At 67.3% G+C, this 55852-nt stretch carries 57 protein-coding genes and 4 pseudogenes (2 of these 61 only partly in view); 28 read left to right on the top strand and 33 right to left on the bottom strand.

Annotated features, from left to right (window positions below; genetic code table 11):
* A protein-coding gene (locus tag ACFWAY_RS07575; protein WP_378453750.1) for a TetR/AcrR family transcriptional regulator crosses the window boundary here: on the top strand, window positions 1–569 show its 3' portion. It extends 115 nt beyond the left edge of the window; only the last 569 of its 684 coding nucleotides appear in the window; its start codon lies beyond the left edge, outside the window; it ends in the stop codon at window positions 567–569.
* A 479-nt stretch (window positions 570–1048) separates the two neighbouring features.
* Here the strand turns inward: ACFWAY_RS07575 and gvpO are convergent.
* The 6 genes and pseudogenes from gvpO to ACFWAY_RS07605 form a co-directional block, all read right to left on the bottom strand.
* Window positions 1049–1180 (bottom strand): annotated as a pseudogene (gene gvpO / locus ACFWAY_RS07580) (gas vesicle protein GvpO); the annotation flags it as partial.
* 27 nt (window positions 1181–1207) lie between these two features.
* Window positions 1208–1995: pseudogene (locus tag ACFWAY_RS07585) on the bottom strand (GvpL/GvpF family gas vesicle protein).
* Window positions 1995–2369, bottom strand: a complete 375-nt coding sequence (gene gvpJ, locus ACFWAY_RS07590; protein ID WP_378453752.1) for a gas vesicle protein GvpJ — start codon at window positions 2367–2369, stop codon at window positions 1995–1997. The pseudogene ACFWAY_RS07585 and the gene gvpJ overlap by 1 nt, the downstream one beginning before the upstream one ends.
* Window positions 2366–3526: an SRPBCC family protein gene (locus ACFWAY_RS07595; RefSeq protein ID WP_378510334.1), complete on the bottom strand. Its 1161-nt coding sequence runs from the start codon at window positions 3524–3526 to the stop codon at window positions 2366–2368. Before ACFWAY_RS07595 ends, gvpJ begins: the two co-directional genes overlap by 4 nt.
* 5 nt (window positions 3527–3531) lie before the next feature.
* Window positions 3532–4242 carry a hypothetical protein gene (locus ACFWAY_RS07600; RefSeq protein ID WP_378510335.1) on the bottom strand — a complete coding sequence of 237 codons (711 nt, stop codon included), beginning with the start codon at window positions 4240–4242 and terminating at the stop codon, window positions 3532–3534.
* Window positions 4243–4650: 408 nt separating this feature from the next.
* Window positions 4651–4950: a hypothetical protein gene (locus tag ACFWAY_RS07605; RefSeq protein WP_378510336.1), complete on the bottom strand. Its 300-nt coding sequence runs from the start codon at window positions 4948–4950 to the stop codon at window positions 4651–4653.
* A gap of 61 nt (window positions 4951–5011) precedes the next feature.
* Here ACFWAY_RS07605 and ACFWAY_RS07610 point away from each other — a divergent pair, with 61 nt between their 5' ends.
* The 5 genes from ACFWAY_RS07610 to ACFWAY_RS07630 all read left to right on the top strand — a co-directional run bounded on the left by ACFWAY_RS07610 (window position 5012) and on the right by ACFWAY_RS07630 (window position 8388).
* Window positions 5012–5611 carry a hypothetical protein gene (locus tag ACFWAY_RS07610; protein ID WP_378510337.1) on the top strand — a complete coding sequence of 200 codons (600 nt, stop codon included), beginning with the start codon at window positions 5012–5014 and terminating at the stop codon, window positions 5609–5611.
* 868 nt (window positions 5612–6479) lie between these two features.
* The gene (locus ACFWAY_RS07615; protein ID WP_378510338.1) at window positions 6480–7103 is read left to right on the top strand and encodes a Rieske 2Fe-2S domain-containing protein; all 624 of its coding nucleotides are present in this window, start codon (window positions 6480–6482) and stop codon (window positions 7101–7103) included.
* A 165-nt stretch (window positions 7104–7268) separates the two neighbouring features.
* Complete coding sequence (locus ACFWAY_RS07620) at window positions 7269–7769, top strand: hemerythrin domain-containing protein (RefSeq protein ID WP_378510339.1); 501 nt, start codon at window positions 7269–7271, stop codon at window positions 7767–7769.
* Window positions 7770–7795: 26 nt separating this feature from the next.
* On the top strand, window positions 7796–8053 hold the full coding sequence (locus ACFWAY_RS07625; protein WP_378453759.1) for a hypothetical protein: 258 nt from the start codon (window positions 7796–7798) through the stop codon (window positions 8051–8053).
* Window positions 8053–8388 (top strand): hypothetical protein, encoded by a 336-nt coding sequence (locus tag ACFWAY_RS07630; protein WP_378453760.1) that lies wholly within the window; start codon window positions 8053–8055, stop codon window positions 8386–8388. The genes ACFWAY_RS07625 and ACFWAY_RS07630 overlap by 1 nt, the downstream gene beginning before the upstream one ends.
* Before the next feature lie 370 nt (window positions 8389–8758).
* Here ACFWAY_RS07630 and ACFWAY_RS07635 read toward each other — a convergent pair whose 3' ends face one another.
* Window positions 8759–9016 (bottom strand): Rho termination factor N-terminal domain-containing protein, encoded by a 258-nt coding sequence (locus tag ACFWAY_RS07635; RefSeq protein WP_378453761.1) that lies wholly within the window; start codon window positions 9014–9016, stop codon window positions 8759–8761.
* Between the two features lie 104 nt (window positions 9017–9120).
* Between ACFWAY_RS07635 and ACFWAY_RS07640 the strand changes: the two genes are divergently transcribed.
* Window positions 9121–9441, top strand: coding sequence for a hypothetical protein (locus ACFWAY_RS07640; protein ID WP_378453762.1), 321 nt, complete (start codon window positions 9121–9123; stop codon window positions 9439–9441).
* Between the two features lie 139 nt (window positions 9442–9580).
* Here ACFWAY_RS07640 and ACFWAY_RS07645 read toward each other — a convergent pair.
* A pseudogene (locus ACFWAY_RS07645) lies at window positions 9581–9812 on the bottom strand (hypothetical protein); the annotation flags it as partial.
* Between the two features lie 106 nt (window positions 9813–9918).
* Between ACFWAY_RS07645 and ACFWAY_RS07650 the strand changes: the two are divergent.
* Both ACFWAY_RS07650 and ACFWAY_RS07655 read left to right on the top strand, forming a co-directional pair.
* Window positions 9919–10410, top strand: coding sequence for a DUF6328 family protein (locus tag ACFWAY_RS07650; protein ID WP_378510340.1), 492 nt, complete (start codon window positions 9919–9921; stop codon window positions 10408–10410).
* A 113-nt stretch (window positions 10411–10523) separates the two neighbouring features.
* Window positions 10524–11015: a hypothetical protein gene (locus ACFWAY_RS07655; RefSeq protein ID WP_378510341.1), complete on the top strand. Its 492-nt coding sequence runs from the start codon at window positions 10524–10526 to the stop codon at window positions 11013–11015.
* Between the two features lie 93 nt (window positions 11016–11108).
* Here ACFWAY_RS07655 and ACFWAY_RS07660 read toward each other — a convergent pair whose 3' ends face one another.
* The 5 genes and pseudogenes from ACFWAY_RS07660 to ACFWAY_RS07680 form a co-directional block, all read right to left on the bottom strand.
* Complete coding sequence (locus ACFWAY_RS07660) at window positions 11109–11792, bottom strand: PAS and ANTAR domain-containing protein (protein ID WP_378453765.1); 684 nt, start codon at window positions 11790–11792, stop codon at window positions 11109–11111.
* A 156-nt stretch (window positions 11793–11948) separates the two neighbouring features.
* Window positions 11949–12897, bottom strand: a pseudogene (locus ACFWAY_RS07665) (aminotransferase class I/II-fold pyridoxal phosphate-dependent enzyme); the annotation flags it as partial.
* Between the two features lie 115 nt (window positions 12898–13012).
* Entirely contained in the window at window positions 13013–14224 is a 1212-nt protein-coding gene (locus tag ACFWAY_RS07670; RefSeq protein WP_378510342.1) for a CoA transferase, read from the bottom strand.
* Between the two features lie 25 nt (window positions 14225–14249).
* On the bottom strand, window positions 14250–15257 hold the full coding sequence (locus tag ACFWAY_RS07675; protein WP_378510343.1) for a MaoC family dehydratase: 1008 nt from the start codon (window positions 15255–15257) through the stop codon (window positions 14250–14252).
* The gene (locus ACFWAY_RS07680) at window positions 15254–16102 is read right to left on the bottom strand and encodes an HpcH/HpaI aldolase/citrate lyase family protein (RefSeq protein WP_378453768.1); all 849 of its coding nucleotides are present in this window, start codon (window positions 16100–16102) and stop codon (window positions 15254–15256) included. Before ACFWAY_RS07680 ends, ACFWAY_RS07675 begins: the two co-directional genes overlap by 4 nt.
* Window positions 16103–16282: 180 nt before the next feature.
* Between ACFWAY_RS07680 and ACFWAY_RS07685 the strand changes: the two genes are divergently transcribed.
* Both ACFWAY_RS07685 and ACFWAY_RS07690 read left to right on the top strand, forming a co-directional pair.
* On the top strand, window positions 16283–17434 hold the full coding sequence (locus ACFWAY_RS07685) for an acyl-CoA dehydrogenase family protein (protein WP_378453769.1): 1152 nt from the start codon (window positions 16283–16285) through the stop codon (window positions 17432–17434).
* Window positions 17435–17465: 31 nt separating this feature from the next.
* Entirely contained in the window at window positions 17466–18218 is a 753-nt protein-coding gene (locus ACFWAY_RS07690) for a GntR family transcriptional regulator (RefSeq protein ID WP_378453770.1), read from the top strand.
* Between the two features lie 29 nt (window positions 18219–18247).
* On the opposite strand, the gene ACFWAY_RS07695 is transcribed toward ACFWAY_RS07690, so the two are convergent.
* On the bottom strand, window positions 18248–18586 hold the full coding sequence (locus ACFWAY_RS07695; protein WP_378453771.1) for a winged helix-turn-helix transcriptional regulator: 339 nt from the start codon (window positions 18584–18586) through the stop codon (window positions 18248–18250).
* Between the two features lie 75 nt (window positions 18587–18661).
* Here ACFWAY_RS07695 and ACFWAY_RS07700 point away from each other — a divergent pair, with 75 nt between their 5' ends.
* Window positions 18662–19273 (top strand): malonic semialdehyde reductase, encoded by a 612-nt coding sequence (locus ACFWAY_RS07700; protein WP_378510344.1) that lies wholly within the window; start codon window positions 18662–18664, stop codon window positions 19271–19273.
* A gap of 206 nt (window positions 19274–19479) precedes the next feature.
* Here ACFWAY_RS07700 and ACFWAY_RS07705 read toward each other — a convergent pair whose 3' ends face one another.
* Entirely contained in the window at window positions 19480–19977 is a 498-nt protein-coding gene (locus ACFWAY_RS07705) for a hypothetical protein (RefSeq protein ID WP_378453773.1), read from the bottom strand.
* A gap of 203 nt (window positions 19978–20180) precedes the next feature.
* Between ACFWAY_RS07705 and ACFWAY_RS07710 the strand changes: the two genes are divergently transcribed.
* Window positions 20181–24659 (top strand): AAA domain-containing protein, encoded by a 4479-nt coding sequence (locus tag ACFWAY_RS07710; RefSeq protein WP_378510345.1) that lies wholly within the window; start codon window positions 20181–20183, stop codon window positions 24657–24659.
* A gap of 32 nt (window positions 24660–24691) precedes the next feature.
* Here the strand turns inward: ACFWAY_RS07710 and paaI are convergent, their stop codons facing one another.
* The 3 genes from paaI to paaZ are packed head-to-tail and all read right to left on the bottom strand — an operon-like array spanning window position 24692 to window position 27466.
* Window positions 24692–25105, bottom strand: coding sequence for a hydroxyphenylacetyl-CoA thioesterase PaaI (paaI, locus tag ACFWAY_RS07715; protein WP_378453775.1), 414 nt, complete (start codon window positions 25103–25105; stop codon window positions 24692–24694).
* A gap of 7 nt (window positions 25106–25112) precedes the next feature.
* A complete protein-coding gene (locus ACFWAY_RS07720) occupies window positions 25113–25430 on the bottom strand; it encodes an EthD family reductase (protein ID WP_378510346.1) in 318 nt (105 codons plus the stop codon).
* Window positions 25427–27466: a phenylacetic acid degradation bifunctional protein PaaZ gene (paaZ, locus tag ACFWAY_RS07725; protein ID WP_378510347.1), complete on the bottom strand. Its 2040-nt coding sequence runs from the start codon at window positions 27464–27466 to the stop codon at window positions 25427–25429. The genes ACFWAY_RS07720 and paaZ overlap by 4 nt, the downstream gene beginning before the upstream one ends.
* 159 nt (window positions 27467–27625) lie before the next feature.
* On the opposite strand from paaZ, the gene ACFWAY_RS07730 reads away from it, so the two are divergent.
* Together ACFWAY_RS07730 and ACFWAY_RS07735 are read left to right on the top strand one after the other, a co-directional pair.
* Complete coding sequence (locus ACFWAY_RS07730) at window positions 27626–28846, top strand: thiolase family protein (protein ID WP_378453778.1); 1221 nt, start codon at window positions 27626–27628, stop codon at window positions 28844–28846.
* A complete protein-coding gene (locus tag ACFWAY_RS07735) occupies window positions 28843–29571 on the top strand; it encodes an enoyl-CoA hydratase/isomerase family protein (RefSeq protein WP_378510348.1) in 729 nt (242 codons plus the stop codon). Before ACFWAY_RS07730 ends, ACFWAY_RS07735 begins: the two co-directional genes overlap by 4 nt.
* A 35-nt stretch (window positions 29572–29606) precedes the next feature.
* Here ACFWAY_RS07735 and ACFWAY_RS07740 read toward each other — a convergent pair whose 3' ends face one another.
* Window positions 29607–30755 carry an RNA-guided endonuclease InsQ/TnpB family protein gene (locus tag ACFWAY_RS07740; RefSeq protein ID WP_378453780.1) on the bottom strand — a complete coding sequence of 383 codons (1149 nt, stop codon included), beginning with the start codon at window positions 30753–30755 and terminating at the stop codon, window positions 29607–29609.
* Between the two features lie 101 nt (window positions 30756–30856).
* Between ACFWAY_RS07740 and ACFWAY_RS07745 the strand changes: the two genes are divergently transcribed.
* The 10 genes from ACFWAY_RS07745 to ACFWAY_RS07790 all read left to right on the top strand — a co-directional run bounded on the left by ACFWAY_RS07745 (window position 30857) and on the right by ACFWAY_RS07790 (window position 40215).
* The gene (locus ACFWAY_RS07745) at window positions 30857–31711 is read left to right on the top strand and encodes a 3-hydroxyacyl-CoA dehydrogenase family protein (RefSeq protein ID WP_378453781.1); all 855 of its coding nucleotides are present in this window, start codon (window positions 30857–30859) and stop codon (window positions 31709–31711) included.
* A 39-nt stretch (window positions 31712–31750) separates the two neighbouring features.
* Window positions 31751–32542, top strand: coding sequence for an enoyl-CoA hydratase-related protein (locus ACFWAY_RS07750; protein WP_378453782.1), 792 nt, complete (start codon window positions 31751–31753; stop codon window positions 32540–32542).
* Between the two features lie 86 nt (window positions 32543–32628).
* Window positions 32629–33582, top strand: a complete 954-nt coding sequence (gene paaA / locus ACFWAY_RS07755; RefSeq protein WP_378453783.1) for a 1,2-phenylacetyl-CoA epoxidase subunit PaaA — start codon at window positions 32629–32631, stop codon at window positions 33580–33582.
* Window positions 33579–33884: a 1,2-phenylacetyl-CoA epoxidase subunit PaaB gene (gene paaB / locus ACFWAY_RS07760; RefSeq protein WP_378510349.1), complete on the top strand. Its 306-nt coding sequence runs from the start codon at window positions 33579–33581 to the stop codon at window positions 33882–33884. Before paaA ends, paaB begins: the two co-directional genes overlap by 4 nt.
* Before the next feature lie 8 nt (window positions 33885–33892).
* A complete protein-coding gene (gene paaC / locus ACFWAY_RS07765) occupies window positions 33893–34810 on the top strand; it encodes a 1,2-phenylacetyl-CoA epoxidase subunit PaaC (RefSeq protein WP_378453785.1) in 918 nt (305 codons plus the stop codon).
* A gap of 1 nt (window position 34811) precedes the next feature.
* On the top strand, window positions 34812–35321 hold the full coding sequence (paaD, locus tag ACFWAY_RS07770; RefSeq protein WP_378510350.1) for a 1,2-phenylacetyl-CoA epoxidase subunit PaaD: 510 nt from the start codon (window positions 34812–34814) through the stop codon (window positions 35319–35321).
* A 2-nt stretch (window positions 35322–35323) separates the two neighbouring features.
* The gene (gene paaE, locus ACFWAY_RS07775; RefSeq protein WP_378510351.1) at window positions 35324–36421 is read left to right on the top strand and encodes a 1,2-phenylacetyl-CoA epoxidase subunit PaaE; all 1098 of its coding nucleotides are present in this window, start codon (window positions 35324–35326) and stop codon (window positions 36419–36421) included.
* A 32-nt stretch (window positions 36422–36453) separates the two neighbouring features.
* Complete coding sequence (gene paaK, locus ACFWAY_RS07780) at window positions 36454–37752, top strand: phenylacetate--CoA ligase PaaK (RefSeq protein ID WP_378510352.1); 1299 nt, start codon at window positions 36454–36456, stop codon at window positions 37750–37752.
* Between the two features lie 11 nt (window positions 37753–37763).
* Entirely contained in the window at window positions 37764–38723 is a 960-nt protein-coding gene (locus ACFWAY_RS07785) for a helix-turn-helix domain-containing protein (protein WP_378510353.1), read from the top strand.
* A 70-nt stretch (window positions 38724–38793) separates the two neighbouring features.
* The gene (locus ACFWAY_RS07790; protein WP_378510354.1) at window positions 38794–40215 is read left to right on the top strand and encodes an amidase; all 1422 of its coding nucleotides are present in this window, start codon (window positions 38794–38796) and stop codon (window positions 40213–40215) included.
* Window positions 40216–40231: 16 nt separating this feature from the next.
* Here ACFWAY_RS07790 and ACFWAY_RS07795 read toward each other — a convergent pair whose 3' ends face one another.
* From ACFWAY_RS07795 to hpaC, 4 genes are read right to left on the bottom strand one after another with little or no spacing between them, the layout of a single operon-like run.
* Entirely contained in the window at window positions 40232–41509 is a 1278-nt protein-coding gene (locus tag ACFWAY_RS07795) for an amidase (protein WP_378510355.1), read from the bottom strand.
* Entirely contained in the window at window positions 41506–43056 is a 1551-nt protein-coding gene (locus tag ACFWAY_RS07800) for a cation acetate symporter (protein ID WP_378510356.1), read from the bottom strand. Before ACFWAY_RS07800 ends, ACFWAY_RS07795 begins: the two co-directional genes overlap by 4 nt.
* Window positions 43057–43062: 6 nt before the next feature.
* Complete coding sequence (locus ACFWAY_RS07805) at window positions 43063–43356, bottom strand: DUF485 domain-containing protein (protein WP_378510357.1); 294 nt, start codon at window positions 43354–43356, stop codon at window positions 43063–43065.
* A gap of 2 nt (window positions 43357–43358) precedes the next feature.
* On the bottom strand, window positions 43359–43952 hold the full coding sequence (gene hpaC / locus ACFWAY_RS07810) for a 4-hydroxyphenylacetate 3-monooxygenase, reductase component (RefSeq protein WP_378510358.1): 594 nt from the start codon (window positions 43950–43952) through the stop codon (window positions 43359–43361).
* 224 nt (window positions 43953–44176) lie between these two features.
* On the opposite strand from hpaC, the gene ACFWAY_RS07815 reads away from it, so the two are divergent.
* Window positions 44177–44797, top strand: a complete 621-nt coding sequence (locus tag ACFWAY_RS07815; protein ID WP_378453795.1) for a response regulator transcription factor — start codon at window positions 44177–44179, stop codon at window positions 44795–44797.
* A gap of 16 nt (window positions 44798–44813) precedes the next feature.
* Here the strand turns inward: ACFWAY_RS07815 and ACFWAY_RS07820 are convergent, their stop codons facing one another.
* From ACFWAY_RS07820 to ACFWAY_RS07850, 7 genes are read right to left on the bottom strand one after another with little or no spacing between them, the layout of a single operon-like run.
* On the bottom strand, window positions 44814–45773 hold the full coding sequence (locus ACFWAY_RS07820; RefSeq protein WP_378510359.1) for a PDR/VanB family oxidoreductase: 960 nt from the start codon (window positions 45771–45773) through the stop codon (window positions 44814–44816).
* 47 nt (window positions 45774–45820) lie between these two features.
* Window positions 45821–46561: an SDR family NAD(P)-dependent oxidoreductase gene (locus ACFWAY_RS07825; RefSeq protein WP_378510360.1), complete on the bottom strand. Its 741-nt coding sequence runs from the start codon at window positions 46559–46561 to the stop codon at window positions 45821–45823.
* Window positions 46562–46602: 41 nt separating this feature from the next.
* Window positions 46603–47106, bottom strand: coding sequence for an aromatic-ring-hydroxylating dioxygenase subunit beta (locus tag ACFWAY_RS07830; protein ID WP_378453798.1), 504 nt, complete (start codon window positions 47104–47106; stop codon window positions 46603–46605).
* Window positions 47096–48370 (bottom strand): Rieske 2Fe-2S domain-containing protein, encoded by a 1275-nt coding sequence (locus ACFWAY_RS07835; protein WP_378510361.1) that lies wholly within the window; start codon window positions 48368–48370, stop codon window positions 47096–47098. The genes ACFWAY_RS07830 and ACFWAY_RS07835 overlap by 11 nt, the downstream gene beginning before the upstream one ends.
* Entirely contained in the window at window positions 48370–48870 is a 501-nt protein-coding gene (locus ACFWAY_RS07840; protein ID WP_378510362.1) for a nuclear transport factor 2 family protein, read from the bottom strand. Before ACFWAY_RS07840 ends, ACFWAY_RS07835 begins: the two co-directional genes overlap by 1 nt.
* Before the next feature lie 5 nt (window positions 48871–48875).
* Complete coding sequence (locus tag ACFWAY_RS07845) at window positions 48876–49253, bottom strand: hypothetical protein (RefSeq protein ID WP_378510363.1); 378 nt, start codon at window positions 49251–49253, stop codon at window positions 48876–48878.
* Between the two features lie 27 nt (window positions 49254–49280).
* A complete protein-coding gene (locus ACFWAY_RS07850; protein ID WP_378510364.1) occupies window positions 49281–50441 on the bottom strand; it encodes an acyl-CoA dehydrogenase family protein in 1161 nt (386 codons plus the stop codon).
* 197 nt (window positions 50442–50638) lie between these two features.
* On the opposite strand from ACFWAY_RS07850, the gene ACFWAY_RS07855 reads away from it, so the two are divergent.
* Together ACFWAY_RS07855 and ACFWAY_RS07860 are read left to right on the top strand one after the other, a co-directional pair.
* Window positions 50639–52144 (top strand): ATP-binding protein, encoded by a 1506-nt coding sequence (locus ACFWAY_RS07855; RefSeq protein ID WP_378510365.1) that lies wholly within the window; start codon window positions 50639–50641, stop codon window positions 52142–52144.
* A gap of 98 nt (window positions 52145–52242) precedes the next feature.
* On the top strand, window positions 52243–52512 hold the full coding sequence (locus tag ACFWAY_RS07860; RefSeq protein ID WP_378453804.1) for a hypothetical protein: 270 nt from the start codon (window positions 52243–52245) through the stop codon (window positions 52510–52512).
* 83 nt (window positions 52513–52595) lie between these two features.
* On the opposite strand, the gene ACFWAY_RS07865 is transcribed toward ACFWAY_RS07860, so the two are convergent.
* The 3 genes in view from ACFWAY_RS07865 to ACFWAY_RS07875 are tightly spaced (at most 34 nt apart) and all read right to left on the bottom strand, a layout consistent with a single transcriptional unit that may run on beyond the window.
* Window positions 52596–54305: an amidohydrolase gene (locus ACFWAY_RS07865; protein ID WP_378453805.1), complete on the bottom strand. Its 1710-nt coding sequence runs from the start codon at window positions 54303–54305 to the stop codon at window positions 52596–52598.
* Window positions 54306–54339: 34 nt separating this feature from the next.
* On the bottom strand, window positions 54340–54867 hold the full coding sequence (locus tag ACFWAY_RS07870; protein ID WP_378510366.1) for a DUF5134 domain-containing protein: 528 nt from the start codon (window positions 54865–54867) through the stop codon (window positions 54340–54342).
* Between the two features lie 8 nt (window positions 54868–54875).
* Window positions 54876–55852: the 3' portion of an APC family permease gene (locus tag ACFWAY_RS07875; RefSeq protein ID WP_378510367.1), read on the bottom strand. It continues 463 nt past the right edge of the window; only the last 977 of its 1440 coding nucleotides appear in the window; the start codon falls outside the window, past its right edge — the gene reads right to left on this strand; the stop codon is at window positions 54876–54878.

Here is a 55852-nt window from a genome sequence, read left to right on the forward strand (position 1 = left end):
CCGGGGTCTCCCTCGGGGTGGTGCACTACCACTTCCACGACAAGGACACCCTCCTCACCCACCTCGGGCAAACCCAGATCCTGCACGTCAACGACGCGATGCGGTCGGCGTTCGAGCAGTACACCGAACCCGCCGGCCTGACCGGAATTCCGGCGCTCGAGGACCTACTGCGCGCCGGAATCCGCGGACTCTGGCCGATCATCGAATCCACCCCCAATCACCAACTGCTGACCTACGAGATCACCGCCCACGCGCTACGCCAACGCAGCGCTGGCAACCTCTCGGCCGGTGCGATCGCGCAGCAGCAATATCGCACAATGGACGCCGAAGCCGTCGCGTTCCTCGACCTGTGCGCGACCCGAGCCGAAGTCAGCTGGACCACCCCGATCGATCAGGTCGCCCGGTTCGTGCTCACGTGCATGAACGGGCTGGTGCTGCGCTGGCTGGTCGACCGGGACGCCGACGCCGCCCTGACCGCCCTCGACGATCTCGTGCAGATCATCACCACCAAGGCAACCTCGGGCCGCGCACCGGCCGACCACAAACCAAACGACTCGGTGCCGAGGTAGGGAAGGGCAACCCCCGGAAGAGGCGGGGAGTGCCGGGGCGCCGGCGTCCTCACTAATTCCATGCTGTTGCCGCAAAGGAGCTCGGGCATCCAAAACTTCGATATGGGGCGTACCCGTACAGCTGCGAGGCAAGACCCGAGTATCGGTACCTGCGTGCGTAGGGACTTCGTCGACACGCGCCTCGCCCGGGCGCCCGGAAACAGTGGTTTCGGGGAGTCGCCGGCACCCTGGTAACGGCCACCGTCGCCCCCGCGTACTCCCAGGCCGGACGGGTACCCGAACCCCGGCGGGTAACCACCCTCCCGCCCGCCCTTTCATGATTGTTGCTATGCGCAACGCAACATTTCCGGCGGCTCCGTGACCCCGCCGGGGGGTTCGATCCGGCGGGGTACCGGGCCACCGCGCCGGGTGGGCGCGGCAACACCATTCAACGGTAACCGTGTCGTGGGCAGTTCCGGTTCGAGGCGGTGTCCCCGCGTGCCGGGGCTGTAGCGGCGAGTTCTGCGGTAGGACAATAACTCTCTGTCCAGATTCAGCACCACCTCGTACAGGGCGAGCACGTCGGTCGAGGACGGAATGCGTCGATCCTCGATCACTTCCACTTCGACGGTCGGGCGTCCTCCGACTGTCCCGTCGCCTCAGCCCTCCGGCGTCTGGGCCATCACGAAGTCGTAGACGGCGAGCGGTCCGAGCAGCCGCATTTCGACCCGGCCGTCCCACTGCTCCGCCAACGCTCCCACCGCCTGCTCGAGCTCGTCCTGCCGGGCGACCTCGACGAGGACCGCCACTTGCGCGGCATCCTCCTCATGTGTGGGTTCGCGGACGTTGACCGAGTCGGCCAGCGAGTCGAGTGCCTCGACCACCGTGGCCGTATCTTCCTCTCGCTTCGCGACGATGGCGTTGGCCACGATCTCGCCGAGGCCATCCGGGCGTCGCGGGTGGTGGCCTCCGGCTGGTCGCGGATCGTGTCGCGCAGTGCGCTGGCCTGCTCGTTCTCGCCGATCACTTCCCACAGGATTGCGTGTTCGACGTAGCGGCCCTTCACCACGTATTGGGCCTTACCCTCGAGTTGCTCCATTGCGGCGGCGAACTCGTCGGCGTGCGCGGTGAGCAGTTCGTCCTTCACCGCGTCGGAGTTGGTCAGGACCGCCCCGAACCGCAGGGGAAGTACCGGTGCCACCCGCGCGGTGCCGTCCAGCAGGTGCGCGTGGGCCTGGAGGTCCGCGGGTTTACCGAGCGGCCGGTCCACCGATATTTCGCTCACCAACGCCGCGATGTCGCCGTATCTGATAATGCTCACCTGTGAGTCGTCGACGCCGACGGCGTCGTCTTCGGTCTCCACGTCCGCGGGCACGATGCCGTAGACGTAGACGCCGGTGGTACGCGGCTGGTCGGGCGCATCGGTGGCCTGGTTCGATGTGGACATCATCTGTCCCCTCTGCTGGATTTACGCGTCTCCCGCTCGCGCTCGGGCTCCTCTTGTCCGCCGCCGAGGAGGTCACCGAGTTTCTCACCCGCGGACTCGAGTGCGCCCTTGGTCTTCGATTTGGCACCACCTTCGGTGACGTCGCCCACCAGATCGGTCAGGCCCTTGGGCTCGCTGCCGATCTCGAGTCGGTTCACCGCCTCGGCGAACCGCAGATACGTGTCGACGCTGGCGACGACGATGCGGGCGTCGATGGTCAGCAGTTCGATCCCGACCAGCGAGACCCGCACGTAGGCGTCGATGACCAGGCCCTTGTCGAGGATGGTGTCGATGACATCGGCGAGGCTGCTCGAGCTGGGCCCGCCGGTGGTCATCGGTGGGCTCCTCGCTTCGAGCCGGCGGACTTTGTGGCCGCGGTCTTGCGTGGGCGGCTACGGCGTGCCGATGCAGTGTCCTCACTCGCGGCCGCGGACTTGCGCGGTCGGCCGCGGCGTTTCGGCGGAGGCGCCTCGTCCTCCTCGGCCTCCTCGTCGACCGCTTCCTCACCCTCGCCCTCGTCGTCCTCTACTGCTTCCTCGTCCGCGGGCTCCTCGTCCTCGTCTGTTTCCTCCGGCTCCTCGGTTTCGTCCTCTTCGCCCTCGTCCAATTGCGCTTCGTCCTGCTCGTCTTCCGGTTCTGCTTCGTCGGGCTCGACTACCTGGCCGTCCCGGATTTCTCCGCGCCAGCCCTCCAACTCGTCAGGATGGAGGATTGTCTGCGTCATCACGTGGCGTCCAAAGTGTTTCAACTCCAGCCGTGCTCGTCGTCCCTGTGCACGCCAGAGGTTTCCCGTCTTCTCGAACAACCCCTTCGGGTGATATTCGAGTATCAGAACGATGCGGGTGAGATCGGGGGTCACCTCATGGAACGTCACCGCACCGTCGATGAAACCCTTAGCCCCCTTCGAGCGCCACACGATCCGCTCATCGGGAACCTGCTCGAGGATCGTCGCTTCCCAGGTTCGGTGCGACAAGAAGATCTGCGCCTTCCACTCGAGCTTCTCGTCCGATTCCTGTTCAACCCGTTCGACCTTCTTCATGAACGACGGAAAGTCGGCGAATTGGGTCCATTGGTTGTAGGCCAGCTCAACCGGAACCCCGACATCGATCATTTCGACGATGTTGGTCAACTTCAGCTTCTTGCCTTTTCCGCCACCACCGCCACCGGTGACCGCCTCCTTGAGGTCGGACGCCTTGTCCTTGACCATCTGCTTGGCGCCCTCCCAGCCGCCACCGGTGTCGGACTTGTCCGGCGACTCATTGTCATCCGATTTCTCGGAACCGGTGAGCGCGGCGAGCAGCCCCCCTTCGCCGCCACCCTCGGCGTACTCGGTGAGCCGTCCCGAGGCGTTCGACACCTTGTCCGAGACCGACGACAGTGCCTTATCGGCGACCGTCCCGATCAGCTGCTGGACCGCGTCCTGCAGCACACTCGACGCGCCGTGCCCGTCGCCCGGCACGGCCTCTTGTAGTTTCTTTGCGGCGTTCGTCATCGCCATCACCTCCGTGCCCGTCGGACGGGCGCAGAGTCCGTCGTGGCCTTGGCCCGTGTCCTGCGTTTGCGGGCAGGAGCCTCTTCGTCGTCTTCGTCTGACTTCGCGGTCCGCGACCTGCTGGCGGGCCGGGTGCTGCCGGTGTTCGAGACCCGGCGGCGCGGCGTGGGCCGCTTCCGCGGGGCCGGTTCCTCGTCGGCCTCGTCTTCGTCCGGCTCCTCGGACGTAGCCTCGTCCTCGTCCTGCTCCTCGTAGTCGTCGGCCTCGTCTTCCTCGCCGGCGTAGTCGTCCTCCGGCTGTTCATCGGCGCCGGCCTGCTCGTCGTCGTCCCGTGAACGCGTCCGCTTCTTGCGGTCGAATCTGCCCACCTTGGTGACATCACTGACGTTGTCCGGGAGATCGCTGACGGTGCCCGTGATCTCCTTGCCGCCCGATTGGAGCCGGTTGCTCAGCGAGTCGATGCGCTGGCTGGCAGCGGTGACCGCTGCGGCCTTCGCCGCCCCGAGCAGCTCACCCCGGACCGACTCGCCGAGTTTGGCGACCTCCGGGGAATTCGCGAGCATCTTTGTGCCGAGTGTGAGCAGCTCCCGCGGCCCGCCGCGAAAGCGCCCGGTCGTCCCGGCCCCGGCGAGCATCAGTGCCAGCTTCATCCGGCGGGTGCGGCCCAGCAGATAGCCCGCACCGATCGCGGCCGCCATCTGAGTCTTGTTGTTCATCATTGAACCCCTTCTACCGAGTAATCACCACGCACCTCTCGCCAACCTCGGCGATGTGTCGCAGGACCGTTTTCGGCGATGTGTCGCAAGACCGTGCGTGGTAGGGGTGCGCATTTTCGACTACCCCAACCCGGCGACGCTCAATCACCAGTACAAACACCACCCCGGTCGACCTCACGGACGCGCTGTTTCTCCGTCCACTTACCCGCACCGACTGCCCGAACCGAGACGCCCCCGCACGCAGAGACCTCTCGGAGATGTTGCCGTGCAACGAATCGAGCACTTTCACGGCGGTTCTGCGAGGGTTCGTCGAGCAACGGAAGATCGCTGGTGATCAATGGTTGCGCAATGCCGCGATGATTTTTTTCTTGTGGGACGTCGTATACCGCTGCCCGCCCGTCGATCAGATCAGCGTGCGGCGGCCCGCACCGCCGCGACGATCGCCATGACAAGGAGGGCCAGCAACAGGACCACGAGCAGTACCGGCCCGAGGAGGAGTCCGAGGATCAGTAGGAGAATCAGGGCTACCTTGGCCTTGCCGCTCAATCCGGACACCAGACCCTTGATCGCGGCCCACACAGGATTCTTACCTGTCAGGGCGGCCCGAACGCCCTCGAGTCCTGCTGTCATGCCCACCCCGCCGTGCGCGACCTCGTCGACGAGGGGGTTCATCCACTCCTCGATCTTCTGCTTAACCTTTTCCGTCACCCTGGCGCCGCGGTCTCGCACCGTCTCCTGGAGTCGGTGAAGGTGGGCTTTCAGCCATTCGATGGCGGCCTCGACCGACCGCGACACCCGGCTCCAGGTGGTGTCGGCAGGCCCGCCGCGTTCGGTGTCCTTCGCTGACGAGTCCGGTCGGCGTGCGCGATTCGGTGCGGTGGACCGCGGGTGCGCGGCCGTGCTGGATCCCTCACCTCGGGGATGTGTGCGAGCCGCCGGCTTCGCGGTGGTAGCACGCCCGGAGGGCGCGGCGCTGTCGGCTCGCCGCCGCCGGGGTGTGCCCGAGGATGATTCGCCGGTGACGTCCGTTCGCCTCGGCCGCGGCGTCGGTTCCGCCCGCCCCGGGTTGCTGCGCCGCGAGGTGGCTCCGGTCGATGTCGCGGCCGCCGGCCGCCTGCGCGGCAGCCGCCCCGTCGCGGTTGTGGCGGTCGCCGCGAACCTTTTCGCCGATGTCCGGGCCGTCGGCTTGGTTTTGGCGGTCGCAGTCGGGCTGGCACCGCCGGTGGTCTTGCCGCTGCCGACCGGGCCGCCACGGTGCGATGCGACCGATGTCCGGCCGCCCGTTCTCGCTCGTGCACCCATACACCAAAAATACACCCACGAGGTGCACCGACACGCCCTCGCCGCCGCTATTCGACGGCCTGTATAGGGTGGTGCCCGGTACCACGGGCTCCCGCAGCGTGGGTGCCTCCCTCGCCCACACGCTGTTCGGCTTTTCAGCTCAGGGGAGGGTTCCCAAACCCGACAGGTGTGTCCCCGTGCGAAAATCCGACGGAACAGGCCGTCGAGGAGCGTCAGCCGAAATTCGTTGTGGGAGCACTATCCCACTCCGCATCGGCCGCCGCCGTAGTCGTAGCACCGTGTCTGTTGCGCGGCGCCACTGTCGATTTCGGCATGGATCGGTGTGTTGGATGCGGGGGTGGCGGGTAAGCGGTCGTCATGAGCGATCCGGGTCGCGTACGGACTCTGGTTCACCTGAGACGGCCACCGCCCGCCTCCGACTCACCTCGCTCCGGGCGGATGATCACCCAGGATGAGGGGCCGTCGCCGATCGCGTCGTCCCGAAGAGCCGGGACGATGCCCTGGCCGGCATTTCTCCGCGGACAACAGTGAACGAGGCATCCGGGTCCGGGATTTTGATCCCATCCATGAGGGTGTGGTTTGCACCGCACAACATCGGGGCATTCGCGCCGGAGCGGACCGAAAGGTGTTCGAATCGAAGGAATATAGGAATGTGGTGAACGTGAATCTGCTCGAGCGAAGTGTGCGTCGGCTCGAACACGCTCACGCATTGGATCGCTCTTCCGGCGCGGTAGTGAATACGATCAACAATTGGCTGCCGCCGGGCCGGGTGAAGGATGCGTTGTCCGGCACCGATCTGGGGCACCCTCTGCATCCACTCCTGGTCACCGTTCCTATCGGCGCGTGGGTCAGCGCCGGCTTCCTCGATGCGCTCGGCGGCCGGGGGGGCGCGGCCGGCCGCGACGAAACTCGTGGGGCTGGGTGCTCTCGCCGCCGTGCCTGCCACTCTCACAGGCGCCTCGGACTGGACCGACACACTCGGCGCCGAACGCCGGATCGGCGCAGTCCACGCGGTCTCGAACTATGCAGCCATTGCCGCGTATCTGGCGTCGTGGACCGCCCGACGTCGGGGCCGTCACGGTGTCGGCATCGGTCTGTCGGCAGCGGGGGCAGGACTGCTCGGAGTCAGCGGCTGGCTCGGTGGCCATCTGTCGTATGCCGCCGGGGTCGGGGTCGACACCACCGCGTTCTCCACCCTCCCCTCGGACTGGACGGACGCGGCCCCGGAAACGGCCCTGACCGGGAAGGAAATGGTCGCCGTGCTGGTCGGTACCGTGTCGGTGCTGCTGGTGAACCGCTCAGGCACCGTCGTCGCGCTGAGCAACCGCTGCACCCACCGGGGCGCTCCACTAAACGACGGCTCCTTCCACGACGGGTGCATCGAATGCCCTTGGCACGGGAGCCGCTTCCGCGTCGCGGACGGTCAGGTACTGCGAGGTCCAGCGACCCGACCGCAGCAGGTGTATGAGACACGCGTCCGGGACGGACGAATCCAGGTCCGGCAGCAGGACGAGCAGCGGACGCTCCGCACCAACCCCGTTGCCAGCGGCAATGACTGACGGCACGGCAATCTGTCACGATCCGACGGGCACGCCGTGAATCAGGCCGGACCCGTGTTAGCGATGGCGGTCAGTGGGTAAATCGTTTGTGACCACGACTCAGCACTGGCGTGTGCACTGTGACCGGCGATGCGCACGTCACCCCGAACCAAGTAGGAGGTACTCATGTCGACTGATGCGATCGTGCTCCTGAAGAACGACCACAAGGAGATCCGGAAACTGTTCCGTGATTTCCGCGGTGCGGGATCAGGTGCGGAGGTGGAGAAGGGCCGCATCGTGAACAAGATCATCGAGGCTCTGACGGTACACACCTACATCGAGAACGAGGGCATGTACCCGAAGGTGCGTGAGCTCGCCCCGGACCTCGAGGACGACATCCTCGAATCATACGAAGAGCACCATGTCGCGGACGTGCTGGTCGTCGAGCTGGCAGCGATGAAGCCGGGGGACGAGCGCTTCGACGCGAAAACCACCGTGCTGATCGAGAACGTTGAACACCACATCGAAGAGGAAGAGCAGGAGTGGTTCCCGAAGGTGCGAGAAGAGCTGGGACGTAAGAAACTCCAGGAGATCGGTGAACGGCTGCTCGAATTGAAGGAGAAGGCGCCCACCTCTCCCGCACAGCCCTCCGCCCTGAGGAAGACGGTCGACGCGGTGATCAAATAGGGGCGATCGCGTGTTGGGCGGGGACCGTGAATCTGACCGGTCGGGCTGTGGGTGCGGCTCGGGCGGTGTTCGTCCAGGCACCGTTTCAGGCGTTCGCAGCGCTGCGGGGTGGTGTTCGGGTCTTCCATCCGCGTGGCATGGTCGCCGCCGGGCACATCGAATTCGACAACCCGTGGTGGACGCTGCCGACGGGAACACCGATCAACGTGATGGCGAGGCTGTCCGGGGGAGTGGGAACACCGAGGGGTGTGCCCGACGTGTTGGGGCTCGCTACAGCAGCCTGATGCCGTATTCGTCGAACGGGACGAACACCAGATGGGTCCTTGCCGTTCCCGTCGGCACACATCCGACGTCGACCTCGCTGGACGCGCTGCGCGACGCGATCACTCACGCGCCACTGACGTTTCGGCTCGAGCTGGTTTCGTTGACCGGTTCGCCCGTTCCCGCCGGGCAGGTGACGCTGACGCACGTGGAGGATCTGCCGGACGACGAGCAACCGACCTTCGACCCGGTACTCAACCGTTCACCGCGGTTGGCGCTGCGTCCCGAGTGGCTCGCCGGGGTGCGGGTCGGAGCATATCGGGGAAGTCGCCGCGGCCGCGGGGACCCGACCCTGTAGCCCCCCGTCTCCGAGTTTTCGGGGACCATCTGCGTGTGCTGGCGGCCGGCCCGGCAGTACACGCAGATTTTCGCAGGCGATGGTCGAGCAGATCACCACCCGATCGCCGGGAGTGAAGCCGCGCACGGCGGCCCTACGTCCTCGACGACGCCGACGCCCTCATGGCCGCCGATGGTTCCTTCCTTCATTCCAGGCATGTACCGTGCCACACGAGTGCATTTACCAGCGCTCCCTTTCGTCAGCGATTTCTGGACCCGGGTACCCGACGGCAACCGTTTGGTACGAAACAATCTGCGCCCGGATCGGTACCACCGAAACAGGAGTCAGCCCGCGCGCGGCCGGTGCAGGCTCCGACGTGAGTTGGAGGGCATCAGTGGTTGCACAGCGCTTTGATCAATTCACCTTTGCGCTTGGATGAATAGCCGGACAAACCAACCTCTTTCGCCTTCTTCTTCAACTCGTCAACGGTCCAGTCCTCGTACGATGACGACTTGCCGCCCTTACGGCCGGTACTGGACCGGCCACGATTGGCGGCCGAATTCGCGATCCGCGCCGCCTTCTCTTTCGACGCACCGTCCTTCCGTACTTCCTGGTACACCTTCTCGTCCTTGATCGATGACCGCGGCATGGTGCCCTCCTCGCTTCGATGCTGCTCACCGGGTACCCGAATCCGCCCGTTGTCGGTCGGTGTGCTCGATATCGGTTCCAGTTCGGCTCAACTGCAGATCGTGCATGCCGCCCCGGGAGCGCCGCCGCTTCCTGTCCATGGCGGTCAAGGCTGCGATTCTCGGTGAATCCGTCGGACGGGACCAGTTCCTGGACGCCGGTCTCGATCGGGTCTGTCGGGCGGTCACCCACACGTTGGATGCGGCGCATCGGTACGAAGTGGCGCAGCTTTACCCCTTCGTCGCGGCCGCTATCCGAGACGCCGCGAATCGGGACAGCGTGCTCGACCCCATCGAGCGGGAATGCGGTGTCCGACCGCCGACACGAGCGACGTCCAACGCACACAGCGCCTCCTGGACCGCTCCTACCGCGAGAGCAGCCGGATGACTGCGCGTTCGACGACAGCCCGCTCGGCTTCCTCGGAGCGCGAGCGCTGTGCGCGGGCGAGTGCGGATGCGATGGTGTGATCCGACTCGTACGCGGCGAGTACCCGCGGGTCCACATACGACGCGCAGTCGCTCTGCCATCGTGAGGACGCGCCCGAACTTCTCTTCGTCGCGTTCGTGGCGCCACTGGTCGTGGTAGAGGTACTGGCGTCGGCCGGCGGCGTCGACCCCGACAGCCTGGATGTGCCCGTTCGGGTGAGGGCTGATCCACACCCGTCGCCACGCCGGTGGGATGACGAGGGCCTCGATGCGTGCCCGGTGTGTTCGGATCGCTGTGCCGCAACCGCATTCGGTTCGCCTCTCGCGGCGGATGGCGCCGAACGGCGTGCGCCCGCACCGCCGTCGGGTGTCAGCTCGCGTCTACACACCGGCGGCAGTTGGGGGTTCCATCGACCCTAAGATCGGGTACTTCCTGAGCATGGACACCGCAGATGGTCGGGACGACGCCGCATGGAACCGCAGGGTCCGCGACGAAACCGAAACCCAGCGACTCGACCGCAACTGGAGCAACCTGCTGCAGGAACTGCGCGTGGTGCAGACGGGTGTCCAGCTCCTGACCGGATTCCTGCTGACCCTGCCGTTCCAGCAGCGTTTCGAGGAACTGTCGGACGCGCAGGAGGTGATCTATCTCGTGACCGTCGCCCTCTCCGTCACCGCGACGATGATGCTGGTCGCGCTGGTCGGCATACACCGGCTGCTGTTCCGGCAGCATGCCCTTCCCACGCTCGTCGCGACCGGACAGCGACTGGCGATCTGCGGCATCGCCGCGCTGGGTTTCGCCCTCGTCGGCGTGGTTCTGCTGATCTTCAGCTTCGTGGTCAACTTGCCCACCGGGATCATCGCGGCCGCAGTGGCAATGCTGATGTTCTTCAGTTTCTGGATCCTGCCCTCGCTGCCGAACCGGACATGAGTGGCGGTCGCAAAATCACCGGCACCGGCGGCGCGAGCGAACGATCGCCGGAACAACCCGGCACCGTATGAGGCGGGTGGGTTGTGGGTCCCCGGCGCCGGGCACTCTCCAGTATGGGATCGAACGCACGCCGCCCCACCAGCTCTTCGGCCGCAGCTCTCGGCGGTCGGCTGGTGCAATTGGTTGGCGACCGTGACGCGGCCCGAGTCTCGTGCGAGATATCCCGGCTGTGCGCCGAGCCGCACCCCGTCGGAGGCCGGCCGGTATACGGCGATGTGCTCGCGTGGGTCGTCGATGCGATTGTCGGCGTGGTGAGCGCGCGCCTGGGCGCCGCGGGTCCAGGGGAGAGATTCATCCTCGACCTCCGCTTCACGGACGGGCGGTACGTCGACGTCGACGCCTTGCCGGCATCGGCGCGTTGGGTGCTGCGGACGGTGTCGGCGTTCCTCGCCGAGGATGTCGCGGAGGGGGAGCGGTCGCTCACCGCCGCCGAACAGCAATTCGACCTCACCATGCGAGCGGAGACCCTGGCCGACGCGATCATCTGGCTCGACTTCGTTCTCGATGTCGACCTTCCCGACCCGCCCGACGTCACCACCGCATAGGGAGGGTCCCTTTGTCGGGAGGCGGAGCTTGGTGCTGCGGATGTCTCGGACCGAGGTTCCGCAGGGCGAACTCCCAACGCGAGGGACCGCCGATCAGTCCTGTGCCCCCGACTGTTCGTCGGAGTGCTCGTGCGCGGTCAGGAGTAGGTGGTCGAACCGGGCGCGAAACGACTCGGGGAGGATCGCCTCTCCGGCGAGGGCGTCGACGAAGCGCTCGGCGAGGATGCGGAGCTTGGTGTTGGTCTGCTGTGAGCGCCAGGTGAGGATGCCGAAGGCCCGTTCCGAGGTGATGCCGTAAACGAGCATGAGTGCACCCTTCGCCTGCTCGATCACCGCCCGCGATTGTTCGAGTCCGGCGACCGCCTCGGTGAGCGCCGCGTTGAATTCGCGGAGGTCGGTCTCCAATGATTCGGTGACGTCGATGTAATACCCGGATGTGCCGATGACCTTGTCGTTCTCGTCGAACATTCGATCGCCGACCACGATGACGTGGTGGATACGGCGGTCGGTGTCGATGATGCGGTGCTTGCTGCTGAACGGCTCACCGGCGTGGATCATCTTGTCGAAGAGTGCAGCGACCTGCGCTTGATCGTCGGGATGTTTGTGGGACAGCAGAAGCTCGGTGGTGGGGGTGATTTCGCCCGGTTGGTAGCCGTGCATGCGGGCGACGGGATCCGACCATTCCCAGCGCTCGCCGTCGAGGTAGAACCGGAAACTTCCGCCCTGTGGGGGTGCGTTCGAGCCGAGGAGCTCATCACTGTCCACAGCTACACCCACTGCCCTCTTTGCTCGAGCACCCTCGTCTCGATGCCATTGCCACAGTATGCCGAGCACTCACATCGCAATGCGTAGAAATAGTCGATAACAGCGGACAACGGCCAGAGGACCGTTGCGTCCGGCGAGGATCAGCGGCTGCGGATGTGCACGGTCAGCAGCAGGGATGCGCCGGTGGTCGGACATACCGACGTCCAGCTGACAGTGGCCGCGCAGCCAGTCGGCGCACTGGTATCCGGTCGCGCCGGTCTCGCTCACGTCGATCAGGATCTGCAGGCGGTCCAGGTCGTGGGAAGCCTCCTTGCCCAGCAGGCGGTTTGGGCTGGTGGTCATCAGCAGATCCGCGCACGCGGACAGGTGGGCACCGTCTACGAGATCACCTTGGACATGAAACACCGATCCCTGCTCGAACCCGGCACCCATCTTGTGGACACTGACGACGCAGACGTCCGCGCCCGCGTCCATCGCCCAGGTCGGCAGGTCGTCGTGGAAGGGCAGATGCGCTCCCCACGCCTCGTCGATGATCAGGGGTTTGCCCCGCTCGTGACACACGCCGGCGATCGCGGCGATGTCGGCGCAGGTGCCGTAGGGGGCTGGGACTGACGACGATGGCGCCGGCGGCATCGGGGTGTTGCTCCCAGGCGGTGCGCACCTGCTCCGGGGACGGCGGGTGGGAGAAATGCATCTCTTCGTCCCACCGAGGGGTGATCCACCGCGGCGTGACCCTGCTGAAGATCAGGCCGGCGACGATCGATTTGTGCGAATCGCGGCCGACGAGCAGGCCGCCCGGGTGGTTACCGGCCACGGCCATCATCGCTGTTTTCACCGACAGTGAGCTTCCGCAGGTGGAGAAGAACGCCTGATCGGCCCCCACCGCTTCGGCCATGAGGTCTTCGGCGTCGGCGAGATTGCGGTTGCTCGAGGTGCGGTCGTCCAAACCGGAGGAGGCGAGTACGTCGGAACGGAATGGGTCGATCCCGAGCACCTCTGTGACGCGTCCGTCGGCGCCGCGGCCCAGCCGGTGCCCGGGTGGGGTGTGGTCTGTACGGACGTGCGAGCACTCGACGAGTGGATGCCCGCGTACCAGCCGCTGAGGCGGCACGTGCATCTATTGGATCAGTGCACGGAATCCACACCGGCCCGGTGTACGAACTCGGGTAACGCCGGTCTCACGAGCGACGCTGCGGGAACGAAGCTTTCCGCAGCGTCGCCTGGTCAACGCGTCACTTCCCGCCGACGATGCCGCTGTCGAGGAGTTTGGTGATGTCGGAGTCGGAGCTGCCGAGGAGGTCCCGGAGCACGCTGCCGGTGTCGTCGCCGACCGCGGAGGCGGGTGCCACCGTGGCGTGGTGGCCGTCGAACGACGCGGGGTGCCCGGCGGCGAGGTAGGTGCCGATCCGCGGCTGGTCGAGGGGAGTGAACATCGGGTTCTTCTCGAGTTCACCGGATTTCACGACTTCCTCGAAGGTGCGGTAACGCTCGGCGAGCACGGACGTCTTCGAGAGCGCCTCGGCCACTTCGGCCGCGGTGTGTTCGCGGAACCAGCGGGCGAACAGGGCGGTGAGGACGTCGCGGTGGGTGAAGCGATCGGTGTCGCGCGCGAAGTCCGCGTCGAGTGCGGTGGCGAGTGCCTCCACGGCGGCGGTGGTTCCGGTGACGGCGACCAGGTCACGGAAGTGCCGGGGGGTGAGGGCGACGATCATGAATCGGGCGCCGTCGCTGGTGGTGAAATCCGTTCCGTACGTGCCGTAGACGGAGTTTCCGGTCGCCGGCCTGCCGGTGCCGTTGATCTGGACTTCGGTGAGGTAGCCGAGCGTGCCTGCGGTGGCCAGCGCGACGTCCTCGAGCGGCAGGCGGATGTGGGTGCCCTCGCCGGTGGCGTCGCGGTGCCGGACGGCGGCGGCGACGGCCAGCGCGGCGTACAGCCCGCACACCACGTCCCACGCGGGGAGAACGTGGTTGACGACGCCGGCATGATCGGTGGGCCCGGTGATGGACGGGAAGCCGAGCCCCGCATTGACGGTGTAGTCGACGGCGGGGGAACCGTCGGTGCCACCGAGGACTTCGAGGGTGATGAGGTCGGAGCGCAGGGCGCTGAGCGCGTCGTGGGCGAGCCAGTCACGACCGCCGGCGTTGGTGACGAGGATTCCGCCACCCGCACCGGGGGCCGCGACCAGTTGCTGTACGAGCTGCTGCCCCTCGGGACTGCGCATGTCGACGGAGACGGACCGCTTGCCGCGGTTGAGGCCGGTCCAGTAGATGCTCTCGCCGTCACTCGTGACCGGCCAGCGTTTGTAGCAGGCGGAGCCGCCGATGGGGTCGATCCGGATCACTTCGGCCCCCAGCTGAGACAGCGTCAGCCCGCACAGGGGCGACGCGACGAAGCTGGAGACCTCGACGATCCGAAGTCCGGCGAGGGGAGTGTGGGCAGTCACGAGAGAAGCTCCTTGAGGGTGGAGGTCAGGCCATGAGGGCGGTGAAGCGCCAGTCGAGGACGGGAATGTCGGACGCTGCGGCGTTGTGCGCGAACACGAGTGAGCGCAGATGCAGTACGCCGCCACCGCCGGGCAACGCCTCGGCGCTCTCGATCTCGAGTTCGCTGGTGAGGGTGTCGCCCTCGTGGACGGGACCGGTGTGGTCGCAGGACTTCCAGCCCAGGACCGTGACGAGGTTGGGCAGGGCGCGCGTGGCCTGCCCGAGTGCGATGCCGATGGTGTGCCCGCCGTAGACGAGCCGTCCGTCGGCGCCGACCCGTTCGTCGTGATGGGTGGCCGCGATGTTGAGGGTGAGGCGCGCCAGCTCGGGGGCGCTCGAGACCACGTCGCCGCTGCTCCGCAGGACGGTGCCGGCGAGGTCGGCCGAGAAGTGCTGTCCGGGAACCTTGTCGCGGTAGCGGGCGAGGTCCCAGGCCTCGGGTGCGGCGAAGGACTGCTCGGTCTGCGGACCGATCGCGGACAGGTCGTCGGACTTGCGGACGCGGTCCTCGTCGGGGTTCTCGCTCAGCGGGAGCATCGCGCAGCGGTAGAAGTCGAGGACGGTGCGGCCGTCCTGGTCGGTGGACGTCATCCGGAGTGCCGCCAGCCCGGTGGGTTTGCGTCCGGGTTTCGCCGAATTCTCGCGCAGGCCCACTACTTCGGTGCGGGTGTACAGGGTGTCGCCGAGATGGGGGAAGTGGTGGAAGCGGAGGCCGCGGTAGAACAGGTTGGCCTTCACGTGGTGCGTGGCGAGCGTGGACTGTCCGATGGCGACGTCGCAGACGAGGCCGGGATTCGCCACGGCGTCGCCGGATCCGGTGACGGCCCGGGACAGGTGCGCGTCGAGGGGCAGCCGCAGGCGGTCGCCGAGGATGGCTTGATGGGCGGCGGCGAGGCCGCTGGTCAGGGTGACGGCGGGGGCGGTGTCGAACACCTGCCCCACCTCGAGTTCGTCGAAGTACGGTCCACCGACGTACGTCTGCGTGATCGTCACTGTGCACCTACCTGGGCGAGGACGCGTCGTGCGGCCACCGCGACGGCCTCGTCGAGCATCTGCCCGTCGAGTTGCGCCGCCCCGCTGCCCGCGGCCTCGGCGGCGGCGAGTGCGTCGATCACGCGGCGCGCGTCCTCGACTGCGGTGTCGGTGGGGGTGAAGGCCGAAGCGGCCGACTCGACCTGTGCGGGATGGATGACCCATTTCCCGTCGAACCCGAGCGCGCTGGTCCAGGCGGCCGAGTGACGGAAGGCGTCGTCGTCGGCGATACCGAGGAACGGGCCGTCGATCGCCTGGATGCCGGCGGCGCGGGCGGCGACGAGGACGCCGTCCTGGATCGCGAGCCAGTGCTCGGGGAGGGCGGAGCGGAACCGGCCGAGGGCAGCCCCGAGGTCGGCGTAGCCGATGACGACGGACTCGAGCCGGGCGACGGCGCGGGTGATGTCGCCGATGTTCTGGACCCCGACCGGAGTCTCGACGAGAGCTTGCAACCCGATGTCCGTGCCGGCGAGCGCTTGATCGGCGCGAGCGAGATCCTGCGCTGTCTCAGTCTTGGGAACCACGATGCTCGTGAGCGCGTCGCCGAGGGAAGCGCACAGGGCGAGGTCGTCCTCGGCCCACGGTGTGGTCAGCGCATTGATGCGGACCGAGACGGCCCGGGAGCCGTCGGACTCGCGCACGAGCCGGCGCACGAGGTCGCGGGCGTCGGCCTTCCTGGCCGCGGCGACGGCGTCCTCGAGGTCGAGGACCACCTCGTCGGCAGTCGACCGGAGCGCCTTGACGGCCTTGCGCTCGTCGGATCCGGGGGCTACCAGAACGGCGCGCCTGCGGGTGAGGTTCTGCACGATGCTTCATTCCTAGGGTCCGGGAGCCCGGGTCGGGCTGATATGTACGGCCAGCCCGGTAGGGCTGCGCTGCTGATGCTGGCAGCGGTGCAGCCGTCATGTCAAGACCGATCGTTGACTTTAGGCAGACATTGTCGGATTATGGCCGTACAAATGTTGTGGAAAGCGTGAGGTGGATTCATGGGCAAGCTGAACGAGGAAGAGGCGTACCTGGTCGAGACGGTGCGCGCCTTCATCGACCGCGACGTGAAGCCGACGGTGCAGGCGGTGGAACACGCCAACGAGTACCCCGAGAAGTGGATCGAGCAGATGAAGCAGATCGGGATCTACGGTCTGGCGGTCCCGGAGGAGTACGGCGGATCGCCGGTGTCGATGCCCTGCTACGCACAGGTCACCCAGGAACTGGCCCGTGGGTGGATGAGCCTGGCCGGGGCGATGGGCGGGCACACCGTCGTCGCGAAGCTGCTGTCGCTGTACGGCACCGAGGAGCAGAAGCAGCAGTACCTGCCGAAGATGGCGACCGGCGAGATCCGGGCCACCATGGCGCTGACCGAGCCCGGTGGCGGGTCGGATCTGCAGGCCATGTCGACCAACGCCAAGACCGACGGCGACGACCTGGTGATCACCGGCTCGAAGACGTGGATCTCCAACGCCCGCCGGTCCGGCCTGATCGCGCTGCTGTGCAAGACCGATCCGAGCGCGACCCCCAAGCACAAGGGCATCTCGATCGTCCTGGTCGAACACGGTCCCGGCCTGACGGTGTCGCGGGATCTGCCCAAGCTCGGCTACAAGGGCGTCGAGACGTGTGAGCTGTCGTTCGACAACTACCGCGTCCCGGCCTCGGCGATCCTCGGCGGCAACCCGGGCAAGGGTTTCGGTCAGATGATGAAGGGCCTCGAGACCGGGCGCATCCAGGTCGCCTGCCGGGCGCTGGGTGTGGCCACGGCGGCGCTCGAGGATTCCCTCGCCTACGCGCAGCAGCGGGAGAGCTTCGGCAAGCCGATCTGGAAGCACCAGTCGATCGGCAACTACCTGGCCGACATGGCGACCAAGCTGACCGCGGCGCGGCAGCTGACCTGGCACGCGGCCGAGCAGTACGACAGCGGCGACCGGTGCGACATGGAGGCCGGCATGGCCAAGCTGTACGCCTCCGAGGTCGCCATGGACATCGCCCTGAACGCGGTGCGGATCCACGGCGGCTACGGCTATTCCACCGAGTACGACGTCGAACGGTACTTCCGGGACGCCCCGCTGATGATCGTCGGCGAGGGCACCAACGAGATCCAGCGCAACGTCATCGTCTCGCAACTCGTGTCGCGGGGCGGTCTGTAGTCCGGCAACCTGCACGTAGGATCGGTGCCCGATGAACGGTAGGGAACGAGAACGAGAGACGGAGCCGGCGTACCAGCTGGTGTCGAAGCAGCTCCGTGAGCACATAGCCGCGGGCAAGTACCGCGGCGGCCTCAAGCTCCCCACCGAATTCGAGCTCGCGGAACAGCACGGCGTGAGCCGGCAGACCGTACGACGCGCATTCCAGGACCTGGTAGCCGAGGGCATCGTCTACCGGGTCCCGGGACGCGGGACGTTCGCAGCGGAATCCGACGGCCGATACCTGCGTCAGCTGGGGTCGATCGAGGATCTGATGAATCTGTCCACCGACACCACCATGGAGGTGGTCTCACCCCTGCGCCGCCGGGTCGACATCGAGGCCGCGAGCAGGCTCCGCCTCGACACCGACCTCGTCCACACGGTCGTGTTCCGGCGTCGCCACGACGACACACCGTTCGTGCTGACCACCGTGTACCTTCCCGACGAGATCGCCCGCCTCGTCGTCGACGCACCCGAGATGTCCGCGGGCGCCGTCAGTTCGTACACGATCATCGGTCTGCTGGAGCCGCACCTGCGGAGCCCCATCGTCGAGGCGGCGCAATCGATCACCGTCGCGCCCGCCCCCGGTGACGTGGCCCGGGAACTCGGCTGCCCCGAGGGTCATTCGATGCTGCGGGTGGACCGCCTGTATTCCGATTCGGAGGGGCGGACCGTCGAGCTGGCGGTCAGCTACTTCCTGCCCGAGCACTACACCTATCGCGTGACCCTGCGGCGCGGCGGACGCTGACCGTCCGCGTCCTCGTCGCCTGAATCTGGCTAGGCCAGCAGGTTTTCGCGCGCCCAGGCCGTCAGGGCGTTCAGGGACGGCAACAGCGCCCGGCCCGCCGGGGTGAGCTCGTACGCGACCGAGACCGGTGGGCCCTCCTCCACCGAGCGCAGGACGAGTCCGGCCGAGGCCAGTTCGGCGAGCCGGTCGGACAGCACCGAATCGCTGATACCGCCCACTCCGCGGCGTAGCTCGGAGAACGTGGACGGTCCCTCCATCAGCACGCCCAGGATCACGCCGTTCCAGCGCTTGCCGAGAAACGTGAAGGCGCGTGCGAGTGCCGCGTCGCAGGCACGGGGTTCGTGCGTCACTTCGCCTTCGTCAGCCACCCCTCCACCCTAGCAATGGTGCTAGCATCGGCCCTGCAACTAGTATTTTAGAAGTAACAAGCAGAAAGGGAGTCGATGAGCCACGCAATCGATACAGGTAGAGGGCTCGACGAGGCGGCACGGGCGCTGCTCTACACGGAGGCGCGCACCGCCAACAGCTTCGCTCCGACGCCGGTGAGCGACGAAAAGCTCGCGCAGATCTGGGAGCTCGCGCGCTGGGCGCCCACGGCGGCCAACACGCAGCCGCTTCGGGTCCTGTTCGTGCGCACCGACGAGGGCCGCGCCCGTCTGGTCGAGCACATGAACGAGGGAAACAAGGCGAAGACCGCATCGGCGCCTGCCGTCGCCGTCCTCGCGGTCGACCCACGTTTCCACGACCACATCCCAGCACTGCTGCCGTTCCGTCCGGAACTCCGCGACGTGTTCGAGGCGAACGAACCGATGCGCAAGAAGACCGGGGACTTCAACGCCGCCCTCCAGGCCGGCTACTTCATCCTCGCCGTGCGGTCGCTGGGTCTGGCGGCCGGACCGATGGCCGGCTTCGACGCCGACGGGATCGACAAGGAGTTCTTCCCCGACGGACAGTGGCATTCGACCCTCGTGGTCAACATCGGCCACCCGGGCGAGAACCCCTGGTTCGACCGGCTGCCCAGGCTCGACCCGGAGGAATCCGTCTCCTGGGCTTGACGATCCGCGTCTACATGTCGTCGGGAGCGGTGCCCGGCCCCCAGCTTCCGAATTGCTCCACCACGTCCCACAGGGGGTCGGTGGGACCGAGTCGTACGTGCACTCGGTCGGCCGGGGGTCGGGCACGAACGCCCACAGGAGCGCCCCCGCCGCGCCTGCGTCCCGCGGCCCCCGGATCTCGGCGGCGATGTGCGTCGCCCGGTCCGTCAGGGTGGCACCGGTCCGGCGAGTTCGCCGATCTCACCGACCAGGAGCGGTTTGCCCAGTGCCGCAGCCTGTTCGAGACCCCGGGCGAGCCCGTTCCACTGATCGCCGGGCAGCGGAACGCCGTCGGCGCCGTAGTCGTGGTACTGCACGACGCCGACATACGGTGACGCCGAAACGAACTGGTACTCGTCGCCCGGGGTTCCGCACTGGCCACCACCGGTCAATCCCGCGGTGATCAGGGTTCGCGGATCACGTGCATGCACCTCGGCGCCCGCGGCGTCGACGAAATCGCGCAGCACCTGCGCCGCGGCGAACAAGGCGTCCATCGGCCCGAAGTCCAGCTGTCCGGTGAACCGGTTGATCGCCAGCGCCTGGAAGAGGTCGAACCCCGTCGAGCGCGAACCCGTCGGACGGGGCCGTGACCCGGGCCCCCGGCACCGGAGCTGCAGCCGACACGGAGCCACCCCCAGCGTCGTCGGTGCGACGGTCGCGATCACCGCGGCGAGCGTCGTGATGCGTCGAACCGATCATGGATGAATAGTAGAGACCGGTCGGTACGAATAGAGGTCCGAAAGGCACCCCGAGCGACCGTCCAGTCCCCCTGCCAGGGGACGACGCCTCGAACTTCACCCCCTCGACCCGATAGTGTGCACGGCGGGGGCAAGCGCACGTCATCACCGAGAATTCGCAGAGGTTTACATTGTCGAGTCCCGAAAACGACGCCGAGCTCGCAGGCCGCGTCCAGCGCCTGCTGCAGTTCCTGCGTGAGATCGTCAGGGCTCGCACGAAGCCGGTTCTCCGCGTCGACCAGCACGAACAGGTCGAATGGCTGCATCAGGACGGCCGCACGATCCAACTCGATTCCGACGCCGCGCAGGGTGACATCGTCCTGCGCGTGCCCCTCATCGGCGTCGAGGATCCGCCGGAACTGCCCACGGTCCTGGCCGGCTGGGTGGACGCGTCGGCCCGCTCCGACAGCTCGCGTTCCGACCTCGAACTGAACGCGTCCGACGCCTACGCCGAGGACTCCGACGAGGAATACGACGTGCGCCGCGCGTACGACGTCCGGCAGGCGTTCGACGCCTACGTGCCGCGCTGGCAGGCGTGGGCGAAGGCAGACCGGGAGCGTCGCCCGCACGCCGATCTGTACCAGCGGCTGCAGCGGATGTTGCAGGAGCTGAACGCCCGCCCCGAGTCGATCGAACTCGTTCTCGCGTCCGGTCTGCTGACCCTGGCAGGCGCCGGTCCGGACGACGGCGTCCAGACCCACCTCGTCACCCAGTCCGCCAGCATCCACCGCGACCCCCGGACCGGCGACCTGCTGGTGCGGCTGATCGGGGGCTCCCAGCCCCGGCTCGAAGACTCCCAGCTGTTCACCGGAATGGACGTCTACGACAGCGCGCACGCGATGCCGCTGCAGAAGCAACTGCAGGACACCGCCGCGTCGCCGCTGAGCGACGGCGTTCGCGCACTGCTCGCGGAGTGGGCGCCGAAGTCGCTGATGACGCCTGTCACGATGCGGGACGGCGTCCGGCCGCCCGACGCCGACGTCGACGGCACCCTCACGCTGTCGCCGGCCCTGGTCCTGCGGAAGCGCAGTGCGTTCGCCCTGGTCGAGTATTACGAGCAGATGATCTCCCACCTCGAGCGCGACGGCGCGACGGTTCCGCTCGGGCTCGCGCAGCTGGTCGAGGCGATCGAACCGGCAGACCGGCTGTCGTGGCTCGAGCGCACCGGCGCCGCCACCTCGTCGACGCTCGCCGAGGACCCGCTCTTCCCGCTCCCGGCCAACGCCGAGCAGTCGCAGATCATCGAGCGGCTCGGCGGCGACAGCGGAGTGGTGGTCGAGGGCCCACCCGGCACGGGCAAGACCCACACGATCGCCAACCTGGTGTCGGCGCTGCTCGCACGCGGCCAGCGGGTGCTCGTCACGAGCGAGAAGGCGCAGGCGCTCCGGGTGCTGAGGGACAAGCTCCCGCCCGAGATGCAGGAACTGTGCGTCTCCATCACCGACCTCTCCCGCGGCGGCTCGGACGAGCTCACCCGCAGCGTCGCGACGATCGCCGAGCGGAAGTCGTCGTTCAACCCGCACAGTGAGGGCCAGAAGATCGCCGATCTGCGTGCCCAGCGGGACGAGGCGGTGGAGAAGCGGGCCGTCGTGCTCGAGCAGGTGAAGGCGCTGCGCGAGTCCGAGACCTACCTCCACGCCGCTGTCGCGGACGGCTACGAGGGCACCGCCGCCACCATCGTCCGCAAGGTCATGGGCCTGCAGGACGCCTTCGAGTGGCTTCCCGGTCCGCTGCTGAGCGAGCAGCCGCCCCTCACGGGCACCGAGGTCGAGACGCTGCGACGGCTGTCTGTGACGGCGTCCCCCGAACGTGCGCAGCGGTCCCGCCAGACGCTTCCCGCGCTCGACTCGCTGCTGCCCAACCGGGCCGAACTCGAACGGCTCTGCTCGCGGGCATCGACCAGCGTCCCCATCGACACCCCGCAGTCGGCGCATCTGCTCGAGGTCCTCGGGGGTGTCGACCCCGAGACCGCGTACACCGTTCGCCGGCACTGCAAGGAACTGCAGGCGCGCGCCCACGACGTCCTCGACCTCGACGGCCAGTTCCAGAGCCTCGCCGACACGGTCCTCGCCGGCCGGGCGACGCACCTGTGGGGTCGTCTGGACGCCCTGCCCGCGATCGTCGAGGCGGCCGCTGCCGCCGACCGCTACATCGGCGCGCACGACATCCAGTGCGCCGTCATGACCCGACCCGCCCTGCAGGCGGTCGGTGCGCTCGCCGTCGCGATGGAATCCGGCGCCGTCGAGTGGAAGGCGCGCTTCCGTCGCAGCGACGAGCAGAAGGCCGTCGAAGAACTCGGCCTCGACGCCACCGTCGACGGCGCACCCGCCACGACCGCCGCCACGGTGCGGCTCGTGACCGAGCACCTGCGCGCCCACGACGCCGCGCAGACCGCCGCCACCCTGCTGGCGGATCTTCGGATTCCGGTGGACATGAACGGTTCCCGTGCCGTCCAGGTCGACAGCCTCAACATGATCGTCGGCCGGGTGGCCCGCGTGCGTGCCCTGCTCGGCGCCCGCGACGCGCTGGCCCGCGAGCTGTTCGCGCTGTCCCCGAATGCGCCGCGGATCCGCACGCTCGCGGACGCCGTCGCGGTGGCCGGGGCCGCAGAAGCGATCACCACCCGCGCCGACGTGGACAGTGCCCGTGCGGAACTCGACGCCATCGTCTCGGCCGTCTCCACCGAGGTCGACGCGGGACCGTCACCGGAAGGCACCGCTCTGGTGGCGGCGCTCGATCAGGCCGACAACGCGGCCCTCTCCGACGCCCTCGCCCGCTACGCAACCGCCCGCGTCGAGCAGCAGGATCAGCGGCTGTTCGACGAACTGTCCGACAAACTTTCACCCGTCGCGCCGGCGCTGTACGAATTGGTGCGCAGGACGGCGGCGCTCACCGAGTGGGACGAGATGAGCTGGCAGATGTCGGAGGCCTGGGCGTGGCGCCGCGCCCGTCAATGGGTCACCGAGCAGCACCGTGCCGGTCGTGAGCAGGAACTGGAAGCCGAACTCAACGCCGTCGACGCGGATCTCGCACACCTGACGGCACGGCTCGCGGCGTCGACCGCCTGGCGTGACTGCCTCGAGCATCTGACGGCGGATCAGGTCCGGGCGCTGCAGACGTATCGCGAGCACATCTCGAGCATCGGTGCAGGTGCCGGGAAGTACGCCGAGAAGTACCGCAGCGCAGCACGATCCGCGATGGGTGAGGCGCAGGGCGCCGTGCCCGCGTGGGTGATGCCGCTGCAGCAGGTCCTCGCGTCCATCCCGCCCGTGCCGGGCAGCTTCGACGTCGTCATCGTCGACGAGGCGAGCCAGGCCGACATCACCAACCTGTTCCTGCTGTGGCTGGCGCCGCGGGTGATCGTCGTCGGCGACGACAAGCAGTGCGCACCCGCCGACATCCCCACCACCGGCACCCTCGACGACGTGTTCACCCGGCTGGACGCCTACCTACCGGACCTTCCGGAGTACGTCCAGGCCACGCTCACGCCGCGGTCGAGCCTGTTCTCGATCCTTCGGACCAGCTTCGGGCAGGTGGTCCGGCTCCGCGAGCACTTCCGCTCGATGCCCGAGATCATCAACTGGTCGAGCACCCAGTTCTACGGCGAACTGCCTCTCGTCCCGGTGCGGCAGTTCGGCGCGGACCGGCTTCCGCCGCTGAAACATACGTACGTATCCGACGCCACCGTGTCAGGCAAGGACGCGTCGCTGACCAACCACATCGAGGCCGCCGCCCTCGTCGACCAGCTCATCGAATGCCTCGTCGACCCCCGTTATGACGGCAAGACGTTCGGAATCGTCGTGCTGCAGGGGCAGTCCCAGGTCGACGCCATCCGGACCGAACTCGTCAAGCGCATCGGCATCGAACAGTGGGAGCAGCGGCGACTGCGGGTCGGGACGCCGCCCGACTTCCAGGGCGACGAACGAAGCGTCGTCTTCCTGTCGATGGTCGTGGGACCCGAGCAGAACTTCGCACCGTTGACGGCGAACCAGTACAAGCGGCGGTTCAACGTCGCGGCGACACGCGCGCAGGACCAGCTGTGGCTGTTCCACTCCGTGACCGTCGACGAACTGAAGCGGGCCGACCTGCGCAACTCCCTGCTCAGCTACATGATGTCGACGTCGCCGGCACCGGCCGACCCCATGCCGCAGGACGTCGACCGCGACGTCCGGATCCCCCCGTTCGACAATCTACTCGAGCAGCGGGTGTTCACCGACATCGCCGAACGCGGCTATCACGTCAATTCCCAAGTCGAGGTGAACAATCGGCGCATCGACCTCGTCGTCACCGGCGGCACCGTGAGACTCGCTGTCGAATGCGACGGCGACGCGTTCTCGACCACCCCGGAACAGCGGATCGCGGACCTCGAACGCGAGCAGGAACTCAAACGGTGCGGCTGGACGTTCTGGCGGGTCCGCGAGTCGGAGTACTACCTCGACCCGAAGACCGCCCTGTCGACTCTGTGGGACACGCTGGACAACCTGGGAATCGCGCCGCACGCGGTGGATCACGCGATCGCCATCGAGGCGGCCGCCACCGAGCGGGCAGCGCGCGACGCCGCGTCCGAGCGCGGAAAGCACGCGGCCCCGTTGGGCGCTTCGCGCCCGTGAGTACTTATTAACGTCCCGCGGTTAACAAGTACTCACGGGCGCGGCTGCGCACGACTGTCGCCGCGGAACTCGGCGATGACGTCGTCGCCGCGCCGGACGGTGACGTCGTAGATGCCGTTGCGCCCGTAGCGTGCCCGCTCCACGGCCTCGGCGACGAGGGTGTCGCCGAGGCGGGTGGAGGTGAGGAACCGGATGTCGGCGCGGGCGGCGACGGCGGGAGAGTCGTAGCCGTTGCACGCCATCGCGAATGCGGTGTCGGCGAGGGCGAAGACGAAACCGCCGTGGGTGATGCCGTGGCCGTTGACCATGGTCTCACTCACGACCATCGACGCGACCGCGTGGCCGGGGCTGAGTTCGAGGATCTCGATGCCGAGCGCCTGGGACGCGTTGTCGGCCTCGAACATCTTCCGCGCGATACGGCATTCCGCGGATGCGTCGACAGTCATGGTTCTCCTACTGGTTGTAGACGGATTCTTCTTCTTGGACGTACATGGTGACGCCGCCGGTGGCGAAGTTGCGGACGTCCTTGCCCGCCTGCTTCATCTCCTCGGACTGCAACCCGGACTTCATGGTGTCGGCGTCGGGGAAGACGAGGCTCGCCACCGCGTAGTACGGCGGCTTCCCGCCGTCGAGGGCGCTGCACTTGCCCCAGGTGAAGTCGGACAGGCCGGGGACCTTGCGGGCCAGCGGCACGTGGGTGTCGCGGTAGTAGGCGTCGAACGCCTCGGGGTCATCGGGGTGGCCGTAGCAGACGGCGACCTTGAAGGTCATGCGTTTTCTCCTTTGGCGACGAGGGTGAGAACGTCGTACGTTGCGACGGGATCGCCGTCCTGGTTGACGACGACTGCATCCCAACGCACTTCACCGTAGTCGGCGCTGCTGCGCGGGGTGATGAGCTTCGCGGTCAGGGTGACGGTGAGGCTGTCGTCGGCCTTGACGGGGGTGAGGAACCGGAGGTTGTCGACGCCGAAGTTGGCGAGGACGGGACCGGGATTCGGTTCGACGAACAGGCCGGCGGCGAGGGAGACGACGAGATATCCGTGGGCGACGATGCCGCCGAACAGCGGGTTGGCGGCCGCGGCCTCGGGGTCGGTGTGGGCGTAGAACGTGTCGCCGGTGAATTCGGCGAAGTGGTCGATGTCGGCGAGGGTGACCTGGCGGGGGCCGCCAACGATGGTGTCGCCGATTCGCAACTGCGCGAGGTTCTTCCGGAACGGGTGGATGCCGTCGTCGTTGCGCTGTGAACCGGTGACCCACTTGTTTCCGACCGCGGTCAGGATGTCGGGGGTGGCCTGGACCGCGGTGCGCTGCATGTGGTGCAGGATGCCGCGGATGCCGCCGAGTTCCTCACCGCCGCCTGCGCGTCCGGGACCGCCGTGCACGAGGACGGGCAGGGGTGAGCCGTGGCCGGTGGATTCCTTCGCGTCGTCGCGGTTGAGGACGAGGACGCGGCCGTGGAACGGGGCGAGGCCCAGCACGATGTCGCGGGCGAGTGCGGAATCGCGGGTGACGAGGGAGGCGACGAGGCTGCCCTTGCCGCGGGCGGCGAGTTCGATGACCTCTTTGGTGCTGTCGTATCCGATGACGGTGCTGACGGGACCGAAGGCCTCGATGTCGTGGGGTTCGGTGGCGTCCTTGTCGTCGGAGCGCAGCAGGATCGGCGGCAGGAACGCCCCGGTCGCCTTGTCCGCGCCGACGACCTCGAAGTTCTCCGGGTCGCCCACGACGATCTGCGCCGACTTGGTCAGGCCGCGAAGCGATTTCAGTACCTCGTCGCGCTGTTCGATGCTGGCGAGCGCACCCATCGTGACGCCGTCGGCGTCGGGGGCGCCGACCACGACACGCGACAGCCGGGCCTCGGCCGCGGCGATGACGTCGTCCATCAACGCGGACGGCACGAATGCGCGCCGGATGGCGGTGCACTTCTGGCCGGCCTTCACCGTCATCTCGGTGACGAGCTGCTTGACGTAGAGGTCGAATTCCTCGCTGCCGACCTCGACGTCGGAGCCGAGGATCGACGCGTTCAGCGAATCGGCCTCGGCGTTGAAGTGGACGCCCTCACCGACGACGTTCGGATGCGCCCGCAGGGTGGCCGCGGTGTCGGCGGATCCGGTGAACGCCACGGAGTCCTGCCCGCCGAGGTGGTCGAGCAGCCCGCGGGCGCTCCCCGACAGCAGCTGGACCGAACCCTCGGGCAGCAGCCCGGACTCGATGATGCGACGGAACACGAGCTCGGTGAGGTAGGCCGACTGGCTCGCGGGCTTCACGATCGATGGGACGCCGGCGATGAACGCGGGGGCGAGCTTCTCGAGGAAGCCCCACACCGGGAAGTTGAACGCGTTGATCTGGACGGCCACGCCGCGACGCGAGGTGTAGACGTGCTGGCCGAGGAATGTGCCCTTCTTGCCCAGCTGCTCGAAGGCGCCGTCGAGGTAGACGGTGTCGTTGGGCAGTTCCCGCCTGGCCTTGCTGGCGTAGCTGAGGAGGGTGCCGAAGCCGCCGTCGATGTCGACACCGGAGTCGCGCTTGGTGGCGCCGGTCGAGGTGGAGAGGGCGTAGAACTCGTCCTTGCCGGCCATGAGGGTGAGGGCGAGCGCCTTGAGGGCGGCGGCGCGCTCGTGGAAGGTCAGCTTCGCGAGCGCCGGTCCGCCCACCTCGCGGGCGTAGGTCACCATCGCGCCGAGGTCGAGACCGGTCGCGGAGATGCGCGCCACCTCGGAGCCGTCGACCGCGCTCAGCAGCGGGGTTCCCTCGTCCGGCGCGGTGTACCAGCGTCCGGCGGCGTAGCTTTCCAGTAACTTGCTCACGACAACTCCATTTCACCGTACGTTCGGTCGGTTAACAGAATCGTCGCTTCCGCCGCTGGTTGTCAAGGGAGGATGGCAATTTCTTGTGTGCCACCTCCTCTTGCGTACCGACCGAAGATTCGGTTATTAATAGACGGCACCCCCGTGAAGGAGAAGACTGTGGCCGAAGTGTTTCTGGTGGACGGAGCCCGTACCCCGCAGGGTCGATACGGCGGAGCGCTCGCAGGAGTGCGCCCCGACGACCTTGCCGGCCTCGTCGTGGCCGAGGCAGCCCGCCGGGCCGGAATCCCCGGCGACGCCGTCGACGAGGTGATCCTCGGCGCCGCCAACCAGGCGGGCGAGGACAACCGCGACGTCGCCCGCATGGCCGTGCTGCTCGCGGGCCTGCCCGACAGCGTCCCCGGCTACACGGTGAACCGCCTGTGCGCGAGCGGTCTGACCGCCGTCGCGTCCGCCGCGCACACCATCCGCAGCGGTGAGGCCGACATCGTGATCGCCGGCGGCGTCGAGTCGATGACCCGCGCACCCTGGGTGATGGCCAAGCCCGGCACCCCGTGGGCACGCCCCGGCGAGGTCGCCGACACCTCGCTCGGCTGGCGCTTCACGAACCCGCGGTTCGCCGCCGCCGACCGCGACATTCCGGCCGGCGCCGGACCGGACGTCCGCAAGGTGACGTTGTCGATGGGCGAGACGGCCGAGGAGGTCGCCGCGCTCGAGGGCATCACCCGCGCCGAGAGCGACGCCTTCGCGCTGCGCAGCCAGGAACGGGCGATCGCGGCGGTGGACGCCGGCCGGTTCGAGCGCGAGATCGTTCCCGTGCCGGTGCGCGACGGTGAACTCACCGCCGACGAGACCCCGCGACGGGGAACCACTCTGGAGAAGCTCGGCAAGCTGAAGCCGGTGTTCCGCAAGGACGGCATCGTGACCGCCGGCTCGTCGTCCTCCCTCTCGGACGGCGCCGCGGCCTTGGTCGTCGCGAGCGAGGCGGCGGTGGAGAAGTACGGCCTGACCGTCCGCGGCCGCATCGTCACCAGCGCCAGCGCGGGCATCGCCCCCAACGTCATGGGTCTGGGCCCGGTCCCGGCCACCCGGAAGGCGCTCGCCCGCGCCAACTGGTCGATCTCCGACCTCGGCGCCGCCGAACTCAACGAGGCCTTCGCGGCGCAGTCGCTCGGGGTGATCCGGCAGCTGAAGCTCGACGAGTCGATCGTCAACGCGGACGGGGGCGCCATCGCACTCGGCCACCCGCTGGGCTGCTCGGGTGCGCGGATCCTGCTGACGCTGCTCGGCCGGATGGAACGCGAAGGCGCCCGCCGTGGGCTGGCCACGCTGTGCGTGGGCGTCGGCCAGGGCGTCGCGATGCTGATCGAGGCGCCGTGAACACACTGAAGATCGAGGACCGCGACGACCGGATGGTGGTCACACTGCACCGTCCCGCACAGCGCAACGCGATCAACGCGGAGATGATCGGCGAACTGCACCAGGTGTGCGCCGCGTTGGAGGCGACACCCAAGCCGATGCTGCTGACCGGCGAGGGCGACCACTTCGCCGGCGGCGCCGACATCGCCGAACTGCGCGAGCGCGGCCGCGACGAGGCGTTCGCCGGCATCAACCGCACTCTCTTCGACCGCATCGCGAAGCTGCCGCTGCCCACCGTCGCCGCGGTGAGCGGGTACGCGCTCGGCGGCGGCGCCGAACTGTCCTACGCCTGCGACATCCGCATCGCCACCGAGACCGCCGTCTTCGGGAACCCGGAGCCGGGGCTGGGCATCATGGCCGCCGCCGGGGCCAGCTACCGGCTGCCCGAATTGGTGGGCAAGTCCGTCGCCAAGCAGGTCCTCCTCGGCGGCCGCAACCTCGACGCTCAGGACGCGCTGCGCAGCGGACTCGTGATGAGCGTCGTCGCACCCGGCGAGCACATCGACGCAGCGCACAAGGTCATCGACCGCATCACCCGGTCGGCGCCGCTGGCGCTCAAGCTGACGAAGATGATCGTCGACGCACCCGGCTCGCACCCGTTCGCCGACGACATCGCCCAGGCGGTGCTGTTCGAGAGCCGCGACAAACACGATCGTATGACTGCGTTTCTGGAGAAGAGAAGTTAACGGTTCTCCACGGCTGAAGCCGGGGGATTTCAACCTCAGGCGGCACCCGAAACCACCTTGGGAGGAGGCTCCGAATGTCTGACACCCTCAACGGAAGTGTGGCCCCGTTCTGCCACAGCCAAGATCGTCTTGGCGGCGTTGCGGTCCCGGTCCTCGATCAGTCCACAGGCGGGGCAGGCGAAAGTGCGTTCGTTCAGCGGCAGCCGCTTGGTTCTCGCAAAGCATCCGCTGCACGTCATCGTCGTGTAGGCGGGCTGCACCAACACCACCTTCCGGCCTGCCCGCTCGGCATACTCGATCAGCGTCCGCTTGATGGTCGACACGGCAGCGTCAGCTGCCTTGCGTGCCATGGTGGACCCGGCGAGGAACCTCGGCCGGAAGTCTTCAACAGCGATGGTCTGGTGGCCGGCGACGACGCGCCGCGCCCACACTCTGCCGGTGTGGACGTTTTGCCGCTGCGCCTTCTTGGCGACCTTCGCCGCCTCACGCTTGGCGCGCTGGTACCCCTTCGTCTGTGCCTGCCCGCGCGGCTTACGGCGGCGTGCCATCTTCCGCTGCGCCTTCGCCTGCTCGACCGCAGAGCGGCGTCGGTGCCCGGTGTGCGGCAGGTCGTAGGCCGGATCAGTGGTAGTGGCCGTGGTGGACACGCCCCAGTCGATCCCGATGGACCCTTCGACTTTCGGGGACGCCTCGATCTCGCGACGCACGACGAGGGAGGCGTACCAGTGCCCCAGCGAATCCTGGTACACCCGAACGCTGGTGGGCTCGGACGGCAGGTCGCGGGACCACACCACCGGAATCGTTACGCCCTTCGGCAGATGCAGCCGTCCGTCTTTAATGCCGAATCCGCGGGTGGTGTACTCCAGCGACGGCAGCGAGTCCTTGCGCTTCTTGGCACGTGGGCGGCCACGGCCTTTCACGGTGAACGAGTGATCCAGCGTCTGGGCGAACTGGCGGAGCATTTGCTGCTGGGCCACCTGCGACCCCTCCCGCAGCCAAGAGTGATCCCGACGCGTCGCGGTCAGCAGCTTCGACAGCTTGGCGAACGTCGGCTTGCGTCCGGACTCGAACTGGTGGACGGCTTCGTTCCACAACCAACGGCAGCGGCCCCACTCATCGAGGAGCGCACGCTCGGCCTGTGCGCCGGGGCGCAGCCGGAAGCTGTAGCGCACGACTTCCTCCACACCGACACCCTGACGAGAGGCACTGACATGCACCCGTATCCCCACGCACCACGCCCTTTCCTTCTCATGGCCGAAGCCGGGGGCTTCTCGGGCGGTATGCGATGACGAGCACAGCACCGAAGAATGTCGGCGTGGTCGGCGGCGGCCGGATGGGCGCGGGCATCGCGCAGGTCTTCGCCACCCTCGGATCCACTGTCACCATCGCCGAGAGCGGCGACCGGGAGGCGGCCCGCAAGCGGGTGTCCGACGGGCTCGACCGCGCGCACGAACGCGGCAAGCTCGGCGACGTCGATCCCGCGACGATTCTCGGACGGGTGTCCACGGTGGCCGCCCCCGATGCGTTTCCGCCGGCCCTGGATCTGGTGGTCGAGGCGGTACCGGAGTTGGTGGACCTCAAGCTGTCCGTGCTCGCGCTCGTCGAGAAGACGGTCGACCCGTCGACGGTGATCGCCAGCAACACCAGTTCGATCTCCATCGCCGAACTCGGCAGCGCCCTCAGCGATCCGGCCCGGCTGATCGGCATGCACTTCTTCAACCCGGTTCCGGCGTCGACGCTCGTCGAGATCGTCCGCGCCCCCGCGACCGACGCCGGTGTGGTCGAGAAGGTGCGTGAGTGGGTCGCCCTGCTCGGCAAGACCGAGGTGCTGGTCAACGATTCCCCGGGCTTCGCGACGAGCCGTCTCGGCGTGTGCCTCGGGCTCGAGGCGATCCGGATGCTCGAGGAAGGCGTCGCCGACGCCGAGTCCATCGACCGGGCCATGGAATTGGGCTACCGGCACCCGATGGGACCGCTGCGGTCCACCGATCTCGTCGGACTGGACGTCCGGCTCGCGATCGCCGAGCACCTCGCGAAGACGCTCGGCGACCGGTTCGCACCGCCCGCGCTGCTGCGCGAAAAGGTCGCCAACGGAGAACTCGGCCGCAAGACCGGCCAGGGATTCTTCACCTGGTCCTGACGGGCCACCCACACCACAACCAGCAGGAGGCACATTCTCATGAGCACTGACGACGTGGTCGGACTTTCCGTGGACGCGGGACTGGCCACCATCACCCTGCGCCGCGCAGGCGCGTCCAACGCCCTGGACCGCGCGGTGAAGGAACAGTTGCTGGCGGCGGTGGAGAAGGTCGCCGCCGACGACAGCGTGCGTGCCCTGCTGCTGCAGGCGGAGGGAAAGAACTTCTGCGTCGGCCAGGACCTGGCCGAGCACGTCGCCGGGCTCGAGGCGGACCCCGCGCACGCGATGGATACCGTCGCCGAGCATTACAACCCGCTGCTCCGGGCGCTGGCCGGGGTCCGCGTCCCGGTCGTCGTCGCGGTCGGTGGGGCCTGCGTCGGGGCGGGGCTGGGCATCGCCCTGGCCGCCGACATCCGGATCGCGGGGGAGGGTGCGAAGTTCGCCACGGCCTTCACGGGGATCGCGCTGGCCGGCGACTCCGGGCTGAGCCACACCCTGGTGCAGGCGCTCGGACCGAGCCGGGCGACCGGGCTGATGATGCTCGGCGACCGGTTCACGGCGGCGCAGGCGCTGGACTGGGGACTGGTCCACCGGGTGGTCCCCGACGCCGAACTGGGGGAGGCGGCCGTCGCGCTGGCGCGAAAGCTCGCCGACGGTCCCACGGCCGCGTATGCGCAGGTCAAGGCTCTGGTCTCGGCGGCGTCGGCTGGGCTGTCGGAGGCGCTCGAGCGGGAGCGCGAGGCCGCGGAGCAGCTCGGCCGGTCGAAGGACCACCGCAGCGCGGTCGACGCGTTCCTCGCGAAGCGCACGCCTGTCTTCGAGGGCCACTGACGTAATTCGGCTCCCGCCCTTGTGTAGGCGGGAGCTGACATGCATACTTGATACCAACCGATCATTCGGTAATAGAGGTAGGACATATGACCACGTCACACGCTTCCGATGAGCTGCAAACGCTCTTCGATGACACCATCGCAGCCGACCGGAGGGTCGAGCCGCGGGACTGGATGCCCGACGGCTACCGCAAGACGCTGATCCGGCAGATCGCGCAGCACGCGCATTCGGAGATCATCGGCATGCAGCCGGAGGGCAACTGGCTCACCCGCGCGCCGTCGCTGCGTCGCAAGGCGATCCTCATGGCGAAGGTCCAGGACGAGGCCGGACACGGCCTGTACCTGTACTCGGCGGCCGAGACGCTCGGAGTCGACCGGGCCGACCTCACCGAGAAGCTGATCGAAGGCAAGCAGAAGTACTCCTCGATCTTCAACTACCCGACGCTTACCTACGCCGACGTCGGCGTGATCGGCTGGCTCGTCGACGGCGCCGCGATCTGCAACCAGGTCCCGTTGTGCCGCAGCTCCTTCGGGCCGTACGCGCGGGCGATGATCCGGGTGTGCAAGGAGGAGTCGTTCCACCAGCGTCAGGGCTTCGAACTGCTGATGACGATGATGCGCGGCACCGACGCCCAGCGCGAGATGGTGCAGGAGTCGGTGAACCGCTGGTGGTGGCCGGCGCTGATGATGTTCGGACCGCCGGACGATCAGTCGCCCAACTCCGAGCAGTCCATGAAGTGGCGCATCAAGCGGCACACCAATGACGAACTCCGTCAGCGGTTCGTCGACATGTCCATCCCGCAGGCCGAGGTGCTCGGCGTGACGTTCCCGGATCCGGACCTGAAGTGGAACGCCGAGCGCGGCGCTCACGACTTCGGAGAGCCCGACTGGAGCGAGTTCATGCAGGTGATCAAGGGCAACGGCGCCTCGAGCGTCGAACGCGTCGCCAACCGGCGGGCAGCACACGAGAACGGGGCGTGGGTGCGGGAGGCCGCGACGGCCTTCGCCCGCCGCGAGAGCAGCAAGGAGAACGCACGATGAGCACGGACGACAACGCAGTGCGCGCGGACTGGCCCCTGTACGAGGTGTTCCTGCGCGGCAAGCGCGGACTCAACCACGTCCACGTCGGATCCCTGCACGCCGCCGACGACGAGATGGCCGTTCGGCACGCCCGGGACGTCTACACCCGCCGCAACGAGGGCGTGAGCATCTGGGTGGTGCGGTCCAGTTCGATCGTGGCGTCCAGCCCGTCGGAGAAGGATCCCTTCTTCGCGCCCAGCGGCGACAAGGTCTACCGGCACCCCACGTTCTACGAGATCCCCGACAACGTTCCCCACATGTGAGGCTGACGATGACCGACCACGACAATGCTTACGACGGCCTCGTCGACGAAGACAGCCACGGCCAGTGGGCGTTCGGCACCAGCTTCGACGACCCCCTCGCCGGCGTCGACACCACGGTTCCGGAGGACGTCGACCTCTCCGCGCTCGCCGGCTACTGCCTGATGCTCGGTGACGATGCCCTGATCAGCTCGCAGCGCCTCGCCGAGTGGAGCACGCGCGCACCGGAACTCGAGGAAGAGGTGGCGCTCGCGAACGTCGGGCTCGACCTGCTCGGTCAGGCGCGACTACTGCTCGCCCGTGCGGCCGCGGCGGACGCGTCGGTCGTGCCGCACATCTCGGACACGAGCCCGATTCCCGCCGAGGACGCGCTCGCGTTCTTCCGGGACGAGAATCGGTTCCGCAACACCCGGTTGGCCGAACTCGACAACGGCGACTTCGCTCAGTCGATCACGCGACTGCTGGTGTTCTCGACGTGGCGCCTCGCGCTGTTCGATCGTCTCCGTACGTCCCGGGACCCGGTCCTCGCGGCGGTCGCGGTGAAGGGCGTCAAGGAACTCACCTACCACCGCGACTACGCGGCCCGCTGGGTTGTGACGCTCGGCTGCGGCACGGAGGAGTCGAAGACCAGGATGGAAGCGGCGCTAACCCACGTGTGGCCGTACGTCGAGGAACTGTTCGTCCCGACCACCGAGGAGCTCGCGCTCGCGGCGGTGGGGGTGGGCGTCGACCCGCGGGACGTGCGCGAGGAATTCGATTCCGTGCTCGAGCAGGTGCTGCACGCCGCCGAGCTCACCGCACCGACCGGCCGGACCGTCGGCACCGTCGGAGGTAGGGCAGGCCGGCAGGGACTGCACACCGAGGCTCTCGGACTGCTGCTCGCCGAGATGCAGAGCGTGGCCCGGGCGCACCCCGAAGGAGTGTGGTGACATGACCACCGCAGTGCGCAGCGACGCCCGCCGCCTCGCCGAATCCGTGCTCGACCCCGAGATGCCGATGCTCACGCTCGCCGACCTCGGTGTGCTGCGGGACGTCGAGGAATACGCCGACGGGTCGGTGATCGTGACCATCACCCCCACCTATTCCGGTTGCCCCGCGATGGCCACCATGCGGGACGACATCGAGCACACCCTGCAGGACGCCGGGTTCGGCAGCGTCGAGGTCCGGACCGTCCTGTCGCCGCCGTGGAGCACGGACTGGATCAGCGAGGACGGCAGGCGCAAGCTCCGCGAGAGCGGCTACTCGACACCCGGTCCCGCGCCGCGACGCACATCGGGTCCGGTGCCGTTGACGCTCACCGTCAAGCCGCGAGCCGTGGCATGCCCCAACTGCCACTCGGCGAACACCAGGCTCGACTCGGAATTCGGGGCGACGCTGTGCAAGGCCCTCTACCGGTGCCTCGACTGCCTCGAGCCCTTCGATCACGTGAAGGAAATCTGACCATGACCACAGCGGTCTCCCCGAAACCCGGTGCGGCGTTGCGCAACAGGGCATTCCACACCCTCACCGTCGCCGACGTCGAATCCCTGTGCGACGACGCGGTCGCGGTCACGTTCGACGTTCCGGCCGAGCTCGCCGACGAGTTCGCGTTCGGTCCCGGGCAGTCGCTCACGCTGCGACGCACGATCGACGGCGTCGAACACCGCCGCTCGTACTCCATCTGCGCGCCTGCCGGTTCCGCGCCGCGGGTCGGTGTGCGCGAGGTGTCCGACGGTCTGTTCTCGACGTGGCTCGTGAACCAGGTCCGCCCCGGCGACCGGATCGAGGTGCAGGGCCCGAGCGGAACGTTCGTCGCCGACCCCGCGGCCGGTGGTCGCCACGTACTGATCGCCGCCGGGTCGGGCATCACGCCGATGCTGTCGATCGCCGCATCGATGCTCGCCAACCCTGAGGCCGAAGTCGTTCTCCTGTACGGCAACCGGCGCACCCGTTCGGTGATGTTCGCCGAGGAGATCGCCGACCTCAAGGATATGTACGGATCGCGCTTCGACGTGGTGCACGTCCTGTCCCGCGAACCCCGCGAGGTCGAACTGTTCACCGGGCGCCTCGACGCCGACCGGTTGCGTGCCCTCTTCACGTCCATCGTGCCGCTCGCCGACATCGACCACTTCTGGCTCTGCGGCCCGTACGGCATGGTCACCGATGCCGAGACGGTGCTCGGCGACTTGCAGATCGACAAGAGCCGCGTGCATCACGAGCTGTTCTTCGTCGACGACGTGCCCCCGCCCATGGAAACCCACCGCGAGCCCGGCGTCACCGGGCCGAGCAGCGAGGTGACCCTGGTTCTCGACGGCCGCTCGACCACCGCGACGTTGCCGCGGGACGAATCGATCCTCGACGCCGCGGAGAAGTACCGCTCGGACCTTCCGTTCGCCTGCAAGGGCGGCGTCTGCGGAACGTGCCGCGCCAAGATCACGTGCGGTGACGTGGACATGCGCCGCAACTACGCGCTCGAGGACTACGAGGTCGACTCCGGCTTCGTGCTGACGTGCCAGACCTTCCCGGTCAGCGACAACGTGACCGTCGATTTCGACGCCTGACCATACCCAGCCCGCATACCCCGGAGACTAGAATGACCAGTATCGCCACCCCCTCGCAGGACATCGAGTTCGCCACGCGCGACCGGATCTCATCGCTGCAACTCGAACGCCTGCAGTGGTCACTTCTCCACGCGTACAACAACGTTCCGCATTACCGGAAGGCGTTCGATGACGCCGGTGTGCACCCGAGTGACCTGAAGGACCTGTCCGATCTGGCGAAGTTCCCGTTCACGGCGAAGGTGGACCTGCGGGCGAACTACCCGTTCAAAATGTTCGCGGTGCCGCAGGAGAAGGTCTCGCGCATCCACGCGTCGTCCGGGACCACCGGGCGCCCGACGGTTGTCGGGTACACCACGGGCGACCTGAACAACTGGGCCGACCTGGTCGCCCGGAGCCTGCGGGCGGGCGGGGTGAAACCGACGGACAAGGTGCACGTCGCGTACGGGTACGGCCTGTTCACCGGCGGGCTCGGCGCGCACTACGGTGCGGAACGGCTGGGCTGCACGGTGATCCCGATGTCCGGTGGCATGACGGACCGCCAGATCCAGCTGATCGAGGACTTCGAACCGGACGCGATCATGGTGACGCCGTCGTACATGCTCACGATCGTCGACGCGATGATCAAGAAGGGCATCGATCCGTCGAAGACGTCGCTGCGGACCGGTGTGTTCGGGGCGGAGCCGTGGACCGAGGAGATGCGCACCGAACTCGAGAAGCAGCTGAACATGGACGCCGTCGACATCTACGGACTGTCCGAGGTGATGGGCCCGGGTGTCGCGATGGAATGCGTCGAGACCAAGGACGGCCTGCACATCTGGGAAGACCACTTCTACCCGGAAATCATCGACCCGGTCACCCGGGAGGTGCTGCCCGACGGTGAGGAGGGCGAACTCGTCTTCACGTCGCTGACCAAGGAAGCGATGCCGATCATCCGGTACCGCACCCGCGACCTCACGCGGCTGCTGCCGGGGACGGCGCGGTCGGTGCGGCGGATGCAGAAGGTCACCGGGCGCACCGACGACATGATCATCCTGCGCGGGGTGAATCTGTTCCCCACTCAGATCGAGGAACTGATCCTCGCGGTGCCGGCGCTGGCCCCGCAGTTCCAGTGTGTCCTGGACCGCCCGGGCCGGATGGACGAGCTGACCGTGCGGGTGGAATCGCGTCCTGATGCCGTGATCGCGGATCACGCGAGGGCCGCGGGTGAACTGCAGAAGCTGGTGAAGAATAGGATCGGCGTGAGCGTGAAGGTCGACGTCGTCGCTCCCGGCGACCTCGAACGCTCACTCGGTAAGGCACGTCGACTGATCGACAACCGCTCCGCTCTGTGAGGTGATCGAAGGTGCGTCTCGGTGGTGGGCCCGCGCGTGACGACGGGCAGTTCGAGCACTGGCGTCAGGCCGTCTCCACGGCCTTCGTCCCGCTCGCTGTGGTGTCCACGGCGGAGGACGGACCGGGGCGTTTCACCGGGACCCTGCGCTCCACCGCGCTCGGCGGGTTGCAGCTCAGCGAGGTCGGGGGACACGCGGTCGACGTCCGCCGGACCCGCACGTCGATCAAGCGCTCCGACCCCGGCCTGGTGAAGGTGGGCCTGCAACTGTCGGGCAGCGGCGTCATCGTCCAGGACGATCGAGAGGCCGTACTCGGGCCCGGCGACTTCGCCGTCTACGACACCAGCAAGCCGTACGACCTGCACTTCGCCGGCGAGTTCAGCATGTTCGTGCTGATGTTTCCCCGAGAACTGCTGCGCATCGCCTCGCGGGAACTGGGCACCGTGTCGGCACGCCGCATCCACGGCAGCACAGGCATGGGCGCGCTCGTCTCGCCCTTCCTGACGAACCTCCACCACTCCGTCGTCACCGGCACCATGCCGACGACCCCGCTCGTCGAGGACGCGGTGCTCGACCTGCTCAGTGCCGCAGTGCAATCGGAGGCACCCGCCGACGCCACCGCTCCCGGCGCGTCGCTGCTGCTACGTGTGAGGTCGTTCATCGACGCGCATCTGCACGACCCCACGCTCGACACGGTCACGGTGGCGTCCCACCACCACGTGTCGACGCGGCACCTGCAGAAGATGTTCGAGGCGGACGGACACACGGTGGCCGGGTGGATCCGCCACCGCAGGCTCGAGAAGTGCCGCCGCGATCTCAAGGACGTTCGATTCCGCGGCGACAGCATCGGAACCATCTGTGCCCGGTACGGTCTCGTCAACTCGTCGCACTTCTCGCGGCTGTTCAAGGAGACGTACGGGGTCTCACCGCGAGCCTTCCGCGAACAGGAACTGCTGCCGATCACCGCGTGACGGCGGCAGAAATTCGGTCGCGTCGCACTGCCCTTCAGGTCAGACTGAACAGGTCGTCGCGACCTGAGGAGTGGGACCGCTGGAACTGCACGAGTACACCAGGCTCGACGCTGTCGGTCTGAGTGAGCTGATCCGAGCCGGTGAGGTGACGGCGACGGAGGTCGAAGCCATTGCGCGCAAGGCGATCACGCAGGCCGATGCCGACCTCGGCGCGCTGACCCTGCCGATGTTCGATCCGGCCCTCGAGCACCGGTCCGACGGTCCACTGGCGGGGGTGCCGTTCGTCATCAAGGACAGCGGGCCGTTCGCGAAGGGTGTGCCGTTCACACTCGGCAGCCGCAGCATCCGCGGCGCCGTCGCCGGTGTGGATCACGAACTGATGTCGCGGTTCCGGTCTGCCGGGCTGGTGGCCCTGGGGCAGACCACCGCGCCGGAATTCGGGCTGAACTTCGCGACGGAACCGGTGCGGTACGGGCCGACGCGCAATCCGTGGGCGCGGGGTCGCGGCACCGGCGGGTCGAGCGGTGGATCAGCCGCGCTCGTCGCCGCGGGGGCGGTTCCACTGGCGCACGGCAACGACGGCGCCGGTTCGCTACGGGTGCCGGCTTCGTGCTGCGGGCTCGTCGGCCTGAAGCCGAGCCGCGGCCGAATCCCCTGCGGCCCACTGGTCGGCGAGGCCGGGTTCGGGCACATCTACGAGTTCGCCCTCACCCGAACGGTCCGCGACACGGCCCATCTGCTGGACGCCGTCGCCGCCCCGCCGGTCGGTGAAAAATACACCGCCCCGGCGCAGTCCGGTCGCTACGCCGACGCGGTGCGCGCCGACCCGGGCCGTTTGCGGGTTGCCCTGACGACCGAACCGTGGGGTGGCAGTTCGGTCGAGACGCAGGTATCGGCGGCCACGGTCGCCGCCGGCACGATCCTCGAATGGATCGGCCACACCGTGACCGAGACGCGCCCGCACTTCGACGCGGAGGACGTCGTCGAGGCATCGACGCTCACTGCGATCGCCACCGGTGCGGCGATCCTCCGCGCTCCACGCAGGCCCGATCCCGCTCTGCTCGAGGCGGTCTCGCGGACGGTGCTGCAGGAAACCCAGGCGTTCACCGCGCTCGACGTCGCGGCAGCACTCGACGCGCAGCACCGGGTGACCCGGTCCATCGGACAGTTCTTCACCCGATTCGATCTGCTGGTGACCCCGACCGTCGCCTGGCTGCCGGTGCCGCACGGCACCCTCGACTACGACGACCCCGGGCACAGCGTGCGCTCGTGGCTACGCCGCATCTTCGAGTTCGGGCCGTTCACCGCACCGTTCAACGTGTCCGGGAATCCCGCGATCAGCCTGCCACTCGCGTTGAGCCGGGAGGGCCTCCCCATCGGGATCCAACTGGTCGCGGCCACCGGCAGAGAAGATCTGCTACTGCAGGTGGCCGCGCAGTTGGAGCAGGCGGCGCCGTGGAAGGATCGCCAGCCGTCGATCTTCGTCGACTGACGCCCTCCTGTCGTTGTCAGAGCACGGATTCCAGCCACGCGGCCGTCTCGAACAGGCGTTGCTCCGCGCCGGGGCGTCCGATCAGCTGCAGTCCGAGGGGCAGGCCCGCGCTATCACGTTTCCCGGGGATCGTGACCACCGGCAGACCCATCGCCTGCCACGGTCGGCTGAGCACGGGCGTGCCCGTCGCGTCGTGCCCGGGTGGAGCGGCGCCGAGCGCCGCGGGCCCGAGGATGGCCTCGTCCTCGTCCAACGCCGCGAGCAGCAGTTCCCGGGTCTCGCGGATTCCGGCGAGGGCGGCACGATAGTCCGCCTCCGTGGTCGCTGCCCCCGCGGCGAACAATTCGGCGAGAGGGGTGCTGATCTTGTCGGTCTGCGCGGCCTCTGCGGCGCGTTCCCTGGCCGCCTCGTACACCATCACCGTGTGGTGGTGTTCGGTCAGCGCCACGACTTTCGTGGCGGCATCGACCTCGCGGCACCGAATCCCCGCCGACTCCGCGGAATCAGCGGCCGCCCTGAGCGCCGCCGTCATCTCCGAGGACACGTCGCCGAGCTCGAACCCACTCCACAGTCGAAGCCGTCCCGGAGGGGAAGGCGCGAGAGCGGGCGCCCGCATGCCGTCGCGCAGTGCGGTCCATGCGAAGTGGAGATCGGGCACGGTGCGTGCGAGCAGCCCCAACGCGTCGAGACTGGGACTCAATCCGGTGATGCCCGCGGTGGGGAGTTCGCCGTGGGCGGTGACGAAACCTGCGACTCCGCAGAACGACGCCGGCCTCGTCAGCGACCCCGCGGTCTGCGTGCCGAACGCCAGCGGCACCATGCCGGCGGCCACCGCTGCCGCCGACCCGCTCGACGACCCGCCGGGCGTGTGGTCCAGGGCGCGGGGATTACGGGTCGAGCCGGGCTTGAAGTACCCGAACTCGGTGGTCACGGTCTTACCGAACGGGAGCGCGCCGAGTGCGCGCGACCGCGCCACACAATCGGCGTCCGTCGTCGCCGGTTCCGTACTCCGCAGCTCACTGCCGCAGCGTGTCGGCATACCGGCGACGTCGATGAGATCCTTGACGCCGACGGGAACGCCCCAGAGCGCGCCGCCCGGGCCGCCGTCCTGGATCCGGGCGGCGGCGGACCGCACCGCGTCTGAATCGAGGTGAGCCCAGGCGTGGATATCCGGATCGAGGTCCGCGATCCGTGCGAGTGCCTCCTCCGCGACGTCGATCGGCGTTGTCGCGCCCGTCGCCAGCTGCTCGACGAGGTCCCGGAGTGGGCTCGGTGAACGTAGTTCCGTCTTCATTGCATCGCCACCATAGTGTCGTCGTTCGTCGTCTCGGTCTGTCCGGTGAGCGCCCGGGTGCGCATCACCGAGAAGAGGCGATCTGCTCGTGCCTTGCTCTCCCCGGACGGCGCCGACAACAGCGCGACGATGACGGAAACCGCCAGCGAGAGGGGTGCCACGGCGAGTGCCGGGTTCGAGAATCCGAGGATGGAGTCCGGTCCCTGCACGACCGGGCTGAGCAGGATGACGGTGATCGACAGGACGAGCCCGACCACGATGCCGGAGATGACGGCACGCGCCGTCATCCGCTTCCAATACATGGTCAGCAGCAGTGCAGGCAGGTTCGCGCACGCCGCGATGGACATCCCCAGTGACGCGAGGAACGCGACGTTCTGCTTCTGCGCCGCGAAGGCGATGGCGACACCGATGACGCAGGTCACCACCGTCGCGACCCGGGCCGCGCGGTGCTGAGCCTTTGCCGACACCGATCCGTTCCTGATCACCTGCCCGTACAGGTCGTGCGCGATCGCACCGGAGGTGGCGATCACCAGGCCGGACAGTGCGGCCAGAATGGTCACGAACGCCACGGCCGCGACGAACGCCAGTAGGACCCCGCCGCCGACCGTCTCGGCGAGCTGTGCGACCGCGAGGTTGCCGCCCCGATTCTCGGACTTGATCACCTCGACACCGACCAGCTTGGCGGCGCCGTAGCCGAGCACGGGAACCAGAAGGTAGAAGGCGACGAGGATCCAAATCGCGGTGTAGGCGGACGTTCTCGCCTGCTTCGCGTCCGGAACGGTGAGGAATCGGATCATGACGTGCGGCAGGCCGAGCACGCCGAGGACGAGCCCGACGGTCTGCGACAACTGATCGAACGACGCTGCACCGGACGTGCGCTGCGGCGCGACGAACGATTGCCCGAACTCGGCGAGCGCCGTGCTGAACGGGCCGAAGGGGTTGAAATCGAACCGCACCAGCACGAGAACGAACAGCACCACGGCGCAGACCATGAGGAGCCCGGTCTTGATGATCTGGATCCAGCTGGTGGCGAGCATTCCACCGACCAGTGTGTACGCGGTGGTGAGTGTTCCGATGATCAACACGGCCACGGCGTAGTCGAGGTCGAACAGCAACGACACCAGAAGCGCGGCACCGACCAGCTGCGACACGAGATAGACCACGCTGATCACCACCGTGCTGATCGCCATCATCGACCGCACGTCCTTGCCGGGGAACCGGGTGGCGAGGACATCCGCCAGCGTGAAGCGGCCGAGGTTGCGCAGGGGCTCCGCGATCAGCAGCATCGCGAGGACGAACGCGACGGGCACGAAGACCGCGAGGTAGAACCCGTTGAAACCGGTCAGGGCGATCGCACCGGTGACGCCGAGAAACGAGGCGGCAGAGATGAAGTCGCCGGCGATCGCGACGCCGTTCTGCCTGCCGGTGAGGCTGCCGCCCGCGACGTAGTGATCGGCGGCGGACTTGTTCCTCTTCGATGCCCACGCGGTGATCATCAGGGTGACGGCGACGAGGGCAGCGAAAAGCGATGCGGAGACGAGGTTCATGGCGCGTTATCCTTTCGACCGGGAGGCGGTCCGGGAGTCGAGTTCAGCTGCCCGCGCCATGTAGTACCTGGCCACGATGATGGCGACGACGAATTGCGCGACGGCGTAGAGCCACGCAACGGTGACACCGCTGAAGACGACGCCGTCCAGCAGCGAGGTGAACCCACCGAGGATCGGCAGGGGAAGGAACAGTGCGAGGACCAGGGCGCTGAGGCGAAACGTCAAGGCGGCACGCGTGTCTGCGAGCACCTGCAGGTCGGAATTCTGTGGGACTTGTTCGGGCGGTGACGAGGTGACCATGGCTATTTACCTCCGGCTGCGGCGGGAACGAGGGCGGGCGTCACGGTGATCGGATCGGACCATTCGTCGTAGAACAGCCAGTCGGGCGACTCGACCGGAACCGACAAACGATGGAACTTGCGTTGGAAGTAGACGAGGCTGTCGCCCTGTTCGCGCGTCTGGATGCGGTCCAGTTCGATGAACATCACCGAATGCGACCCCACGGTCTTGCTGTCGGCGATCCGGCCGGCGAGCACCACGTGGGCGGCACGCAGGATCGGCACACCGTCGACGGTGTCTTCTTCCCAGATGTCCCACTGGAACCGCTCCGCCATCGCGACTTTCGTCGCGCCCGCGAAGTGCATGGCCAGCTCTTCGTCGTCGCCGGAGAGCACGTTGATACCGATTCGGCCGTTCTTCCGGAATACGTTGTGCATGGCGCTGTTCTGATTCACGCACACCAGGGCGGTGGGCGGGGAGTCGGTGACCGAGCAGACGGCGGTGACCGTCATTCCGCAGCGGCCCGCAGGGCCGTCGGTCGTCACGATGTTGACCGCGGCGGGCAGGTTCGCCATGGCGGTGCGAAAGCTCAATTGCATGGTAGTGAGTTCGGGCATCTCAGCCTCCGTGAGTTGGAACAGGAAGTCGTGTCTTCGCGTTACGCCCGCGTTCCCCCGAGAAGAATAGGACGAATTGCCCGCGTGGGAACATTGGCGGTGACGCTACTTTCTCGCAGTAAGTCGCGTACCCGGGTAGGGGATTCCTTCAGTTGCCTATCGCTTCCGATACGGTCGGTGTTCACTGGACGAAAAGGCAAGCCATCTGTGCGAGGCAGGATTCGATGGAGCAGCAGGAAACACGGGTTTACATCGTCGACGACGATGAGGAGTTGTGCGCATCGCTTGCGTGGCTGCTCGATTCGGTCAACATCACTTCGGAGTACTACTTCTCGGTGCAGTCGTTCCTGGACGAGTACCGCCGCGACATCCCGGCCTGCCTCGTGCTGGATGTCCGGATGCCGGAAGTCGGGGGATTTCAACTCCAGGAGGCACTCGTCGCCGACGAATCCCCGATCCCGATCATCTTCGTGTCGGCGCACGGTGACATCAAGATGTCGGTGCGGGCACTGCAGCGGGGTGCGCTGACGTTCATCGAGAAGCCCTACGATCCGCAGCACATGCTCGACGTGATCCAGGATGCGCTCCGGGTTGCGCGTCAACGGTTCGGTGAGCGCCGCACGAGAACGGAATTGCAGGGACGAATAGACGCGCTGACGGTGCGAGAAAAAGAAATTCTTGCACTCGTCCTCGACGGATTGCAAAGCAAGAATATCGCGAAGGAGCTGGGAATCAGCGTGAAGACGGTCGATGTGCATCGCACACGGATCAAGGAAAAGACCGGAGCAGAAAGCATCGCCGTTCTCGTTCGGGATATTCTGCAGGCCGGAATCGCCGTGACCTGAAATAGTTCAGCACTTTTCAGGGAAGTTCGACGACGAGTCGCCCGGATTTCGCGCGCGACACACACGCGGCAATTCTGTCTCCCGCCTTTCTCTCACTCTTGGTGAGGCAATTGTCGCGGTGGTCGGGTTCGCCCTCCAGCACGTCCATGACGCACGTGCCGCAGATACCTTCCCGGCAGGACGTGTCGATCTCGATGTCGTTCTCTTCGAGTACGTCGGCGATGGATTTTCCGGCTGGCACTTCGAATACCTCGCCCGTGTCGAGTTCCAGCTCGAACGCCGTGTCCGACCCGGTCGCGACGGGCGTCACCGCCTCGAAGTGTTCGAAGTGGACCGCGTCCTCACCGACCGCGGGTTCCGCCAGCCCGCGCACCCGATCCATGAAACCTTCGGGGCCGCAGGTGTAGACGTGGGTTGCGGCTGACGCGTCCGCCAGGATCTTCTCGAGGGCGGAGAGCTGGTCGTCCCTCGTCAGGCCGAAGTGCAGGTGCACGTCCCGGCGGAAATCCGCACTCTCCAGCAGGTCGACGAACGCGGCCTGCGCCCGCGTCCGTGCGAAGTAGTGCAGGTCGAACTGCTGTTCCCTCACATGCAACGCGAACGCCAGACTCAGCATCGGTGTCAGCCCGATGCCCGCCGCGACGAGGATGTGCCGATCGGCGCCCTCGGCGAGCGTGAGCAGTGTGCGCGGCCGGCTGATCTGCAACTCGCTGCCGATCGTCACACGATCGTGCAGCGCGGCCGAGCCACCGCGCGGGCCGGTCTCGCGTTTGACGGCGACCACGTACGATTCGGATTCGTGCGGCGGGCTGCACAGTGAGTACTGGGTGAGGATCTCAGTGGGACCGAGGATGTCGATGTGGGCGCCGGCCGGGTACGGGTCGAACGGTGACCCATCGATCCGAACCAGCCGGAACGACTTGATGTCCGGCGTTTCCTCGACTATCTCCGCGACAGTGACAGTGAACATGCTCATGGTGATTCTTCCTCCGGTGCTGCGACCCGTCGCCCTCGGGCGGGGGGTCAGCGCATGTACAGGCCGCCGTTGACGTCCCAGCAGGCTCCCGTGACCGACGCGGCCGTTGGCGATGCGAGCAGGGCAACGGTCTCGGCAATGAAGTCGGGCGAGCCCAGGGTGCCCACCGGAATCGTGGTGAGGATGGCGGCCAGCTTGTCCGCGGGCACCGTCTCGCGCACGACCGGCAGATCCAGCGGCCCAGGGGAGACCGCATTGACCGTGACACCCGACGGGGCGAGTTCGCGTGCAAAGACCTTGGTCAGTGTGCCGACGCCGCCCTTGGCCGCGGCGTAGTGCGCGCCGGTCGCTGTGCCACCGTTCTGTCCCGCCAGCGACGCGATGTTGACGATTCTGCCGTACCGCCGTTCGGCGAAGTAACTTCCGAACACCTGGCAGCCGAGAAAGACCCCGTTGAGATTGATCTCGACGATGTCGGAGAACTCCTGCGGCGCGATGTCCATCAGCGAACCCGTCTGCGACCGGCCGGCATTGTTGACGAGGACGTCGATCCCTCCCCACTCCTCGATCACCCGGTCACGTACGGCCTCGAAACTCTTCCTTCTCCGAACGTCCAACTCCACGCCGATTGCCGTGTTGCCATTCGGATCCAGCTCCGCCGCCGTCTCTTTCGCGGTACCGCTGTCGATGTCCGCGACCGCGACGCGGTATCCGCGGTCGTGCAATTGGCGTGCGATCGCGGCACCGAGGCCGCGTCCGCCGCCGGTGACTACTGCGACAGAATCCACGTCGAGCTCCTGTTCGGTCGATATCGTACGGAAAATGCTGGTCAGAGCAGGTAGCCGGAGGCGTTGACCGCTGCCTGCGAGTTGATCAGCCGGATGACCTTGAGGTCCAACCGCGGCCCGCTCTCGGTGTAGCGGATACGGTGCGTGACGTCGGCGGCGAGGGTCTGCTGGTCGTCGCGCTTGAAGCCCACGAGGATCTGCGCGGACCTCACCGTGATCGAGTCCTCGGTCCGTTCCTCGACCGTGAAGCGCGAGACGGTGCGGACCGTCCGGGCTGCGGCGAGCGCGGACATCGAGTAGCCGGAGGTCAGGCGTTCGATACGCATGCGCCGCATGCGAGTGCCGTCGTTGACCATGTTCAGCGATCCGTCGAAGTCGTCGGTGTCCGGGTCGATGGGAATGACGTACCGGCCGTCGTCGGTCCAGAGGGCGTCCCAGCTCTGGTAGTCCTTGGCGTCGAGGAGAGCCGCTTCGTGCCAGATGAGTTCGATCGCCTGCAACGCTTGGGTGTCGAACAACTCGAGGACCTTCAGTTCAGCAATCATCGTTCATCATCTTCTTCCACATTGCGTAGGCCTCGCGCATTCCGGTCTCGTCGGTGACGTGCGAGGTGCGGTGTCCGTCGCTGTCGAGCGCTTCACGATTGAGACCGCGGTTCACCATGATCGGCATTCCGGGTGCCCCGCGGGACCCGCGTTGAACCCGGTCCCAGGCCTCGGAATCGTCGGGGCTCCCGAACCCGAACGGGCCCTGGAAATGTTCGTGAATGCGGAGGCGTTCACGGTTGACGATCTCCGGTCCGCCGTCCATGCCGAGGGCGATGTGCCGGATCTCGGTCTCGTCGACGGAGATCGGGCGCAGCACCCGGAAGAACGACATCGACATCGCGACGTTGGGGAAGATGTTGAGGTTGAACCCGGCACCGTGCATGGAGCGGACGATGCGGCGGACCTGGTCGGCGGGCATCGTCTTCGACAGTTCTTCGACGATGTGGTCGAAACGGGCCTGAATCTTCTCGGTGCCGTCGTCGTTGTCCAGGTCGACGTGCTCCGGGACCATGATCGCGACGCTGTGGCCGTTTCCGAGAGCGTGGGTCACGGCGTTGTCGTCGGTCATGAAGGAGAGCATGTCGGCGGTCTCGGCGTCGACGGAGGACATCCAGGACCGGTGCACGATCGGGAAATGGTATCCGTCGGTGGTGTTCTCCAGCTGGATCTTCCAGTTACCGCGGAAGCGGAAGCAATGTTCGCCCTGCGTCTTGATGGGGTATCCGGCGCCCTGCTTCATGAACAGGTCCATCCATACCTTCGCGTCGCCGAGGAAGTCGTCGAGGGGTTCGACATCGGGGTTGAAGCTGGCGAAGATCATCCCGGCGTACGACTCCACCCGCAGGCTCTGGAGGGGGAGGTCCTTCTTGTCGAGGTTCTCGTCGTAACCGTCGGGGTACGGGATTCCGCGCAGACGACCGTCGAGGGCATAGGACCAGCTGTGATACGGGCAGGTGAACCCGTTCGCCTTGCCCTTGGGGACCTCGCAGACGCTGGCTCCGCGGTGGCGGCACCGATTCAGCAGGACGTTGAAGTTTCCCTTGCGGTCGCGGTTGACGATCACCGGTTGACGGCCGACGGTCGCCATCTTGAAGCTTCCGGCCTCGGGGATCTCGCTCTCGTGGGCAACCCATACCCACGTGCGGTAGAAGATCCTCTCGAGCTCCGCCTCGAACATGTCGGGGTCGGTGTACAGCGATCCGTCCACGCGGTCGTCGGTGGCGAGGTCCGCGAAGTTGGTGGGATCCAGCGAAGTGGTCATCACGTTCTCTTTCCATTCGATTCGAGCAGTCGTGTCGCCTCGTCGAGGCGAGTGACGAACAGCTTCTCGGTCGTGAAGTGCTTGATTCGGGCGGTACCGCCCCGGACCTCACACTCGGCGGTGATGCGGGCGACGAGCAGTTCGGCCGATCCGTCCTCGTATCGCGACAGCTGCTGCATGATCCACCGCCCCTGCGCCGCGGGGCCGTCCACCTCGATCTGCTCATTGCCGAGCAGGTGCACATTTCCCCGAAAATGGGAGTTCGGTGGAAGATACGCGGTGAGCATTCCGACGATCTCCCGCCGGCCCCGCCGCCTCCCGAACTTGTGCGCGTACTCGGCGCCGATGCCTTCCCACACCGCGTCGGCCGTGAACAGCGAGGCGAGTTCCTCGACCGAAAACGCCGCGGAGGGAACGTCGCACAGTTCCAGGTAGCGGCACATCACGCGGTGAACGGCCTCGCGGCTCTCGATGCGCTCGACCGCGGTCGCAGAGTGCATTCCGCTCACACGCCGAGGTCGACGTCGTCTCGGACGGTGAGCGCACGGCCGATGCGGGCCTCGATCTTCGCGTATCGCCACAACGTGTACTCGCCGACCGAGGTGGTGCGGAAGAGGTTGCAGACGGCCTTGACGGTCTCCTGGGTATCGACGTCGGCGAGGATGTAGCAGGTCCACGGCCAGCCGTCCGACGGTCCGACCATGTGGCTGTCGTCGTCGATGTCCCCGATCACCCGGACGCCGGGTGTCTCTGCCACCGCGTCCATCATCCCGGAGAACGCCTTCCACACCAGCCCGCCTTGGCCGGTCGGGAGGTCGAAAAAGTTCTGATTGATGCCGATGCAGAACAGGACTCGCAGTGGTGCGGTCTTGGTGTGACTCACGATGGTCTCCTCGACTCGAAAGGGCGGTCAGATGAATCCGGGGAACGGCGGGATGTCCATGAGCACCGCACCGGCGCTGTCGTAGATGCCGTCTCCGAGGAAGGCGTGCTGCGGCGGAACCAGGGCCTCGCGCATGTACCGCTGCATCGCGTTGCCGTCGTAGATCGCGCCGGTGCCCGACAACTGGAATGCGGTGTGCACGGCGGAGGCGCCCGCCTTTGCCACGTGCGTCGAGGACAGGCGAAGAAGTGCCGCAAGCTTGTCCGGGACGGGGTCGCCGGCGACCACTGTGGCGTACGCCTCGTCGGTGACCTCGTAGAAGAAGGCGCGGGCGGACCTCAGCGTCGCCTCCGCCTTGGCCAGGTCGATGCGATAGTAGGCGCGATCGGCGAGCTTGGGAGCTCCGGTGATCCCTGTGCGTCCCGCACCGACCTTGATCGCGTAGTCGAGCGCGGCGCGCCCCACTCCGAGATTGACGACGGCCAGGACCTGGGCGGCATAGGCGATGGAGGGATAGCGGTAGAGGGGTTCGTCGACGGTGGGGGTTCCGCCCCGGATGAACGTCCAATCCTCGGGTACGACGACACCGTCGACCTTCAGTTCGTGGCTTCCGGTACCCGACAGACCGACCACGTCCCAGTTCTCGACGATCTCGACGTCCTTCGGCCACAGCAGGGCGGTGCGAGGCTTCCCCGCTGTGGAGTCGCCGCCGCGAATCCCGACGCCGAGAATGTCGGCGCCCTTGCATCCGCTCGCGAATTTCCACTGCCCGTGGATCTTCAGACCTCCGGGCACCTGTTCGACGGGTTGGACCGGGAACAGCCCACCGGCGAAGACGAGGTCGGGGCTGTCCTTGTACAACTCCGCCTGCGTCGCGAGTGGCAGAGCCGCCAGGTAGACGAGGGCGGAGCCGAAGCTGGCAACCCAGCCCGCCGACGCATCCACCGCAGAGATTCGTTCGATCATCCGCAGAAACTCGCTCGGTGGCAGCGCGTCGCCGCCGAACCGGCGGGGTGTCGCCGCGCGGTAGATGCCGATCTGCTTGAACTCGTCGATCATGTCGCGAGGCACGAACTTCTGGCGTGCGAACTCTTCCCGCCGCAATGCGACGTGCTCGAGGACGTCCTCGAACGACAGCGTCCCGTTCGCGGCGGAATCCGTCGTTTCGAGGGTCGGTGCGTTGGTCATCAAGTACTCCGATCGACGCGAAGTAGAAGGGGTGTGGCGTGTTTCGTGTCGAATTCACGCTATTGCGGTGGTGGGCATCACTCAATCGGTGCTTCCTCCCGCGGACGTGCAGAGATGTCGCCCCGGAGTAAAGGATTTCCCTATCGAGTCCCCGGTCCGTCCGCTCAGTAGACTCGAGGTGACCGAAGGAGGCCGCATTGTCCGAACTCGCGCCGTCCGACTACGAACGACTCGTCGAGTCCCTTCGCTACTGCGTCCTGGTCCACGATGCGGCCACCAAGGACATCCTGTGGGCGAACAGGGCTGCGTCCGAACTCCTCGAGTTCACGGTAGAAGAACTCAAACCGCTCAAGGCACCCGACATGAGTTCCCCGGCCAAGCGGTACCGCCGTTCGGTGGGACGGCGGTGGCTGCAGGAGGCCGTCGACAACGGGGCGGCGGTCATCGAATGGACGTATCGCGCGAAGAGCGGGAGAGAAGTCCTGACGGAGGCGATCGCGATCCGGGTCGAGTTGAGCGCCCGGACCGTGGTGATGGTGCAGTTCCGCGACATCGAGCAGGAAACGTCGATGCGTCGCGACCTCACCCGCACCGAGGCCGATCTCACCCGCACCGAGGCCCGCCTGGCCGCCTTCCTGCGGAACATGGCCGAAGGAATCCTCGTCCTGGACGACGACAGCCGTATCACGTATGCGAGCGAGGCGGCGTCGCAGCTCCTGAAAGTTCCAGTGACATCGCTTGTCGGCGAGCGCTTCACGGAATTCTGCCGGGCGGGGCAGTCGCGGGAGAGCGTGCGCCGCGCCCTGGAACTGACGACCGCCGGCGGTGGTTCCCAGAGCCTGCGCTACGAGGTGGAACTGACCCCCGAGGAGCGCCGGTGGCATGCGGGGAGCTGCCAGCACATCGGTATCGAGAACGATCTGAGTGGCCACCTGCTGCTCTTCCACGACGTCACCGAACATGTCCGCACCGAGCAGGAGCACGAACGAGACTCGCAGTATCTCAACTACCTGGCCCGCTACAACGCGATGGGCGACATGGCCATGGCCATCGCTCACGAGCTTGCCCAGCCGCTCGCGGCCGCCACCAATTTCATCGCCGGAACGCAGAGCCGCCTCGACGACGGCCGGAGCGGTCACGACGAGGTGAGCTGGGGACTGGGGGAGGCGCGCAAGCAGATCGACCGGGCCAATCAGATCGTCCGGAGTCTGCGTGAATACGTGACGCAACTCGAGGAGTCCCAGCAGATCGTCGATCTCAACGACATCGTGGACGAATGCGCGTACTTCATCGACATCCGGGCGCGGCAGAGAGGAGTTCACGTCGAATACCACCGTGCGCACGACACGGTTGCCGTCGTGTGCGAACGCGTGCTCACCGGGCAGGTCATCCTGAACCTGTGTTTCAACGCCATCGACGAGATGGCGGAATGGCCGGCAGCCGACCGCATCGTGACGGTACGCACCGACGTCACCGAGACGGAGGGCGTCGTGAGCGTCGAGGACCACGGCAAGGGTCTCTCGCACATCCCGGACGGCCGAATCTTCGACGGCGCGTTCACCTCGAAGTTCACGGGCCACGGAATCGGGCTCGCCCTGAGCCACCGCATCATCACCCGTCAGGGCGGGACACTCACCGCGCGCGAGAACGATCCGCACGGGGCCGTCTTCACGTTCACTTTGCCCGCCGATCCGAACCACTGAGCGACCGACCCCCACTCAGGTAAAGGTTTCTTGGATTCCGTTGGGCGCGATCCGGTTCTAGCGTGGTGGGAAACACCACCGCGCCCCGGAGGGACCTCGTGGACTATTCGCATCATCACCGGACATTCCTGACCTGTTATGCCGACACCCACCGCTACGGCTGGCATCACGTCGATCTCTTCGTGCACGACGAGGACGGCAACGAAGTGAACTGGGTCCACTGGCACGTGCGGGAGGACGGACCGGACGGCGCCGACGCGGCCACCGCGCGGGTGGAGCCGAACCTGAGACGGACCACCGAATGGCAACGCGGAATCAGCGCCGACGGAAGCGAGTACTGGATCGCGGAGGCGGCATGGGCTCAGTGAACCGGCAGATCGGGTGAGACGCAGAAACTGCCGGTTCGCCGACCGAGCGGCGAACCGGCAGTTCTGACGTATCGGAACCGGGGTTACGCGACGCTTTCGGCGACGCGCTGGAACACGACCTTCCCACCCAGCACTGTGGAGACGACCTGCATTCCCGGAATGTCGTGCGGGTCGGCGGTCTCGAGGTCGCCGTCGAGGATGCACAGGTCGGCCACCTTGCCGACCTCGAGTGACCCCTTCCAGCCCTCGGCGAAGTCCTGCCAGGCCGCGTTGATCGTGTACGTGCGGACCGCGTCGGCGAGCCCTATGCACTGGTCGGGCCCACTCACCGCGCCGCTGGCCTTGCTCTCGCGCAGGATCATCGTCGAGATGCCCTGGCGCCAATCGGGCGGTGTGACCGGTGCATCGGAACTGCTCATCAGGTGCACCCCGGATTCGACGGCGCTGCGATACGGCCATTCGTAGGCGGCTCGTTCGGTCCCGACCACCCCGACCTCCAGGTCGGCGATCGTCCACTTGATCGTCGGGTTCATGTTGACGCCGATTCCGTTCTCGGCCAGGCGCTTCAGGGTGGCTTCGCCGATGAAGTCGCCGTGGATCAGGTAGTGCCGGGTACCCTCGCGGGGGTGCGCATTCTGCGCGGCGATGATCGCGTCGGCGACGGTGTCGATGGCGCGGTCACCGGTGACGTGCACACCGATCTGGTAGCCGGCCTCGTGGCCGATGCGGACCATCTCGGTCACCTCGTACACCTGTCGTTCGTCGGTGTCGCCGCCGACGCAGAGGGAACCGCAGCCGCCGCCGACGTACTCCTCGTGCATCCACGCGGTCTTGCTCGGTGGGATGCCGTCGGCGAACACCTTCACCCCGAGGACCCGGAACATTCTCGGGTCCACCGTTTCCGGAACCTCGATTTCGGCGAGGTTCTGTCCGAAGTCCTCGGCCGATCCGGACATTCCGGTGGGCAGGAGGAGAAGGTTGACGCGGGCGCCCAGTTCTCCGCGGCGGGCGAGGTCGGCATACACCGCGAGACCCTCGGCGCCCATCGCGCCACCGGCGAGAGCCTCGCCGCCGGGTCCGATCGCGGGGTCGGTGAAGCTGGTGATCCCCTCGCTCTGCAGGATCGAGATCGCCGAGCGGAGCGCCTCCTCGCGCCGCTCGCGGGTGAGGGCGGGAAGAACTTTCTGCACGAGGGCCTGCGCCCCCTCCATGACGATGCCGGTCAGCAGGCCGTCCTCGCCGACCGGCATGAGACTGCCCGGTGGCAACGGGGTGGTCTCATCCACCCCGGCGAGCGCGAGCGCCGCGCTGTTCACCCAGGAGGTGTGCCGCGAGAAGTCCTGCAGGAACACGGGATTGTTCGGGGACACCTCGTCGAGGTCCCAGCGGGTCGGCGTCCGTCCGGTCTCGGCGAGACACTCGTCGAGATAGCCGTCGTCCCAGCCGGTTCCGATGATCCACTCGCCGTCCTCGGCGGCTGCGGCGGCCTCACGCACGAGTTCACGGACGTCCGCGATCGACCGGACGGCAGGAAACGACACGTCCAGCGACAGCGGCGGCGTGTCGAGACCGTAGGCGATGGCGTGCAGATGCGAATCGTTGATTCCCGGGAGGACCGTCTTCCCGCCGAGGTCCGTGACGACGGTGTCCGGTCCGATCAGGGTTTCGATCTCCGCAGCGCTGCCCACCGCGTGGACGAGTCCGTCGCGCACGGCGAGGGCGGTGGTGATCGTGAAGTTGTCGTCGACGGTGAAGACCTTGCCGTGGATGTAGACGGCATCGGCGTAACTCATCGGTTCCTCCAGGTTGCTGTCGGTGGGAAGGCTCTCAGACGGCCATGGGGGCCATGCCGAGGATCATCAGTGCGGATCCCGCCGCCGCGGTCTTGACGCCGGCTCGGCGTTCGCGGCGCGGGGTGGAGCGAAAGAGGTTCAGTGTCAACAGTGCCCAGCACACGAGCACGAGGAGTGGAAGCCAGCCTGTGGAGATTCCTGCGCCACCGTGGTGGTGGCCGGAGGGTGCCGGCCCCGACGCCGACGCCACCGGGGCGGGAGCGGACGTCGGGGCCAGGAGTAACAGCACCCCCATGGCGGTGAGGTCCACCGCGCAGGGAACGGCGGTCCGGCGGTGCATGGTCTCACCGGTGACGAACACGGCGAGGGCGATGAGGACGGCACCCGCCAGCAGGTGAATCCCCGCCGGCGCCCCGGGAATCATCATCGCGACCATGGACACCGCCATCGCACCGTGCGCGATCCGCACCCTGCAGTCCGTTCCGTGTGCCCGCCACATCGGTACGACGGCCCCGACCGCCCCGACGAGCATCGCCGCGTGCACGGCAGGGATCTCGAACATCGTCGGACTCAGATCGTGGGGGTGAGTTCGCGACGCTGCCCGACGTCCGCCCGGCTCTGCCGGGTGACCCGGGCGACGACCAGTCCGGCGACGAAGAACAGGGTGATCACGGCCAGCAGGATGTCCGCGAGCAGTTCCGACCCGCCGATCAGCGTGGTGAAGTTGTCGAGCACCAACCCGGTGACGGCCACCAGACCCACGCATCCGAGCACCGGAGCGATGCGGGTGTGCCAGAGCCGCGTATCCAGCCGGGTGCGGGCGAAGAACGCGATGATCGCGACGCTGGTGAGCACCATCAGCACCAGGATGCTCACGGTGGCCAGACCCGCCATCCAGGTGAACAGTTCCAGCACCGGGTCCGCGCCGACGAGGGCGAACACCCCTACGACCACCGTCGCGGAGATCGTCTGGGCGACCGAGCCGATATGCGGGGAACCGTGCTTGGCGTGGGTGCGGGACAGTGCGCGCGGCGCCGCGCCTTTGCGGGCCAGGGCGAACACGTACCGGGAGATGGCGTTGTGGAAGGCCAGCAGCGCGGCGAACAGGCTCGTGACGAGCATGATCGCCATGACGTCGGCCGCGGGGCCACCCAGGAAGTGCGCGGCGGCGGCGAACGTCAGCCCGGCCGGGTCGGCGGCGGCCGCCGCGGAGACGTTGTCGCTGCCGAACGCGAGTACCACGGCCCAGCTCGCCAGCGCATACACCAGGCCGATGACGATCACGGCGGCGTACGTCGCAATCGGAATCGTGCGACGAGGGTTGCGGGCCTCCTCGCCGTAGATCGCGGTCGCCTCGAAGCCGATGAACGATGCGATCGCGAACATCAGTGCGACACCGGGCGATCCGCTGAAGAACGACGTCGGGGTGAACGACGCGAAGTCGATACCCGCGTCCCCGCCCCGCACCAGCACGCCGAACGACAGCGCCAGGATGATGCCGATCTCGAGCACGAGGAGAACCCCGAGGACCTTGGCGCCGAGGTCGA

This window comes from Rhodococcus sp. NPDC059968 (genome assembly GCF_042738615.1).
Taxonomy (GTDB): Bacteria; Actinomycetota; Actinomycetes; order Mycobacteriales; family Mycobacteriaceae; genus Rhodococcus_F.

Excerpts from the sequence above, each read along its gene's own strand:
- gvpJ (WP_378453752.1), bottom strand. The coding sequence starts at position 2,369 with ATGACCACCGGCGGGCCCAGCTCGAGCAGCCTCGCCGATGTCATCGAC.
- ACFWAY_RS07595 (WP_378510334.1), bottom strand. The coding sequence starts at position 3,526 with ATGACGAACGCCGCAAAGAAACTACAAGAGGCCGTGCCGGGCGACGGG.
- ACFWAY_RS07600 (WP_378510335.1), bottom strand. The coding sequence starts at position 4,242 with ATGAACAACAAGACTCAGATGGCGGCCGCGATCGGTGCGGGCTATCTG.
- ACFWAY_RS07610 (WP_378510337.1), top strand. The coding sequence starts at position 5,012 with ATGGCGGCCTCGACCGACCGCGACACCCGGCTCCAGGTGGTGTCGGCA.
- ACFWAY_RS07620 (WP_378510339.1), top strand. The coding sequence starts at position 7,269 with ATGTCGACTGATGCGATCGTGCTCCTGAAGAACGACCACAAGGAGATC.
- ACFWAY_RS07630 (WP_378453760.1), top strand. The coding sequence starts at position 8,053 with ATGCCGTATTCGTCGAACGGGACGAACACCAGATGGGTCCTTGCCGTT.
- ACFWAY_RS07635 (WP_378453761.1), bottom strand. The coding sequence starts at position 9,016 with ATGCCGCGGTCATCGATCAAGGACGAGAAGGTGTACCAGGAAGTACGG.
- ACFWAY_RS07640 (WP_378453762.1), top strand. The coding sequence starts at position 9,121 with ATGCCGCCCCGGGAGCGCCGCCGCTTCCTGTCCATGGCGGTCAAGGCT.
- ACFWAY_RS07650 (WP_378510340.1), top strand. The coding sequence starts at position 9,919 with ATGGACACCGCAGATGGTCGGGACGACGCCGCATGGAACCGCAGGGTC.
- ACFWAY_RS07655 (WP_378510341.1), top strand. The coding sequence starts at position 10,524 with ATGGGATCGAACGCACGCCGCCCCACCAGCTCTTCGGCCGCAGCTCTC.
- ACFWAY_RS07685 (WP_378453769.1), top strand. The coding sequence starts at position 16,283 with ATGGGCAAGCTGAACGAGGAAGAGGCGTACCTGGTCGAGACGGTGCGC.
- ACFWAY_RS07690 (WP_378453770.1), top strand. The coding sequence starts at position 17,466 with ATGAACGGTAGGGAACGAGAACGAGAGACGGAGCCGGCGTACCAGCTG.
- ACFWAY_RS07700 (WP_378510344.1), top strand. The coding sequence starts at position 18,662 with ATGAGCCACGCAATCGATACAGGTAGAGGGCTCGACGAGGCGGCACGG.
- paaI (WP_378453775.1), bottom strand. The coding sequence starts at position 25,105 with ATGACTGTCGACGCATCCGCGGAATGCCGTATCGCGCGGAAGATGTTC.
- ACFWAY_RS07720 (WP_378510346.1), bottom strand. The coding sequence starts at position 25,430 with ATGACCTTCAAGGTCGCCGTCTGCTACGGCCACCCCGATGACCCCGAG.
- ACFWAY_RS07745 (WP_378453781.1), top strand. The coding sequence starts at position 30,857 with ATGACGAGCACAGCACCGAAGAATGTCGGCGTGGTCGGCGGCGGCCGG.
- ACFWAY_RS07750 (WP_378453782.1), top strand. The coding sequence starts at position 31,751 with ATGAGCACTGACGACGTGGTCGGACTTTCCGTGGACGCGGGACTGGCC.
- paaA (WP_378453783.1), top strand. The coding sequence starts at position 32,629 with ATGACCACGTCACACGCTTCCGATGAGCTGCAAACGCTCTTCGATGAC.
- paaB (WP_378510349.1), top strand. The coding sequence starts at position 33,579 with ATGAGCACGGACGACAACGCAGTGCGCGCGGACTGGCCCCTGTACGAG.
- paaC (WP_378453785.1), top strand. The coding sequence starts at position 33,893 with ATGACCGACCACGACAATGCTTACGACGGCCTCGTCGACGAAGACAGC.
- paaD (WP_378510350.1), top strand. The coding sequence starts at position 34,812 with ATGACCACCGCAGTGCGCAGCGACGCCCGCCGCCTCGCCGAATCCGTG.
- paaE (WP_378510351.1), top strand. The coding sequence starts at position 35,324 with ATGACCACAGCGGTCTCCCCGAAACCCGGTGCGGCGTTGCGCAACAGG.
- paaK (WP_378510352.1), top strand. The coding sequence starts at position 36,454 with ATGACCAGTATCGCCACCCCCTCGCAGGACATCGAGTTCGCCACGCGC.
- ACFWAY_RS07795 (WP_378510355.1), bottom strand. The coding sequence starts at position 41,509 with ATGAAGACGGAACTACGTTCACCGAGCCCACTCCGGGACCTCGTCGAG.
- ACFWAY_RS07800 (WP_378510356.1), bottom strand. The coding sequence starts at position 43,056 with ATGAACCTCGTCTCCGCATCGCTTTTCGCTGCCCTCGTCGCCGTCACC.
- ACFWAY_RS07805 (WP_378510357.1), bottom strand. The coding sequence starts at position 43,356 with ATGGTCACCTCGTCACCGCCCGAACAAGTCCCACAGAATTCCGACCTG.
- hpaC (WP_378510358.1), bottom strand. The coding sequence starts at position 43,952 with ATGCCCGAACTCACTACCATGCAATTGAGCTTTCGCACCGCCATGGCG.
- ACFWAY_RS07815 (WP_378453795.1), top strand. The coding sequence starts at position 44,177 with ATGGAGCAGCAGGAAACACGGGTTTACATCGTCGACGACGATGAGGAG.
- ACFWAY_RS07820 (WP_378510359.1), bottom strand. The coding sequence starts at position 45,773 with ATGAGCATGTTCACTGTCACTGTCGCGGAGATAGTCGAGGAAACGCCG.
- ACFWAY_RS07830 (WP_378453798.1), bottom strand. The coding sequence starts at position 47,106 with ATGATTGCTGAACTGAAGGTCCTCGAGTTGTTCGACACCCAAGCGTTG.
- ACFWAY_RS07835 (WP_378510361.1), bottom strand. The coding sequence starts at position 48,370 with ATGACCACTTCGCTGGATCCCACCAACTTCGCGGACCTCGCCACCGAC.
- ACFWAY_RS07840 (WP_378510362.1), bottom strand. The coding sequence starts at position 48,870 with ATGCACTCTGCGACCGCGGTCGAGCGCATCGAGAGCCGCGAGGCCGTT.
- ACFWAY_RS07850 (WP_378510364.1), bottom strand. The coding sequence starts at position 50,441 with ATGACCAACGCACCGACCCTCGAAACGACGGATTCCGCCGCGAACGGG.
- ACFWAY_RS07865 (WP_378453805.1), bottom strand. The coding sequence starts at position 54,305 with ATGAGTTACGCCGATGCCGTCTACATCCACGGCAAGGTCTTCACCGTC.
- ACFWAY_RS07870 (WP_378510366.1), bottom strand. The coding sequence starts at position 54,867 with ATGTTCGAGATCCCTGCCGTGCACGCGGCGATGCTCGTCGGGGCGGTC.